Here is a 55,989-nt window from a genome sequence, read left to right as displayed (position 1 = left end):
TATGGAGAACCCATAATGATCGATGCAGCCAGCATTCGCGAACATATGGAAGTGATCGGCGCCGACGGCGTCCATGTCGGCACCGTCGACAAAGTTGAGGGACAACGAATCAAGCTGACCAAGCGCGACAGCGGCGAGGGCTCTCACAGGGGGCATCACCACTTCATTCCGCTCAGCCTCGTAGCCGAAGTCGAGGGCCAGAAAGTGCGGCTGTCGGCAAATTCGGATGTTGCGGTCACATTCGAGGAAGAGAAATCCGACCCCACCTGATCACGGCCAATAATTACGGCCCCATTTTGATTACGGCAGCGCGCATTCAGCGCGACGACCAGACCGGAAACAGGTCGCCATCGGCTGGCGTCGCGGCAAAGACGCCGCGGCTGATGGCGCGCGCCATGGTGACGCCGGCCGCTGCGTAGAGGTCGATGGCGTCATTGGGCGCGAGCTCGATACCGCTCTTGCCGGTCGCCAGCGCGAAAACCAGATCCCCGTCGGCCGGCGTGTGTGTCGGCCAAATGGCGCGCACGAAGCCGTCATGCGCTGATATCGCCAGGCGTTTGGCGGCGGCCTTGGTGAGGACGGCGTCCGTGGCGATGATGGCGATGGTCGTGTTGCCGCCGATCTTCGTCCGTTTCCCGATATGCTTGTCGCGAAACTTCAGCAGGATCGTTTTCGCGTCCTCCGGCATCGGCGAGGGATAGCCAAGCCCGCCGAACTCGTCGCCGATCTCGAAGGGCGCTGCCCAGAAGTGGCGGGTTTGGGCGATCGTCACCGAGCCGGTCGGATTGACGGCGGCGAGCGCGCCGATGGTGACGCCGCTGTCGAGCACCGTCGAGGCCGATCCGAGGCCGCCCTTCAGGCCGGAACTCAACGCACCACTGCCCGCGCCGACAGTGCCGAGCGGAAAATCGATGCCGACTGCCTGTACCGCCTCATAGCCGAGATCGCGATAGGGCGGATACCGGCCCCAGTCCTTGTCGCCGCCATTGCGCAGGTCGAACAGGATCGCCGCCGGCACGATCGGCACGCGAAAGCCGCCGACCTCGACACCGATGCCCCTTTCACGCAGTGCCGCCTGTACGCCGGAGGCGGCGTCAAGACCGAAGGCCGAACCGCCCGAAAGCACCACAGCATGGATCGCCTCGATTGAATTGTGCGGCTCGAGCAGGTCGGTCTCGCGGGTGCCTGGCGCACCGCCCAGGATCTGGACACCGGCCACCGCCGGTTCGTCGCAGACGATGGTGGTCACCCCGGACTTCAGCCTCACATCGGAAGCGTTGCCGACGCGCAGGCCGGCGACATCGGTGATGAGATTGCGCGGCCCTGTCCGAAACATTATTTGGCCTCCGCCGGCACGAAATATGCGCCGTCGAAACGGAAGACCCGATAGAGGTTCTCGGTCAAGTCGCCCTTGCCGTCAAAGCGGATGGGTCCGATCGCGGTGCTGAAGTCATGCGCGGTAAGCGCATCGGCCAATGGCTTGCCGGAGGTTTCCGCCAGCGCGGTCGCCGCTTCGGCGATCTCGACCGCCGCAAAGGCCGGCAGCGTGTAGCCGTCCGGCACGATCTTTTGCGCGGCAAAGCTGTCGAGCACCTTGGAGTCGGCGACATCATCCCATTCGGGCGGCGCGATCATCAGCGTGCCCCTGGCATAAGCCACGTCGCCGGGCGGTGTGCGCAGCGCTTCGCCGCCGGCAAAGGTGATGCCGGCATCGAGCTGGCCGGCGTCGCGACCCATGATGGCGATGTCGTCACCGTCGCCGCCGGCGAAGACATGCGTTGCGCCGGCTTTCCTCAGCCGCCCGATCAGCCCGATCTGGTTGTCGAGCTGCGGCCGGAATGTGTCGACGAACACCGGTTTCAGCGCCGCCTGCTCGGCTGCCGCCCGAAGCGTCTCGGCGATTTCGCGGCCGTAGATAGTGCCGTCGTCGACGATGGCGAACAGTTCGTTCTGCCATTGGCGAGTGAGGATGGAGGCGACTGCGTTGCGCTCGTCGTCGCCGCGCGGCCCGAGACGAAAGATCGGCCAGCCGGTTTTGGCGCGCCGGTCGGTCAGGCTTTCGATGCGCACGCCGACGGTGATGACCGGTATGTTGGCGTCCTTCAGGATCGGCAGTGCCGCCTCGATCGCCTCGGTGCAGAGGAAGCCGACGACCACGCCGACTTTCGCCGCAGCGAATTCCCTCGCTGCGGCAGCCCCACCATCGGCCGTGCAGGCGTCATCAACAACCTTGAGTTGAGCACCGTTCGCCTCTGCCGCCAGGCCAGCGCCCGCCTCGATCTGCTTGCCGAGGATCGCCGACGGCCCGGACAGTGGTGCTGCGACGCCGACCAGCAGCGTCTCAGCGTTCGCATCACCGGCGAGAGACAGCCAGGCCAGCACCGCTATTGTCGTTGTCCTGGGTCGCATGCGAGCGAAAGAATTCCTCTGCACCGGTCGCGTGTTTGCCGGAGCCACTTCCTGCCAAGACCTAAAGGCTGGTCAGCTTTCACGCAACACGCGAAATTCAAGATGCATGTCAACCACTTCGCTTGTGGCATGCAATATGCCGCCATATATAACGGTTCGGTTCACCTCGCTTCAAACCAATGGAAATCGCCGGTGCTGAAGAAGAACGACATAGGGCCGCAGGCCTATCGCGACGCGATGAGCCATTTTGCCGGCCACGTCCATGTGGTTACCACCGACGGTCCCGCCGGCAGGCGCGGTGCGACTGTCATTGCAGCCTGTTCGGTCTCGGACACGCCGCCGACCATCCTGGTCTGCCTCAATTGCGAAAATCCCAAGAATGAGCCGTTCGTGAAGAATGGCAGGTTCGCCTTGAACACGCTGGCTTCGGACCAGGAGGCGCTGTCGGTCGGCTTTTCCGGCCTCACAGGTCTGCCCGTCGAGGAACGTTTCGCGTTGGGCGATTGGGACGTGATCTCGACCGGTGCGCCGACGCTGAAGGGCGCGCTCGCCGTGTTCGACTGCGAACTGATCGACACCAAGGATCTGGCCACCCACCGTGTGCTTTTTGGCAAGGTGACAGGCCTGCGCACCGGCGATAATTTGCGGCCGCTGATCTATCACGACCGCGGCTATCACGCTCTGTAGAGGCCCTGGATGGCTGCACCAACGGAGAGAGAATGACCGAGTTGAAACCACGCCCGGCGCCGCCGACGATCGACGAGACGCTCGATCTGCTGACCGGTGCGGACTATATGGCGGATCGGTCACTGGCGACCGTGCTGTTCTTATCGCTGCGCATGAAGCGGCCGCTGTTCCTTGAGGGCGAGGCCGGCGTCGGCAAGACCGAGATCGCCAAGGTGCTGGCGCAAGCGCTCGGCCGCCGGCTGATCCGCCTGCAATGCTATGAAGGCCTCGACGTCTCGTCCGCCGTCTACGAGTGGAACTACGCCGCGCAGATGATCGAGATCCGCATGGAAGAAGCGGCCGGCAAGGTCGACCGCTCCGACATGGAGCGCAACGTCTTTTCCGAAAAATACCTGATCCGCCGCCCGGTGCTCGACGCACTGACCGGCAAGGCGGGCGCCGCCCCGGTTTTTCTGATCGACGAGCTCGACCGCACCGACGAGGCCTTCGAGGCATTCCTCCTCGAAATTCTCTCCGACTTCCAGGTGACGGTGCCCGAACTCGGCACGATCAAGGCGCAGGAACCGCCGATCGTCATCATCACCACCAACCGCACCCGCGAGATCCATGACGCGCTGAAGCGCCGCTGCCTCTATCACTGGGTCGACTACCCGAATGCCGAGCGCGAGCTGGAGATCGTGCGCAGAAAAGTACCGCAGGCCAACAGCCGGCTGTCGGCAGAGGTGGTTTCGTTCATCCAGAAGCTGCGCCAGATCGAGCTGTTCAAGGTGCCGGGGGTTGCCGAGACCATCGACTGGGCAGGCGCGCTGACCGAACTCGACAAGGTGGCGCTCGATCCGGAAACCGTTTCCGACACGATCGGCGTGCTGTTGAAATACCAGGACGACATTGCCCGTATAGAACAGGGCGAAGGCCGGCGCATCCTCAACGAGGTGAAGGCCGAGCTTTCGGCGGCGGAGTAGGCGATGGCAACGCCGCGTCCCGAACCGAAAGAGGCCACGCCCGATGGGAGGATCGCCGATAACATCGTCTATTTCGCCCGCACCCTACGCAAGGCCGGCATGCGGGTCGGCCCGGCCTCGGTAAAAGATGCGATCGAGGCGGTGCTGGCCGCCGGTATCGGCTCTCGCGACGATTTCTACTGGACGCTGCACGCCGTACTGGTGTCGCGGCACGAGGATCACCCTACCTTCGACGAGACTTTCCGGCTGTTCTGGAAATCGCACGAGCTGATCGAAAAGATGCTGGCGATGTTTTCGCCAGTTGCGCCGAACAGTCGTGAGAAGCAAAAGCCGCGGGCTGCGGAAAACCGCGTCAGCCAGGCAATGTTCGAGGGCCACCAGAAGAAACAGCCGGTGCAGGAAATCCCCGAGATCGAGGTCGACGCTCGCTTCACGTTTTCCGGGAACGAGGTGCTGAGGGGCAAGGATTTTGCCCAGATGAACGCCGCCGAGATGACTGACGCCAAGAAGGCGATCGCCGAGTTGCGGCTGCCCTTCGACATGGTCAGTACACGGCGTTTCAAATCCAACGCGCATGGCCGACGTATCGATCCGCGCGCCATGATGCGCTCGGCCGCGCGGACAGGCGGCGAACTGATCCTGCCGAAATTCCGGTCGCCGCGCGAGGTTCACCCGCCGCTGGTCGTGCTTGCCGATATTTCCGGTTCGATGAGCCAGTACACGCGCATTTTCCTGCATTTCCTGCATGCGCTGACGGAAAAGCGCCGGCGCGTGCACGCCTTCGTCTTCGGCACCAGGCTGACAAACCTGACGCGGCAGATGCGCCATCGCGATCCTGACGCGGCACTCGCCGATTGTTCGGCGGCGGTGATGGACTGGTCGGGCGGCACCCGCATCGGCGATACGCTGGCCGAATTCAACCGGTTGTGGTCGCGGCGTGTGCTGGCGCAGGGCGCGGTCGTTCTCCTGATCACCGACGGGCTGGAGCGTGACGACGTTGCCGGCCTGTCGGAGGAAATGGAGCGCCTGCACAAATCCAGCCGGCGGCTGATCTGGCTGAACCCGCTGCTGCGCTTCGGCGGCTTCGAGGCGCGCGCCCGCGGCGTCAAGGCGATGCTGCCGCATGTTGACGAATTCCGCTCGGTGCACAATCTCGACGCGCTCGCCGATCTCTGCGCGTCGCTGGACAAGAATTCGGCGTCCTCCGTCGACCCACGCCGATGGATTGAGGGTGGCGCGAGAAGCGCTGCATAGCCATATGTTTTCTCCGGGAGAAACGGTGATGGAAAACAGCATTTATCTCGATGAGGCGCGCGATCCGCTGATCATCGCTGAAGGCTGGATGAAAGACGGCAAGGATGTCGCCATTGCTACCGTGGTCGAGACCTGGGGCTCGGCGCCGCGCCCGGTCGGCAGCCATCTTGTCATCGACGCGGAAGGCAATTTCCACGGCTCCGTCTCTGGCGGCTGCGTCGAAGGCGCGGTGGTCACCGAGGCGATCGATGTCATCGACAGCGGCAAGGCAAAGATGCTGGAATTCGGCGTTGCCGATGAAACCGCATGGCAGGTCGGCCTGTCCTGCGGCGGCCGCATCAAAGTCTATGTCGAGCGGTTGGGTTAGAAGCATGATCCCGAACCAAAGGTCCGCGTCAGCGAAAAGTGGGAACCGGTTTTCGGACAAGATCATGCTCAAGCAAGAGATCTTTTGATGGATCCATATGCGCTGAAAACGCTGAACGTCGAACGCCGCGCCCGCCGCGCGGCGATCTTGGTCACCGATCTCGGCGACGGCCGCGACCGCATCGTGCGCGAGGGCGATCAGGTCGCCGGCGAATTGGGCGCTGCGATCGCCAAGGCGTTTCGGTCAGGCAATTCGGGCTCGGTCGAGGCGGAAGGGCGAACGTTCTTTCTCAACGCCCACCTGCCGCAGCCGCGCCTGATGGTGATCGGCGCCGTCCATATCAGCCAGGCACTGGCGCCGATGGCCAAGATCGCCGGCTATCCCGTCGAGATCGTCGATCCGCGCACGGCCTTCGCCACATCAGACCGCTTTCCCGATGTCGCACTGCATGCCGAATGGCCAGAGGATGTGCTTTCGCGCCAGCCGCTCGACAGCTATACGGCGTTGGCAGCCGTCACCCATGATCCGAAGATCGATGACTTCGCGCTGAAGGCGGCGCTCGACGCCAACTGCTTCTATGTCGGGGCGCTTGGCAGCCGCAAGACCCATGGTAAGCGCGTCGAGCGCCTGCTGGCATTGGGCGCGACCGCCGACCAGATCGCCCGCATCCACGCACCAATCGGCCTCGACATTGGCGCCGCGAGCCCGGCCGAGATCGCCGTCGCGGTGCTGGCGCAGGCGATCCAGGCGTTTCGCTCACGTGGCCTCGAAGCCAAGGACGCCGCGGCGTGAAGTTCGGCTCGATCCCGATCGACGCTGCCGAAGGCGCGGTGCTGGCGCACGCCACCGCCGCCGGAGAACGGCGCTTTCGCAAGGCACACAAGCTGAGCGCTGACGATGTGTCTTTGCTCAAGGCGGCGGGGATTTCGGAGGTCGTCGCAGCGGTCTTGGCTTCGGATGATCTCAGTGAGGACGCTGCCGCCGAAAAAATCGCCGAAAGCATGATCCATCGCAACATCGAGGCGAAGGCCGCCGCGACCGGCCGGGTTAATCTCCACGCTCAGGCGGCCGGCATCTTCACCGTCGACGCGGCGATGATCGACGCCATCAACGCCGTTGATCCGACGATCACCATCGCCACCTTGGCGCAGCACGCGCCGGTTGAGAAGGGCCAGATGGTTGCAACGGTGAAGATCATTCCCTTCGCGGTCAGCTCCATGCTGGTCGATTCGGTGGCGAGGATCTGCGCCGGCGGCGAGATCTTTGCCGTCAATGTCTATCAGCCGGTCCGTGTCGGCGTCATCCAGACGGTTCTGCCCGGCATCAAGCAGAGCGTGCTCGACAAGACGTTGCGTGTCACCGAAGCCCGCTTGGCGCGCTCGGGCGGCCGGCTGACGGCGGAGCGCCGCACGCCGCACGAAGTTGGCACCGTTGCGGAGGCTGCGGCCTCGCTGGCGCGCGATAACGACATGGTGGTGATCTTCGGCGCCTCGGCGATGAGCGATTTTGGCGACGTCGTCCCGGCGGCGATCGAGAAGGCCGGCGGCATCGTCATCCGCGCCGGCATGCCTGTCGATCCCGGCAATCTGTTGGTGCTCGGCACGCTTGGCGGCAAGCGCATCATCGGCGCACCGGGCTGCGCCCGCAGCCCCAAGGAGAACGGCTTCGACTGGGTTCTTGACCGGTTGATCGCCGGCCTCGACGTGACGGCCAAGGATATCGCCGGCATGGGTGTCGGCGGCCTGTTGATGGAAATCCCGACGCGGCCACAGCCGCGCGAGCCGCTGCCGGCCAGAGCCGAGTTGAAGGTCGATGTCGTGCTGCTGGCCGCCGGCCGCTCCAGCCGCATGGGCGGCCCGAACAAGCTGCTGGCGCTGTTCGACGGCAAGCCGCTGGTCCGCCGCACCGCCGAGCGCGCGCTCGGCTCGAAAGCCTCTGATACAATCGTCGTCACCGGCCATCAGCGCGAGCGCGTGCGGAAAGCGCTGTCGGGCCTGGACATCACCTTCGCCGACAATCCGGATTTCGCTGACGGCCTGTCTTCGTCGCTGAAGGCCGGCATCGCGAAAGTTGCCGGCGACGCTGCCGGTGCCATGATCGTGCTTGGCGACATGCCCGGCGTCGCGTCAGCCGATCTCGACAGGCTGATCGATGCATTCCGCAAATCCGAGGGCCGATCGGTCGTGCGCGCCTCGCATGAGGGAAAGCGAGGCAACCCGGTGCTGTTGCCGCGCTCACTGTTTGCGGCGATCGCTCATCTCGAAGGCGATACCGGCGCGCGCCATCTGGTCGAGGCCGAAGGGCTCGATGTCGTCGATGTCGAGATCGGCAAGGGTGCGTCGATCGATGTCGACACACGTGAGGCGCTGGAAGGCGCCGGCGGCGTGCTGCAGGATTGACAAACCGAGGCCGAAAAACGCATCCCTGAGGGATGGCTCTCCGTTTACCGCTTCTGACCTTGATTTTTCTTTTGTTTTCGGGTTTGGCGTACGGTCAAACGCTGTCGCTAAAGCCCTTCAAGGACGATCTGTTCGCCTATCCGGCCATCCTCTCTTCCGAGGGCGCCTATACTGTCGTCGACTATCGCGAGCTGCGCGATATCAACGCTCGCGACAAGGTGCCGGAGCGCCGCGCGCAGGCGCAGTATATCGACACCGGTGTACGCAAGGTGCAGCAGGATCTGCTGCTGAAGACCGACGCCGGCAATATCCGCCACGTCGCCGTCGGTCGCACGCAAGGTGCTGCCATCATCGTGCTCTATTTGCACGGGCGGGGCGGCAGCCGTAAGCAGGGCGTCGACGATTTCACCTTCGGTGGCAATTTCAACCGCATCAAGAACCTGATGGCCGGCAATGGCGGCCTCTATCTGTCACCGGACTTTTCCGATTTCGGCGACACAGGTGCTGCCCAAATCGCCGCGCTGATCGGCCACTATGCCGAACGGTCGCCGGACGCGAAGATCTTCGTTGCCTGCGGCTCGATGGGCGGCGCACTGTGCTGGAAGCTTGCCGCCCGCAAGAATACGGGCGGCCGCATCGACGGGCTGCTGCTGCTCGGTTCGCTGTGGGATGAAAGTTTCTTCTCGAGCCCGGCCTTCAAGCGCCGTGTTCCGGTCTTCTTTGGTCAGGGCAGCAAGGACCCGGTGTTTCCAGTCGAGAAACAGGAAGCCTTCTTTCGTTCGATCCTGACCAAATCGAAAACCTATCCGGCCCGCTTTGTCCGCTTCGAGACGGGCACGCACGGTACGCCGATCCGCATGACCGACTGGCGCGGCACGCTCAACTGGATGCTGTCGAAGGCTCCTTAAGGCGCGGTGTTGTAGTCCACCACCGTCTGCGGGTTGATCTCGCCGTCATAGGAGGCATCAACATCATACTGCACCAGCGAGAAATTGCCGTTGCGAAACAGATAGGTCCCGACTGACGAGGCATCGCCGACGCCGCGCCACTTGTTGAGCGATGAGATCGTCTTGGTGGCGTCGTCATATTCGGAATTGACCAGTTGATCATCGGTCTGGAAGCCGACGACGTTGATCGCCTCGACCTTGCCTTCGCTATCGTTGTTCTCATAGTGGATATCGAGTTCCGGCGAGGCGAACTGCAGCTGCCGGACACCCGATACGTCGTCGTAGACATAGTAGACGGCACTCTCATTGTAGGCAGCCATCGAGCAGAAGAAGCGGAACAGCCGCGTCTCGCGTTCGGGCTCATCGGCCTCGGTGTCCGCATCCTTGTAGCGGAGGGAGTAGGCGTCCGGCTCTGCCAAGGGTTCGCCACCAGGCATTTCCTTGTCGCATTGTTCGCCATAGGTGGCCGCAAACGCCTTCTTGGCCTGCTCCAGCGCCGCATCCTTCTTCGGCGGTGGTGGTCCGTCGCCGCAGCTTGCAGGCACGGCGTCCTCGAAATCGGCCTTGGACGGTTTCAGCGCGCCCTTGTCGATGAAGATCGGGCGAAATGGCGGTTCCTGGATCTGGGCGTTGACCTGGCGCAACGTATAGCAACCGGCAAAGACGTTTTCGCTGCCGCCCTTGGCTGTCGCCCGGATGGCGACCGGAACATTGTAATAGATGCTGCCGGCAGCACCGTCTTCGGACACGCCACCGGTTTTGACTTCGACGGCGTCGGTGCCGTCATAGCCTTTGACGAAGGCGCCGAAATCCTTGGCCGGCTTGGTGTCGCCGAAATAGTCCCAGGCGCGCGCGAATTCTTGCCGGTTGATGGCGCTGTAGAACGAGCGGATGACCGCTTCGGCGTCCGACCTGTCGTCGACATAAGGCGCTTCGGCGGCGAGCACTGGCTGGCCTGTCACGGCAAGGGAGAAAAAAGCGGTCGCTGCAAAAAGGGCGCTTCTCATCGGGAATCTCCACCGGATGGGAAATCCTATCATACCGATTGCGGCGACGTGGTGACGCTTGAAGAATCGCCCGCGGAGGCGCTAGGTCCCGCCGTCGGCGTTCCCGCAGGATAGGAGATTCACGTGACCATATCGATGTACGAAGCGTCCGTTCCGGTGTTTTCGGCCAGGTTGAAGGCGCTATCCAACGTGCTGAACATCGCCGAGCAGAATGCGCTCGACCGCAAGATCGATCCGCATGTGTTTTTGACGTCGAGGCTGGCGCCGGACATGTACGCGTTGACCAGGCAGGTGCAGATCGCCACCGACCACGCCAAGGGCGCGCCATCGCGGCTTGCCGGCCGCGAGGTGCCGAAATACGAGGACAGCGAGGCGAGCTTTGCCGATCTCCAGGCGCGCATCGCCAAGACCGTCGACCATCTGGCGACATTTTCGGCTGCCGATATGGACGGCTCCGATGACAGAATGATCGAGCTGAAGCTTGGCCAGCGCGAGTTTTCGATGGCCGGCATGCAGTATCTGCTGCATCTCGCCATGCCCAATTTCTATTTCCACGTGACCACCGCCTACGACATCCTGCGCCACAATGGCGTGCCGCTGAGCAAGGCGATTTTCATGGGATCGCGTTGAAGAATGGCGAGGAGATATCCCGGTCGAGCCGGGATATCCGTACGACTGACTAACGTGAGGGCATTTCGCGAGCGACGCGCGGAAAATCGGCTGGTTTGATGCCGATGTCGGCACGGTCGGCATTGCTCATCGAATGAAGCAGCGCCAGAGCCGCGCGGTAGCGCAGATGTTCCTGCGGACGCGGACGGGCGAACATTTCAGTGAGGAAACCCATGATTCAAGCCCCTGGTTGGTCCTCCCCGAGTCGCAATATAGGCAAATCATGACAATTGTGCAGTGCAGCATTTGCATGGCAGCCATGCTGCACAGGTTTTTTTGATTACAGTCGACTTGACGGTGAAACTTCCGGCGCGGGCGGACCGTATAGCTGAACGCCGGCACAGGGCCGGTTTTTCCTCGCCATTCCTGGCGAAATTCCGGACTGCATGAAAAATGCAGTCCGGCTTTTTGTTGGCTGCCACGTAGTCCCTGGCTGGACTTCACGGAAAAGTCGCCGACGATTGGCGGCGGGCTTGGAGACAGCCCTCGCATTCCTGTATGCTGCGGCTTCCTCCCCGCGCAGCCGCGCAAAACCTTCCCGCCGGAGAAAGTTCCATGCACAAACGCCGCCTCGGTCGGACCGATCTTCTTGTTTCCCAGATCTGCTTGGGATCGATGACCTGGGGCCAGCAGAACACCGAAGCGGACGGCCACGCCCAGATGGACCTGGCCTTTTCGCGGGGCGTCAATTTCATCGACACTGCCGAGCTCTACCCGATCCCGCCCAAGGCGGAGACGCAAGGCTGGACCGAGAAGATCATCGGCAGCTGGATGAAAACGAGGGGCAACCGCGATCAGGTCATCCTCGCCTCGAAAGTGGTTGGCCGCACCGCCAACACATGGTTCCGCGGCGGGCGCCCGTCGAAGCTGGTGCGCGCCGACATCTTCGATGCCGTCGAGAAATCGCTGACCAGGCTCAATACCGACTATCTCGATCTCTATCAGATCCATTGGCCGGAGCGCGCCGTGCCGTGGGGCGCCAATCCGAACCGCGTCGGTGCCGTAGCGCTGCGGGCCGATTCCGTCGGCGCGCCGGCCGGCGAGACGCCAATCACCGAGACACTCGCCGTCTTCGACGAACTGGTGAAGGCTGGAAAAATCCGCCATTTCGGCCTGTCGAACGAGAGTTCCTGGGGCGTCATGCGGTTCATCGCCGAAGCCGACAAGGGCCTCGGTCCGCGCCTGGTGTCGCTGCAGAACGCCTATAATTTCGTCAATCGCGGCTTCGAGGTGAACCTTACCGAAGTCTGCGAGCGCGAACAGGTTTCCCTGCTCGCCTATTCGCCGCTGGGACAAGGCTATCTAACCGGAAAGTACGACCATGGCGCACGGCCGCTGGGTTCGCGCTCTCAGCTTTTCAACCGCGGCCAGCGCTACGAGACGCCCAACGCCGCGGAGGCGCAGCTCGAGTATAACGAGCTGGCGCGCTCTTTCGGCATGGAGCCGGCATTGTTTGCCAACGCCTATGTCGCGAGCCGGCCCTTCGTCACTTCGAGCATCATCGGCGCGACGACCCTTTCGCAGCTCGACATGGCGCTGTCTTCTGCCGATGTCGTCTGGACCGAGGATATGCAGAAGGCGGTCGATGCAATCCACCAGCGTGTCGGCAACCCGTGTCCGTGAGCTGCTTTCCGGCGCTGTAATGTGTGATTGCCAAACGATTACAGTAGGGAGGGAGAAAAAGTGAATTTTCCGATTGAGGTCGTGCGCGAGAAATTTCCGGCACTTTCGCTGACCGACAGGGGCCGTCGCCGCATCTATCTCGACAGCCCTGCCGGCACGCAGGTGCCGCTGGCGGTTGCCGACGCGGTGTCACGCTGCCTGCTGACCACAAACGCCAATCTCGGCGGCTTCTTCGAAACCACGATCGCGGCGCAACAGATCGTCGACGACGCCCATGCGGCGATGGCCGATTTCCTGGGTGCTGCAAGCCCGCAGGAAATCATCATCGGCGCCAACATGACGACGCTGACCTATCACATGTCGCGCACGCTCGGCCGCACGATGAAACCGGGCGACGAAATCATCCTCACCCGCATGGACCACGAAGGCAACATATCGCCGTGGCTGCAGCTGGCCGAAGACCTTGGCCTTGTCGTGCGCTGGCTGCCTTTCGACGAGCAGAGCTGGCAGATCGAGGAGGCGGCGCTTGCCGCGCTGCTCACCGACAGGACCCGGCTCGTCGCTTTGAACTACGCCAGCAATCTGACCGGCTCGATCAACCGAGTGAAGGCGCTGACGCGCATTGCCAAGCAGGCCGGCGCGCTGATCTATGTCGACGCCGTGCAGTTCGCGCCGCACGGCCTGATCGACGTCAGGGATCTCGGCTGCGATTTCCTGATCTGCTCGGCCTATAAATTCTTCGGCCCGCACATGGGCATCCTATGGGGCAGGCTTGACGTCATCGACGCCCTGAAACCGTATAAATGCCGCTGTTCGTCCAATGCTCTGCCGGAGCGGTTCGAACTCGGCACGCCGCAGATCGAGTTGATGGCCGGACTGACGGCAGCGGTCGATTATTTTGCGGAGCTGGGCGCGGCGGCAGGCGATGGCAGTTCGCGCCGCGCCAGGATCGCCAAGGCGTTCGAAACATCAATAGCTTACGAAAACCCGTTGGCGCAAAGGTTGATCAACGGGCTTTCGGCTATTTCAGGCCTGACTATCCACGGCATCACCGATCCGGCGCGTGTCGGGGAGCGCGTGCCGACGGTTTCTTTCACGGTCGACGGCATCGTACCGGAGACGATTGTGCGGCATATGAATGCGGAAAACATCTTCCTGTGGTCCGGCCACAACTACGCCTGGGAGATCGTCCACCAACTCGGCATTCCAGCCGAGCATGGCGTCGTGCGCATCGGCATCGCCCACTATAACACGGCGGCCGAAATCGACGAGACGCTGGAGAGCGTGCATCGCGTGATCGCCATGCTGAGACAAGAGCGAGCCTGATCCGCAATCAGCGTTTTCCGCCGTCGAACCCGGTGAGGAACGCAGTAAGGTTGTCGCCGAGTTCGTCGCAGAGATAGCCGCCTTCCTGGACGATTACCGTCGGCAGGCCGCGACCGGCGATAGCCTCGCCGATGCGCGAGAAGCCCTGCGTCGTCAGCGATAGTCCGCCGAACGGATCGCCCTCGAAGGCGTCGAGGCCGAGCGCCACGACTAGCGCTTCCGGCGCAAAGGCGCGGATGCGCTGGAACGCCACGTCGAGTGCTTCTAGGAACGCGGCATCGCCGGATTTGCGCGCCAGCGGCAGGTTGAAATTGTAGCCGAGACCAGGCCCTTCGCCGCGTTCGTCTGCATGACCCCAGAAGAACGGATAGAAGCGCACGGGATCGGCATGCAGCGAGACGGTGAGCACGTCCGCCCTCGCATAGAAAATGCCTTGCGTGCCGTTGCCGTGATGCAGGTCGACGTCGAGGATCGCCACCCGCGCAGCTTGCTTGCGAAGCGTCTGTGCCGCGACCGCCGAATTGTTGATGAAGCAGAAGCCGCCGGCGACATCAGCAAAGGCGTGATGGCCGGGAGGACGGCAGAGCGCATAGGCAGCCGGTGCGCCCGACATCACGCCCTCAGCGGCCTCGATCGCGCTCCAGGCGCTCCACAGCGCGCTCCGCCACGTCTCGCCGGAGATTGGGCAAGCGGTGTCGGCCATGTGGTAGCCGGCCTGGCCGACCGCCGAGGCCGGATAGGAGCCGTCCCGCGCGATCGGATGGATGTTGGGGATCACTTCGGCCGAAGCGCCTTCGATGCGCTGCCAGCGCGCAAAGATGTGCTCGAGAAAATCGAGATATTCGGGCGTATGCACCGCGGCAACCGGACCAAGCCCGTGATCTCTCGGCCGTTCGATCGTGCAGCCGGCGGCTTTTGCGCCGGCGAGCAGCCGTTCGACGCGTTCCGGTTTTTCCGGATTGGGTTTCTGGGCGCCGCTGGAGAGGAACGCCTTGGGATCGTGGCGCTTCTGTTCTTCGGCATAAAAGGCTTTCATCTTGGCTCCTCATCATCGGGCGCATCGGCGAAGGCAAAGAAAGCGTCGCCGACGATCTTCTGCACCTGCTCGTAGCTCGACCAGGCAATGCCCAGCCTTTCGTAGAAGGCCTTGGCGGTTTCATTGTCGGTATCGACGGACAGTCTGAGGTAGACGCCGCCGTCCTTCCGACACTCTCGCGCGACACGCCGCAGCAGGCGTTCGCCGATCTTTCGGCCGCGAAACCGGTCTTCGACATAGAGGTCCTGCACATACACACCGGGCCGCCCCATCCAAGTCGAGAAGATCGGGAAATGCAGGCAGAGGCCGGCGAACTCGCCGCCGACTTCCGCAATCAGCGTCGAGAAGGCAGGTCTTTCACCAAAGCCATAGGTGCGAAGATCGTCGGCTGTTGAGGTGATCTCCTGATGTGCGCCGATATGCGTGCCAAGCCGCAGGATCGCGGCATGGATCGTTTCGGCGTCCTCGACGGTGCCGGGCCGGATGAGAACATCATTGCGTACTGGATTGGTCAACTTGCAAGCATCTCAGGCCAAAACCATCTCAGAATGACACCCTATCGCCGCCCTTGAGCGCCAGCATCTGCCGCGCCTCGGTGGGCGTGGCGACGTCCAGCGACAGCCCGGCGAGCACGCCGCGGATACGGCGCACCTGATCGGCATTGGACTTTGCCAGCTGGCGGCCGTCGTAAAGGCTGTCCTCCAGCCCGACGCGGACATTGCCGCCCATCGCCGCCGCAATCGAGATCATTGGCATCTGGTGGCGCCCGGCGGCCAGCACCGAAAACTGGTAGCTGTCGCCGAACAGTTTGTCGGCAATACGCTTCATATGGACCAAATTGTCGGGATCGGCGCCGATACCGCCCAGTATGCCGAACACGAACTGAATGAACAGAGGTTCCGACACCAGCCCCCGGTCGCGAAAATGCGCCAGCGAATAGAGGTGGCCGACATCGTAGCATTCGAATTCGAAGCGTGTGCCGCAGCCCTTTCCAAGTCTTTCGAGCACAGTCTCCATGTCGGCAAAGGTGTTCTTGAAGATCGTGTCGCGTGTCGCTTCCAGCAGCTTGGGCTCCCACTCATGCTGCCACTCCCTTGGTCGGTCGAGCATCGGGAACAGCGCGAAATTCATCGAACCCATGTTGAGCGAGCACATTTCGGGCTCGGCCCTTAGCGGTGCGGCCAGCCGCTGGTCGAGCGTCATCAGCGACGAGCCGCCGGTGGTGATGTTGATCACCGCGTCGGTCGCCTGCTTGATGCGCGGCAGGAACTGCATGAACACATCAGGATCGGCGGTCGGCCGCCCGTCCTTCGGATCACGGGCGTGAAGATGCAGGATCGAGGCGCCGGCTTCGGCGGCGGCAATAGCCTCTGCGGCGATCTGGTCCGGCGTCACCGGTAGGTGCGGCGACATTGACGGCGTGTGCACCGACCCGGTGACGGCGCAGGTGATGATGACTTTTCGTGGCGCCATTTTCAGCCTTCGACCGGCAGGTCGAGCTCGCCGGCCAGCATCTGCAGCGAGTCGCCGATGATGGCGACGATCTCGCCGACCTGTTCCTTGGTGACGATCATCGGCGGCGCCACCATGAAATTGTCGCCGTCGACACCACCCTTGACCTTTCGCCCATAGATGATCAGGCCGCGTTCATAGGCGAGGTCGAGCAGGCGCTGGGTGGCTTCCTTCGTCGGTGCGATCGGCCTCAGCGTATCGGGGTCGGCGACCATCTCGGCACCCAGGAGCAGGCCCTTGCCACGTACGTCGGCGATAAACGGAAACCGCTTGGCCAATCCCTTCAACTTGGTCATCAAAAGGTCGCCCATGTCAGCCGCATTGGCGATCAGGCCGAGACGGTCCATCTCGCCGAGCACGGCGAGCCCTGCGGCGCAGGCGAGCGGATTGCCGGCGTAGGTATGGCCATGCTGGAAGCCGCCGGACGCGAGCAGCGGCTGCACCAGCCGCATCGGTGCGGCCAGCGCGCCGAGCGGCGCATAGCCCGAGCCCAGCCCCTTCGACAGCGCGACGATGTCGGGCTTGCAGTTCCAATGGTCGCCACCGAGGAACTTTCCGGTGCGGCCCGCACCGCTCATCACTTCGTCATGGATGAGCAGGATGCCGTAGCGATCGCAGATTTCGCGGATGCGCGGATAGTAGCTGTCCGGCGCCACCAGCGCCGCTGTGGCAGCGCCGCCGACCGGCTCCATGATGAAGGCGAGGACGCTTTCCGGCCCCTCGGCGAGGATCTTCTCCTCCAGCATGTCGGCGTAGCGGACGCCGCGCTGTTCCATCGAGAGATTGTCGCGGTCGCGCCAGGCGGCCGGCGCCGGCACCGTCGGCATGACCTGCATCATCGGTGTGAAGGTTTCGGCCAAGGCGTCGTCGCCGGTGACGGACAGCGAACCAAGCGTGCCGCCATGATAGGAGGGAAAGCGCGTGATCACCTTCCAGCGCCTGGGCTGGCCTGTCGCCACTGCCCACTGCCTGGCGAGCTTGATGCAGGATTCCGTCGCTTCCGAGCCGCCCGAGACAAAGAAGATCCGGTCCAAGCCTTCGGGCAGTTTTCCGGCTAATTCCCGTGCCAGGTCCTCGGCCGGCTCGTTCTCGAAATGCAGCCGGTAGGCGAAGGTGGCGCGATCCATCTGCCGCTTCATCGCATCGAGCACGTTGCGGTTGGAATGACCGATATTGGCGACCATCGGTCCGCTCGATCCGTCGATGAAGCGACGGCCATCCTGCGTCCAGATGTAGATACCTTCGGCGCGATCGACCAGCGGCCTGCGCAAGCTGGACAAATAGAACAGATGCGACGGCGGGCGCGTCTCGGTGTCCGGGGCAGGGGTCTGGGACTTCAGCATGTCAGGACTTTCCGAGATAGCGGTCGAGTACATTCTTGGTGACGCGCTCGACCATCGCGTCCTGCCTTAGCAGGCCGGCGACCCATTCGCAGCTTCCGGCGTGGAACACCTCGCCCTTGCCGCGCGGGAAATTGACGATCATGCCGTTGCCGCGCTTGACCTTTTCGAGATTGGCTTCGCTCGCCTCGCCGAACAGCGTTTCGGCGGTGAAGCGTCCGTCCTCGTCGCCGAGAAACTGGTCTTCGAACGCGATGTCGGCGCTCTCCTCGGCTTGGGCAGCGATGCCGACCGCGAGAATTTCCAGGCCATCCGGCGCGCCGCTGTCGGGCGTCGGGTAGGGCAGGCCGCCACGGATTTCGTGATCGAGCCCGTCGACCTCATAGCCATAGACATGGCTGTCGGCGCCGAGCAGGTCGCCGTAGTAGATGCCTGTGCCGGCAAACGCCCAATGCTCCGGCCGATAGACGGGAAAACCGCGCACGCCGCGCGGCGCGCAACCGCCCCAGCCGGCGTAGAGGCCTCTGGTCGCATTGAGCCCGAAGGTCATGGCACCCGGCCGGCCGATTTCAGGCGCTTCCCAGGAATTCGTGGCGCGGCTCACGTCGCCGCCCCGATAGGCCGGATCCTCGGCGCGGGCGCGGTATTTGTAGCAGACCTGGCGGCGGCCCGCGTCCTCCAGCCTGGTCTGCCACATGAAATTGCCGGCGAAGCGCGCCGCATGGCCGCCGCGTTCGACATAGGCGTCGACAGCGTCGCGCATCTCCCCGGTCCAATATTCGTCATGGCCGACGAAGACGACGCAGTCATAGCCGTCGAGAATTTCGGGCGAGAAATGCAATTCGTGCTGACTGGCGAGATCGACCCCATAGCCGGCACGCTCGGCAAAACGAAAAAAGTGGCTGTCATAGCTTGCCCAGCCGGACGAGGCGTATTTCTTCGAATAGCCGGTGGCGAAAGCCCATTCCATATGCGGATAGCGCGGCGCGGTCTTCGGCGGCACGGCGACCTCGAGCGGCACGCGCGGCGCCTCCTTCGGCAGAACGACAAAGCCGCGGCACCATGGCCGCTGCGTCGACACCATTGGGGCATACTGGTCGCGGTTCGGGCCGGTGATGCCTTCGTAATGATTGGGGCCGCCCCAGGTGTTGTAGGCAAGCCAGGTGCCGGTGGCGGCAACCTGCAGCACACGACCCCGTTTCTTGCCGGGCTGCGGGGTAACGATGAAAAGATGGTGGCAGCGGATCGGCTTGCCGTCGCGGCCGTCCGCCGTCAGCGTGACGCGGTAGGCTCCGGACGGCCAGTCGTCGCCGACGCGGAATTCAAACGAAGCGTCCCAGCCGCAGCCTACGACCGAACATTGGTCGGGTGTATCCTGCCAGCGCGCCGCGATCCCGGCCTTCTCGAACAGCTGCGTCTCGGCGCCGCCGTCGCGGACGATCGCCACGCTGAAGCTGGAGGCTGTAGAGCTGACATGCAGCGCCACCGTCTCGCCCCGACGGTATGAGAAACGGTCGCTGTAGCACCAGATCTCGCCGTGTTCGCCGTCCATGCCCAGCCATTCCCAGTAGTGGCCGCGCACCGCTTGCCGGCGCTGGTGTGGTGTCAGTCCGAAATCGGGGAATTTGGTCGGCAAATCAGTCATGGCTACCGGCATGATCGAAGATCGCCATTTCGGCCATCTGCTCGGCAAGCGTCAATCGGAAACGATCGGGCCAGCGATAGCTGACAGCCGGCCTTGGCCTTGCCTGTCAAACCGACTATCTCACAAAAGGCGGCCTTTTCCGCCACGGGAGCCGACATGCTGAGAGTGCAAAAGGTCAGGGTGGACGACATCTACGTGCCGACCGCGCGCAGGAAGACGCTGCATCCCGAGACCGTTCGGCATCTGGCCGAGGACATTCTGGAAAACGGCATGAAGACGCCGATCCAGGTGCGCCACGACGGCAAGCGCCATATCCTGGTCGAAGGCCTGCACCGGCTGGAAGCGGCGAAGTGGCTCGGCGAGACCGAGATCGACGCCTATCTGGTGCAAGCCAAGCGTCACTAGGTTCACGCTGCGCCCGCCTAAATCGGCCTGCCGGATTTTTTCGTTGGAGGTGTCGGCCCGCGCTCTCGTGGCTCGTCCTTGGCACGAAGCCAATCAACAGTGAGGAGACCATCATGACCACCAAGCTCGATATCGCCCCCAGCTCGGACCGTGAACTGGTTCTTGCCCGCATCATCGATGCGCCGCGCGAGAACGTCTATCGCTGCTGGACCGAGCCGAAACTCGTAACGCAATGGTTCGCGCCAAAGCCGTGGACGACGCCGCGCGCCGAAATGGACGTGCGCACCGGCGGCTCCAGCTTGGTCGTCATGGCCGGACCCGACGGCAACGAATTCCCGAACCCCGGCGTCTTCCTCGAAGTCGTGCCTGGCAGGAAGATCGTTCTCACCGACGCCTATACAAGGGCCTGGGAGCCGTCCGAAAAACCGTTCATGACGGTTGTGCTGACCTTCGAGGATGAGGGCGAGGGCAAGACCCGCTACATCGCCCGGGTTGCGCATTGGTCCGTCACTGACCGCGAAGAGCATGAGAAGATGGGCTTTCACCAGGGCTGGGGCCAGTGCGCCGATCAGCTCGAAGAAGTCGCCAAGCGGCTTTGATATCGGCGGGACGCAAGGAGACCGACATGTCCAGATCGATGTTTTTCGCCATTTTCGCCTCGGTTGCGGCGCTCTTCGCCGCGCCTGGCTCCGCCAAAGCCGAGGCAAAGCCCGCCATGGCCTCCGAAACAAAAGCAATGCCGAAGCCGGCGAAATCCGGCCTGCTGCCGATCAACGGCCTGAATTACTATTACGCCGTCTATGGCAAGGGCGAGCCGCTGCTTCTGCTGCATGGTGGGCTCGGCACCACCGACATGTTCGCGCCGATCCTGCCGAAGTTTGCCGAGAACCGCACCGTCATCGGCGTCGACCTGCACGGTCACGGCCGCACCGCGCTCGGCGACCGGCCGTTGAGCCTTGAGGCGATGGGCGACGACATGGCGGCGATCGTCAAGGCGCTCGGCTACGACAAAGTCGACGTCATGGGTTATTCGCTGGGCGGCGGCGTCGCCTTCCGTATGGCCGTCCAGCATCCCGAGACAGTGCGCCGGCTGGTGCTGGTCTCGACCGGCTATGCCTCGGACGGCTTCTATGCCGACATGCGAACCCAGCAGGCGCAGGTCGGCGCGGCGATGGCCGACATGATGAAGGACACGCCGATGTACAAATCCTACATGGCGGTCGCGCCGCGCCCGCAGGATTTTCCAAAACTGCTCGACCAGCTCGGCGCCCATATGCGCAAGGACTACGACTACTCCGCCGACTTGCGAAGCTGAAGATGCCTGTCATGCTGGTGTTCGGCGACAGCGACATGTACCGGCCCGAGCACGAGATCAAGTTCTACCAGATGCTCGGCGGCGGGTTGAAGGACGCCGGCTGGATGCGCGAGAACCTGTCGCAGAACCGCCTGGCCATCCTGCCGAACCGCACCCACTATGACGTGTTTTTCGCGCCGGAACTGGTGGCCGCGGCGCTGCCCTTCCTCAATGGGGAGACCAAGGTCAAGACCTGGGACGAGATCGTCAGCGAAACGGAATAACCAACCTGATACCTGCCGGCGGTCTCGGGTGAGATGGCCGGCGATGCTTAGCCCCATGAAGCCAGCTTATGTTCCTTGCGGTTCCGGCATGTGTCGTTGGGCGATTGAACCTCGGTCGCATCACGCCAACAGATAACGCCATCAAGGCTTTTCAATTGACGCTGCTATGCCGGCAGCTACCTTGCCCCAATCTTCAGAAAGAGGGCGCAGGTAATGGCGAAATATCAGGGTGGCTGCCTGTGTGGGGCGGTGCGCTACCGCACCGATGCAGCGCCGATCAACGAGCGCGTCTGCCATTGCCGGCTCTGCCAGAAGGCGCTGGGCGCGGCCTTCAACGCCCGCGTGCTGTTCCGCATCGACGACGTGACGACAGAAGGACCGGTGGCGCTGGTGAATTCCTCGCCCGATCTCAAGCGCGGCTTTTGCCCGGACTGCGGCACGACGTTGTTTTCCCGGCGTGACTCCGCCGGCATCATCGGCGTCACCTCCGGCTCGCTTGACGATCCTTCCGTGTTCAAGCCACAGATGCATATGTGGACCGCCTCGAAGCAGCCCTGGGTACAGCTCGACGACGGACTGCCGCAATATGAAGGCGCGCCACCCCCGAATTGAAGCACAGGCGAACTGAAGCACAGGCGAACCGAAGTACAGGCGAACTCAAGCACAGCGCGTGCCCAGATTTTTTCGTCCAGGACACGAGATAGTCGGCAAAACGTCATTGGCGAGCCATCATTGCCGCCTATCTATTGCTTGCGGGTAGGCAGTCGAAGGAGGCGACGGATGAACGACAGAATCAACACCCTGGATGAGCTTTTGAGCGATCCGATGGTCAAGCTGGTGATGGAGCGTGACCGCGTGCAGCCGGCCGAGCTTCGCTCGCTGCTTGAAGAAAAGGTTCGTCGGGATGATGATGCGTCGGTCAATCCCGTCACCGATCGCCCCAACTCCGATCGCCTCGGCACCGACCGCTCCATCCCGCCCGCTCATATGGTAGCCGAGAGCTGCCACAAGCTATGGTTGTGCGGCTAGGCAGCGGGCCTGCAGGCGTCGGCGATCCTTCGCGCCCTCCTGCGGCGTTTCCAGGCTCTCACCGCTACGGTGATTAGCGAGCCCGCCATGTATTCTGTTTGCCCAGCCCCTCTGCCCTAACAATTTGATTCAAACTTTGTTGGTAATTTCTCGTTAGTAATCCGGACTGGTTTGTCCGGCGGCGTTGTCTTGCCCTCGGTCTGTTGTGTTCTGCGTACAGGTCCAGATGCGGTTATCAGGCGTCGTCATCTTCTCGATCGCGTCACTTTGCCTTGCCGGCTGCACATCCACGTCCGGCGTCGACGCGCTGCAAGTGCCGTCCAGCGAGACGACCAGCTCGGTTGTGCGTCCGCCCGCGCCGGTGGCGTCGGTCGGCGCTGCCGATGCCGAACCCGACTTCGCGCTGGAGGAGGCGACGGAGCAGACTGTGGCGATGGCCAGTCCGGAGCCTGCCGAAAGCATCGAACCACCCGTCGAGCCGATTGCCCTGGTGGCGCCGAAGCGGCTGGCACGGGCCGCACCGATGCTTGCCGAGCCGGTCCAGCGCTATCGTTTTCGTGACGCCAAGCCGATCAATTTCGGCAGGGCCTCGCCCAGACACCTCGCCGTTCACGGCGTCGATGTCTCGCGCTGGCAGGGCAACGTGAACTGGGGCAAGCTGCGCGCGCAGGGCGCGAACTTTGCCTACATCAAGGCGACCGACGGCGGCGATCATCTCGACCCGATGTTCAGGAAGAACTGGCGCAATGCCCACGCCGCCGGCCTCAAGCGCGGCGCCTACCATTTCTTCTACTGGTGCCGCACCGCCGGCGAGCAGGCCGACTGGTTCATCCGCAACGTGCCGAGGGTCGAGGGCGCCTTGCCGCCGGTGATCGATGTCGAGTGGAACGGCGAATCCAGCTGCAAGCGGCGGCCGTCGCGGCAAAAGGTGCTGGAGAAGATGCAGGTCTTCATGGACAAGCTCGAGCGCCACTACGGCCAGCGGCCCATCATCTACACCGCACCTGATTTCTACCGCGACAATCTGCGTGGCGCATTTCTGGACTATCCATTCTGGCTGCGCGCGGTGGCACAGCACCCGGCAAAGGTCTATCCCGGCCGCAAATGGGTGTTCTGGCAGTATTCCGGCTCCGGCCTGTCGCACGGGGTGAGGGGCCGCATCGACCTCAACGTGTTCCACGGCGACGAGAGAGCCTGGCGGAACTGGGTCGGCGGGCGGCAGATGCTGGCCGAGGCGGAATAAGAGCTAGATCCCGCGGCCAAATGCGCGTGGCCAGCGATCTTAAGGGTTGATCGTGCATTGCGCTTCGGACAAGCTCAACCGTCTACCAATTGTATAGCAGGCAAAGAGACGTTCAAATGGCACTACTGACGATAGGTTACGAAGGATCCGAGATTGGTGATTCGCGAAAACCTGGTTTCTCCAAAAACTCATTTAAGGACCATCTTGAAAGTTCTGGCATCGGCTATCGCCACACAAAGGCTCTTGGTGATCCCAAAGAAGGCCGGCTCGCTGCGCGAAGCGGCGACCGTCAACGATTTGAACGAATTTTCAGGAGTCATATCGCAAATGAGTCTGCAGAAAAATTAATTTGTGAATTAGCGCTTCAGGCCGAAACAAAGACCATCTGTTTGATGTGCTTTGAAAGAAATCACAGGGATTGTCATCGCTCTATTATTTGTGAGCAGATATTGAATATCCGAAAGAGCTCAGTTAAACATCTCGGAGTTCCGAAAGGGTTTTGTCTCAAGGCTGCGTGATTGACATCTCTGCCCCAACGCGACTCTGCAGTGGTTTTGGTAAAGGCTGCACCTCGCGTTGGAGAGACCCATGGTGAGCTGGTTTGCTGCGCAGGGCTCGATTTTGACGGTAATTGGATCGACTCTATCCCGTAGCTTTCCGGTCTCTTGAAGATGCGCAGAAATTCGGCAGATGGGACACCATTGAATATAGCTGGCGTCTTCCCAAAGGTGATCATCGAAGCGAGAGCCGAAGACTAGAACATAAGTCATTGGTGATCACCGGCAGCCTGTCAGAGAAATCACGAACCCAATTTCTCGCTCGTCACGTCGTTTCCAGCCTCAATGCCGAGCTGGAACAAGGCAGAAGTTTGGCCCTGGTTCGACCCCAAAAGGCAGAGTTTGTGGTTGCAAGAAAGGACCGCGCTACGTTCGAAGCTGAGAAAGCACGGTTTCGTATGTGGCACGACCAAGAGGCTAACAGCCTGTTTGGGTTTTTGGGCAAAGGCCTTGTCCCATACGAACCAGCTCCATTTCTGTTCAAGTATAGATACGAAACTGCAGACGGGCCGCGTGAAGGAACCTGTCAGGACTGGGAGATTGAGGCTACGTTCCTCAAGTGGCGACGGCTCTATGGCGAAGCAGAAACGCTACGAAAGATGGCCGAAAGGTTCGGCGTCGACTACCCGGAAAAGGGGTTTGTGCTCGCGATGGGAACGCACAAAGCCTATCCACAATGGCTCATTAACGGAGTGATCCGTCTCAACCATGGAGTTGAGTCTGAGATTCAAGAATTGCTTTTTTGACAGCTGTAAGAACTTTTGGCCCGATCTTCCGACCAAGCCGATGAGTTGGATTCGGCCTCACGAGCATCTGCTGATCGCCACAACGTGTCGCACTTTTGCAGATTCCGCTCCGCCGGTCGCGGTGCAGCCAGATAGGTCCGGCACGTAGGCGGAAGATGTCTTTCAATCACCACCGCATAACGCATGCCATCACTCCTTAAAACCGGACTGCTTGCGGATTCTGTATTCCCGGCACAACCTCTTCCGACGGCTTGCCGGCCGGTCGGCTTTAGTTTCGATATTCCGGCTCCGGCCTGTCGCACGGGGTGAGGGGCCGCATCGACCTCAACGTGTTCCACGGCGACGAGAGAGCCTGGCGGAACTGGGTTGGCGGACGGCAGATGGTGGCCGAGGCGGAGTAGGGGATCCGGTCCGGGGCTGGAACTTCTTGCTGCTCGCACCCGGGGGTGCTGAACGCGGCCGCAGAAAGCCGCCATTTGCAGGCCAACATGAGGTGAATATCGACGGACCCTGACCGCCTGTCGCGGAAGTGTCATCGATCCGTCATCGCTTTGAAATGTGGTTCCCGCAAATCAGGTGGCTTCCATTCGAACAGGAGACGCCACCCGTGCCCCGCCATTCCGCGCTTTTCGTCTTGACGGCAGCGCTTGCTGCTTCCGTTTCGCTGCCGGCCCATGCCGACATGATGTTCAACCGAGTCGCGAGCTTCGCGGTCGCCGGAAACCTCCCTGCGGACGTCGAGAAGACCACGCCGACTTCGTCCGAGATCATCGCGGCAAGCGAAGACGGCATGACGCTGGTCTATTCCGACAGCCCGCTCGGTGCAGTCGGCTTCATCGACATCGCCGATCCCAAGGCGCCCAAGGCCGGCGGCATCGTCAAGATCGACGGCGAGCCGACCTCGGTTGTCGTCATCGGCGGCAAGGTGCTGGCCGGCGTCAACACGTCGGAGAGCAAAGCCAAGCCTTCGGGCAACCTCACCGTCATCGATCTTGCCTCAAAGGCGATCGAAGGCACCTGCGACCTCGGCGGCCAGCCGGACTCGCTGGCGTTCAGCAAGGACGGCAAGTTCCTGGCCATCGCCATCGAGAACGAGCGCGACGAGGATCTGAACGACGGAGAAATTCCGCAGATGCCGGCGGGCGACCTCAAGATCTTCACGCTTGCCGAAGGCCAGCCTGATTGCGCGACGAAGAAGACCGTCAACCTGGCGGGCATTGCCGAGGTCGCAGCGGAAGATCCGGAGCCGGAATTCGTCGCTTTCAACGAGGCCATCGAGATCGCGGTCACGCTGCAGGAAAACAACCACATCGCCATCGTCAACGCCGAAACCGGTGCGATCGTCACGCACTTCACCGCAGGCTCAGTCGCGCTGGACAAGATCGACACCAAGAAGAACGGCGCCTTGTCCTTCGATGGCAAAATGGAAAACGTCGCGCGCGAACCCGACGCCGTGAAATGGCTCGACAATGATCGTCTCGTCGTCGCCAACGAAGGCGACTACAAGGGCGGCTCGCGCGGCTTCACGATCTTCAGCAAGAAGGGCGAGGTTCTCTACGAATCCGGTCCGTCCTTCGAGTACCAGGTCGCCAATGCCGGCCATTATCCCGACGACCGCAACAAGAAGGGCGTCGAGCCGGAAGGTCTCGAGACCGGCACGTTCGGCGAGGACAGGCTGATGTTCGTCGCTTCGGAGCGTGGCTCCGCTGTCGGCGTCTACAAGGACACGGGTGCGGAGCCTCAGTTTGTCCAGATCCTGCCGTCCGGCATCGGCCCGGAAGGCCTGGTCGCGATTCCGTCGCGCAATCTCCTGGTCACCGCCAACGAGGCCGACCTGGTTGAGGACGGGCTCGCCCGCTCGCACGTCATGGTCTACGAGCGCTCCGACGGTCCCGCCACTTACCCGATGATCGCGGCAAAGCTCACGGCAGACGGCACGCCGCTCGGCTGGGGTGCGGTTTCGGCGCTCGCGGCAGGCGACACTGCCGGCAGGCTCTTCGCAGCCTCGGACTCATTCTACGCCAACGCGCCCTCGATCTTCGAGATCGATGCCACGCAGACGCCGGCGCTGATCACCGGCAAGACCATCGTCACGCGTGGCGGCCATCCTGCACAGAAGCTCGACATCGAAGGCATCGTCGCCGACGGTGAAGGCGGCTTCTGGCTGGCCAATGAAGGCGATCCGGCAAAGCTCGTCCCGCACGCCATCCTGCGCGTCAGCGACAAGGGCGAGATCGAGCAGGAAATCGGCTTCCCGACGGAATTGCTCGCTCACCAGACCCGCTTCGGTCTCGAAGGCATCACCACCATCGGCGAAGGCGACGACCTGACGCTGGTGATGGCCGTACAACGCGAATGGGCCGACGATCCCAAGGGCCAGGTCAAGCTTTTGGCCTACAAGCCGAAGGCCAAGGAATGGTCGGCGGTGCGTTACCCGCTCGAAGCGACCGAAGCTGGCTGGATGGGGCTGTCGGAGATCACCGCGCATGACGGCAAGCTCTACATCCTCGAACGCGACAACCAGATCGGCGACCTGGCCAAGGTGAAGCGCATCTATTCGGTGGCGCTCAATGCCTTCAAACCGGCCAAGCTCGGTGGCGAATTGCCATTGGTCGAAAAGACGCTGGTGCGCGACATCGTCGGCGACCTGAAATCAGCCAGCAACGGCTATGTCATCGACAAGGTCGAAGGTTTCACCATCGACAAGAACGGCGATATCTTCGTCGCCACCGACAATGACGGCGTCGATGACTCTTCCGGCGAAACGCTGTTCCTCCGCTTGGGCAACATCAGCGCCGTGAACTGAGGGTGTTTCCCTCCCCCTTGAGGGGAGGGTCGATCCGCGAAGCGGATCGGGGTGGGGTCGTTTCGGCCGCTCGACTCTTCCCTGACGGACAGTCCGACAACAGCCGCAGAATCTTCGCTGCGGCTGTTTTCGTTGACGACATGCGCGGCGGGTTTCCGCGAAACCTGAGCCGCCAGCACGTCGGTCGCGGATGGTGTTAGGGCACCTCTACATATTTATTCCGCCAGGCTGACCCCTTTGGGCACATCCAGCCCGTCGGCACGCAAGCCTTCGATATGAAAGCGTATTGCGTCGCGAATTTCGTTTTCCACTTCAGGCACCGTCGCACCGGTCGCGATGCAGCCGGGTAGGTCTGGCACGTACGCGGAAAAATTGTTTCCGGCTTTTTCGATCACCACCGCGTAACGCATGTCATCACTCCTTTAAACCGGACTGCTTGAGGATGCTATTCAGTGTTCCCGGTGCAATCTCTTCAGACGGCTTGCCGGCCACCGTGACGCGGCCGGCTTTGATTTCATGCTTATATTGATTGGCGATGACTGCCTTTAGTTGCAACCAGATACCAGCCGTCGGTTTCCAGCAGGCGAATGACTTCGCGGACCGTAAGCCGAGGTGGCATCGGTCCTCAGCTGCACCCGCTCGTCGAGCCGCAGGTGTCGCACTTCTCACATGTCCCGTTCCTCACCATGGTGAAGTTGTGGCATTCCGAGCATTCGTTGCCTGTGTAGCCCTGCATCAAGGACTGCTGACGCCTTGTCGCGGCAAGCGCTTTCGCCTCGGCCGCCTCCTGCGCGGCGGCATCGGTGAACAGGCCCGAAGCCTCTTCGGCCTCCTCGTAGATGATATCCTCGACCAGTTCCTTCGCCCGCTCCTCATAATCACGCTTGTAGGCGATGGCTTCGTCGCTGGCTGGCTTCAGCGCCAGCACGTTGGAGCCTGAGAAGGCCGTAGGGACAGAACGGGCAGGAATCCCACTCGAACCGGAACCCCCAAACCCCTTAGGGTCGGCGCTCATTCCCGACACCAGTTTGACCGGCGAGACGCCGCGCGTCAGCCCCTTCGAGAACGGCGTCGCCTTGCCTTCGTTGATGCCGCGGCCAAGTGCGGTCTTGTCGAAATCCGACTGGTCGACATGGGCGAGGTCGTGGCGTTCCAGATAGGAAACCGCAAGTTCGCGGAACACATAGTCGAGGATCGACGTGGCGTTCTTGATGGCGTCGTTGCCCTGCACCATGCCGGCAGGTTCGAACTTGGTGAAGGTGAAGGCTTCGACATATTCCTCGAGCGGAACGCCATACTGCAGGCCGAGCGAGATGGCGATGGCGAAGTTGTTCATCATCGCCCGGAAGGCGGCACCTTCCTTGTGCATGTCGATGAAGATTTCGCCAAGACGACCGTCATCGAATTCGCCGGTGCGCAGATAGACCTTGTGGCCGCCGACAACCGCTTTCTGGGTATAGCCCTTGCGGCGGTTCGGCAGCTTTTCGCGGTCGCGATAGAGGCGTTCGACGACGCGTTCGACGATCTTTTCAGTCACCTGCACGGCGCGCTGTGAAGCCGGCGCCGCGATCAGCTGTTCGACGGCATCGTCCTCGTCGTCTTCGACATCGGCAAGCAGCGAGGCGTTGAGCGGCTGCGAAAGCTTCGATCCGTCGCGATAGAGCGCGTTGGCCTTCAGCGCCAGCTTCCACGACAGCATGTAGGCGCTCTTGGCGTCTTCCACCGTCGCGTCGTTTGGCATGTTGATGGTCTTGGAAATGGCGCCGGAGATGAAGGGCTGGGCCGCCGCCATCATCTGGATGTGGCTGTTGATCGACAGCGAACGCTTACCGATCTTGCCGCACGGGCTGGCGCAGTCGAACACGGGCAGATGTTGGTCTTTCAAAAATGGTGCTCCCTCGAGCGTCATCGCACCGCAGACATGGATGTTGGCGGCCTCGATGTCCTTCTTCGAGAAGCCCAGCGCCGGCAGCATCTCGAACGAGAAATCGTTGAGCTGCTCGTCGGTGAAGCCAAAGGTCTCCTTCACCCAGTCCGCACCCAGTGTCCACTGGTTGAAGACGAACTTGATGTCGAAGGCCGACTTCAACGCTGCGTTAAGTGCCGCGATCTTGTCGTCGGTAAAACCTTTTGCTTTGAGCGAGCCGGGGTTGACGGCAGGCGCCTGGTTCAGATTGCCGTGGCCGACCGCGTAGGCCTCAATCTCGGCGATCTGGCTTTCCGAATAGCCAAGCGTGCGCAGCGCTTCCGGAACGGCGCGGTTGATGATCTTGAAATAGCCGCCGCCGGCCAGCTTCTTGAACTTGACCAGCGCGAAGTCGGGCTCGATGCCGGTGGTGTCGCAATCCATGACCAGGCCGATCGTGCCGGTCGGCGCGATCACGGTCGCCTGCGCATTGCGGTAGCCATGCTCTTCGCCGAGCTCGATGGCGCGGTCCCAGGCAGCCTTGGCATGGGCGGCAAGCTCCGGCTGCTTCAGGTCGGAGGCGACCAGCGGCACCGGGTTGACGGCGAGTTTTTCGTAGCCGTCCCTCTCGCCATAGGCGGCACGGCGATGGTTGCGCATGACACGCAGCATGTTCTGGGCATTGCGGTCGTAATCGGGGAAGGCGCCGAGCTCGGCGGCCATTTCGGCCGAGGTGGCATAGGCCGTGCCGGTCATGATCGCGGTGAGTGCTGCGCAGATGGCGCGGCCCTCGTCGGAATCATAGGGAATGCCTGATGTCATCAGCAGGCCGCCAATATTGGCGTAGCCGAGGCCGAGTGTACGGTATTCGTAGGAGAGCTTGGCGATCTCCTTCGACGGGAACTGCGCCATCATGACGGAAATTTCCAGCACCATGGTCCACAGCCGAACCGTGTGCTCGTAGGCTGATATATCGATGGTGCCGTCCGCGTTGCGATAGGGCAGCAGATTGATCGACGCCAGGTTGCAGGCGGTGTCGTCGAGGAACATGTATTCCGAGCACGGGTTGGACGCCCGGATCGCACCGGCCGCGGCGCAGGTGTGCCAGTCGTTCATCGTCGTGTTGAAGTGCAGGCCCGGATCGGCCGACGCCCAGGCGGCATAGCCGATCTTTTCCCACAGATCCCTGGCTTTCAGCGTCTTCAGCACCTTGCCGTCCTTGCGGGCGGTGAGGTGCCAATCGGCATCCTCTTCGACGGCGCGCAGGAAATCGTCTTTCAGCGAGACTGAATTGTTGGAGTTCTGGCCCGAAACGGTGAGGTAGGCGTCCGAATCCCAGTCGGTGTCGTAGGTCTTGAACGACATCGAGGTGTAGCCCTGCTTGGCGAACTGGATGACGCGGTAGATGTAGTTCTCCGGCACCCCGTCCTTCTTGGCTGCCTTGATCTCGCGCTTCAGCGCGGTGTTGATCGCCGGGTCGAAGCAATCGTCGTCCTGGCCTTCGCAGTTGATGCAGGCCTTCATGATCGCTTCGAGGTGCTTCTTGACGATCTTGGAGCCGGTGACCAGCGAGGCGACCTTCTGCTCCTCATTGACCTTCCAGTCGATGAATTCCTCGATATCTGGATGGTCGGCGTCGACGATGACCATCTTTGCGGCACGACGCGTCGTGCCGCCCGATTTGATGGCGCCCGCCGCGCGGTCACCGATCTTGAGGAAGCTCATCAGGCCGGACGAGCGGCCGCCGCCGGACAGTTTTTCGCCTTCGCCGCGCAGGAACGAGAAGTTGGAGCCGGTGCCGGAGCCGTATTTGAACAGGCGCGCTTCACGCACCCATAAATCCATGATGCCGCCTTCGTTGACGAGATCGTCCTGCACGCCCTGGATGAAGCAGGCATGCGGCTGCGGATGCTCGTAGGAAGATTTCGACTTGGTCAGCTTGCCGGTGAACGGGTCGACATAGAAATGGCCCTGGCTCGGGCCGTCGATGCCATAGGCCCAGTGCAGGCCGGTGTTGAACCATTGCGGCGAGTTCGGCGCAACGCGCTGGGTGGCCAGCATATAGGCGAGCTCGTCGCGGAAGGCGCGCGCGTCTTCCTCCGAGTTGAAGTAGCCGCCCTTCCAGCCCCAGTAGGCCCAGGTGCCGGCGAGGCGGTCGAAGACCTGGCGGGCGTCGATCTCGGAGCCGTAGCGCTCGGCCTCGGGCAGCTTTGCTAGTTCGGCCTCGTCGGCAACGGAGCGCCACAAGAAGGAGGGGACGTCATTCTCCTCGACCTTCTTCAGCCGTGCCGGCACACCGGCCTTGCGGAAATATTTCTGCGCCAGGATGTCGGCGGCAACCTGGCTGAACTGCGCCGGCACATCGATATTGTCCAAGCGGAACACCACCGAGCCATCCGGATTTTTGATCTCCGAAAGCGCCTTGCGGAATTCGATCTCCGCATAAGCCGATTGCCCTTGCTTGGTGAAACGACGCTCGATGCGCATTGGTCTATCCCTTGCTTGTCTATATATAGCGCCTTTCCCAGGGGATTTCTGCCCCCTTATGAAACGCGCATGCCCGCCGTCTGCCGGCGTTGGAAAACGGCCGGCTCCTTTTCACAGGCTCCGCCCGCCCTGCTGGTCAAAACTCCTTGCGAAGTACCTGTCCAACGCGCTGGCGAACCCTGCGGGTCCCTCAAAACTGAAGTTTTTTCGATTCCCTCAATCGAGGGACTTTCACACTATCTAGCGTCGAACCTACCTGCAAACACTAAATATAGTATTAACAGACAATTTATTCCAGTCCGACATTTTTCCCTTTCGTCCCCCCAAGACCCCACAATCCCAACGCTTCCGCCGGCCTCGTGACCAGGCGGAAATGCGGCCAAAACGCACATAATCCGGGAAAAAGACCGGGCTCAGAACTTTCCGGTCGCACTCTCAACAGGAGCGCATGGCCTATAAAAGGCGACTCGTTTTGCGCCGTCAAGGATTCGTTTGTGCCGCTTTTGTGACCCCAACATCTTGTGTGTCACATATGTGGATAACGGGGATAGAAAGTGGCCCAGGGATTTCGATTTGCCCACGCGCGGGCAATCGGCCGCGACCACGCATGCCAAAGCGGGAGTGGCCAAATCGATTCTCTTCGCCAAACAACATCGCCGGTGATGCGCGGCAGGTGCGCGGCTTTGGCCGTTGAGCCTAGGTCTTGCTCAGGAGAACTGGTGCGGGTCGGCACAGAAATAGGCGATGATCTGGCCAAGGTCCGGCTCGTTGACCATGCGTACGGCCTCGGCGGGGCTGACCCATTTGCGGGTGCGCGACCGCTTTTCCTTCCACCGGTCGGCGATCTTGTCGACCCGCAGCGGAAATACCAGGACTTCGCAAGGCACTTCCTCGCCGGAAGCCAATGCCTTGGCATAGAAGTAGCGGCCGGCTTCGTGGTGGGAGACCGTGCCGCGCAGTCCGGCTTCCTCGCCGGCCTCGCGCGCCGCCGCTTCGCAAAGCAGTTCCTTGGCCTCGGGCCAGCCCTTGGGAAGCACCCAGCGGCCGGTATCGCGGCTGGTGATCAGCATGATCTCGACGCCATGCCCGGTATCGCGCCAGGGCAATGCTGCAACCTGCAGGCGGCACGGCGCTGTGCCGAAGAGCCGCTGGACCCTTTCGGCCAAATGGTTGTGCGTTACTGGCCTCGTCAACATCGGAGAAGCTTGCCCCAGCCTCCAGAATCACTTGCCGTCTCGTGAATCTTACGGCTAATCATAAGCAATAAAAGTAAAAAACCTCATACGCACGGGTTAACCACACATGAGACGTCGGTTCAGGAGATATCGTGCGCCGCGGCACTCTTTCAAGAAGTGATCCCCGGCAGGAAGGGCGCGCCGGCATGTTGCGGGAGGAAAAGCAGCTGCCGCGAATCAGCCGGCGTGGTCGTCGGCGATCGGCTTCTGGTAGGTGAAGCCCATATCCCACGGAAAATAGATCCAGGTGTCCTGGCTGACTTCGGTGACGAAGGTGTCGACCAGCGGCCTGCCTTTCGGCTTGGCGTAGACGGTGGCGAAATGCGCCTTGGGCATCATGGCGCGCACGATGCCCGCGGTCTTGCCGGTGTCGGTGAGGTCATCGATGATCAGCACGCCGGCGCCGTCATCGGCGAGCAGTGCCGGCGTGACCTCCTTCAGCACCTGCAGCTGTCCCTGGCTGGCGTAGTCGTGATAGGAGGCGACGCAGACCGTCTCGATGACCCGGATGCCGAGTTCACGCGAGATGATGGCGGCCGGAACCAGGCCGCCGCGCGTGATGCAGACGATCGCTTTCCATTGGCCTTTGTTGGCGCCGGCAAGCCGCCAGGCGAGCGCACGCGCGTCGCGGTGGAACTGATCCCAGGAGACGGGAAAGGCCTTTTCGGGAAGGGACATTTTTCGCGCACTCCGCAGCGCGCGAAAAACCGCGCGCAGACACTTGAAGGAATGCGCGCGGAATTAACTGGAAAGCCTTGGCCTTGGCAAGGGCGGCGGCAGGCGATCCCTGTGGACTTAGCCCCTGTGGCTTACCCGTTTGTGGACTTACCGTGACAGGAAAGCTGCCACCGGCAAGGTGCGCAGCACTGTGCGCGTGACCCCGCCGAACAGCAGCTGGCGCAGCCAGGAATGGCTGTAGGCACCAAGTACGAGCAGGTCGGCGCCGGTTTCGGCGACCCTGGTCTGGATCACCTCGTCGACCGAGTGGCCGCCCGATTGCAGCACCGAGACGCTGACGGTGGCGCCGTGCCTGGACAGGGCGGCGGCGATTTCGGCGCCGGCCGCCTCCGGGGCCTCGTCGAGCGTATCCGGCGGGTCGATGACGAGAATATCAGTCTTCTCGGCCTCGGTGATGAATGGCAGGGCGTCGAAGGCGGCGCGCGCGGCTTCCTTGCTGCCGTTCCAGGCGAGCAGCACGTGCTTGAAGCTGGTGATGAGCGGGCCTGAGTGCGGCACGACCAGCACCGGCCGGCCGGCGTCGTAGACCAGCGTGTCGACATCGGCGCTCGGATCGCCGCCCGACTCGCGTTGCGCGGCGATGATCAGGTCCGCAGTGCGGACGGTTGGGATGCCGGTCAGCGCGCTGTCTCCGGAAAAGCTCTCAAGACTGCGCCACTCGAAGGACAGGCCGGAATCCTCGATATGCCTGAGGAAAACCGCCCGCAATTTTTCGGCACGCTCCTTGTTCATGTCGGCCGAAACCTGCAGGAATTCGGTGTCGGGAAAGCCGGTCGCCGAGGTGTAGGGGACGGGAAGCGCTTCGGCGTGAATGCCGATGAGATGGCTCTCGAACCTGTCGGCAAGCGGAATGGCGCATTCGAGCACGCGCTCCGCGTCCTGTTCGTTCTGCAGTATGGCGACGATGGTCTTGAATCGCATGGTAATCCCTCATTTTACGGCGATCGAAACTCGCCCGCGAGAAACGTTACAGCACCATGCTTAGTTCCGGCCAATGCATGTCGCCCAAAAGCATGCCCTCGGGCTTGAACCGAGGGTGCGCAGCGGTGGGATAACGACATGCATAAAAACAAGAACCTAAAGCGCGTCGAATGAATCCTCAGACGCGACGCGCTTTAGATCAGCTGGCCACGCTGGTGAGGCCTTCGACCATCGCCTCGACATCGGCGCGCGCGGCGTCCAGCGCGTCCTGGCTGCGGGCACGGACGACCAGCTCGGTCCAGAACTTGCCGTCGCCATATTTCGGGTAGGAGCCGATAATCGTATCCGGATGCGCCCTCTGGATGTCACCCAGCGGTCCGCCGACCAGGCCTTCGCCGAACGGACAGTGCACCGTGGCCGACAGCATTCTGGTGCCGGCCTTCAGCATCGGCACTACATTGTCGAGCATCGCCTGGAAAATTGCCGGCACGCCGGCCATGACATGGACGTTGCCGATGCGGAAGCCGGGCGCGATGGACACAGGATTGTCGATATGGTCGGCACCGCGCGGCATCCGCGCCATGCGCTTGCGCGCCTCGGTATATTCGATGCCGCGCGCGGCGTAGCTCGCTTTCAGCATGGCATAGGCCTTGGCGTCGTATTCGCAGGGCACGCCGAAGGCTTTGGCAATGGCATCCGCGGTGATGTCGTCATGCGTCGGACCGATGCCGCCGGTCGTGAAGACGTAGGTGTAGCGGGCACGCAGGGCATTTACTGCGGCGACGATCTCGTCTTCCTCGTCGGGAACGATGCGCACCTCCTTCAGGTCGATGCCGATCGCCGTCATGATATCGGCGAGGTGGCCGATATTCTTGTCCTTGGTGCGGCCGGACAGAATCTCGTCGCCGATAACGAGCATGGCAGCGGTGACGATTTCAGGCATGGGAGGCTCCGGCAAAAGGTCAGTTGAGGCAGACAAGGTCGCCCGAGATAACGCGGCGGATGGTTGGCGGCAATGCCCGTATTCATAACGCTGCTGCAGCAGAGCAATCGCATCAGGTCGGCGCCGCCCCTCATTGCCCTGCCGGGCATTTCTCCCCGTATAGTGACGGGGAGAAAGACGCCTTCGCAAAGGATTTCGCCAATCTCCAGCGTTGCAGAATGGGTGCCGAGGCAGCCCTTCTCCCCGTCACTATACGGGGAGAAGGTGCCGGCAGGCGGATGAGGGGCGGCGCCGACTTCGACAATTGGCCGGTCGAGCGCCGACTGCGGCAGCGCCCTATTCCTTCACCGCACCGGTCATCGAGGAAACGTAGTGCTCGACGAAGAACGAATAAAGCACGACCACCGGTAGCGAGCCGATCAGGGCTCCGGCCATCAGCGCTCCCCATTCATAGACGTCGGAGCGGACAAGCTCCGTGAGCACCCCGACCGGCACAGTCTTGTTTTCGGACGACTGGATGAACGTCAGCGCATAGATGAATTCGTTCCATGACAGGGTGAATGCGAATATGCCGGCGGAAATCAGGCCGGGCACCGACAGCGGCAGCACGATCTTGGTGAGGATCTGCCACCGGCTCGCCCCGTCAATGAGCGCGCATTCTTCCAGTTCGAACGGGATGGAGCGGAAATAGCCCATCAGCAGCCAGGTGCAGAAGGGCACCAGGAAGGTCGGGTAGGTGAGAATGAGTGCGAAGGGTGTGTCGTAAAGCCCAAGGTTGAACACCATCACCGACAGCGGGATGAACAGGATCGAGGGCGGCACGAGATAGGCGAGGAAGATCGCGAGCCCGACCTGCCGCGCCCCCGAAAACCGCAGCCGCTCGATCGCATAGGCCGCGAACACCGCAGCCAGCAGCGACAGGAAAGTGGCGGCAGTTGAGATGATGATCGTGTTGAGCAGCCAGCCCGGATAGGACGTGTCGAACAAGAGATAGCGGATGTGCTCGAATGTCGGATGCACGACCCATAACGGATTGAAATTGGCGTAGTCGGTCATCTCGAGATTGGGCTTAATCGCCGTGATCGTCATCCAGTAGAACGGGAACAACAGCACGATGACGAACACCAGCAACGGCAGATAGACCGTCACCACGCGCCGCGGCAGGCTCTGAAGGTAGCCCATGCCGCCTTCGTCGAGTTCCGGACGTTTCGTTTTTTTTATCGTGGCCATGTCAGTCTCCGCCGCCTTGCTGCCATTTGCGGCGTTGCAGGCCGAAATAGCTGAACAGGATCGCCGCAAGCAGGAACGGGATCATGGCGACCGCGATGGCGGCGCCCTCGCCAAGCTGGCCTCCCGAAATGCCGCGCTGAAACGACAATGTCGCCATCAAATGGGTGGCATTGACCGGTCCGCCGCGGGTCAGCACATAGATCAGCTGGAAATCGGTGAAGGTGAACAGCACCGAGAACGTCATGGTAATGGCGATGATCGGCGTCAGCAGCGGCAGCGTCACAAAACGGAACAGTTGCCAGCGGCTGGCGCCGTCAAGCGTGGCGGCCTCATAAAGCGACTGCGGAATCGTCTGCAAGCCGGCCAGCAGCGTGATCGCGACGAACGGGATGCCGCGCCAGATATTGGCGGCGATGACCGAAGCGCGCGCGTTCACCGGATCGCCGAGGAAATTGATCCGATGGGCGATCAGGCCCATTTCCATAAGCGCCCAGGACAGGATGGAGAACTGCGAATCGTATATCCACCAGAAGGCGATGGCCGACAGCACCGTCGGCACCACCCACGGCAGCAGGACGATCGCGCGGAAGAACGATTTGAAGGGAAGGTTCTGATTGAGGATAAGCGCCAGCCAGAGGCCGAGCGCGAACTTCAGGATCGAGGCGCTTATCGTGTAGAGCAAGGTGTTGAAGACGGAGAGCCAGAAGACGGCGTCATCCGACAGATATTGGTAGTTTTCGATGCCTATGAAGACACCGGGGCGGCCGATGCGGGCATCCGTGAAGCCGAGCCAGATGCCGAGCCCCAGCGGATAGGTCAGGAAGACCAGCAGCAGCGCCGCCGCCGGCAGCATGAAGCCGAAGCCAAGCGCGTTCCGGCTGTCGGCCAGGAGCGACAGGATCCGCGACGGGATCGACGGACGCGGCTGAACGGCAGCGGACGACACGGCCATGGGACGGCTCCTCATGAGGTCTGGTGGCATGGTGGCCTGAGTGGTCGCCACGCGATTTCAGGAACCAGACCGGGCAGCGCGGTCGCGGCTGCCCGGCTCGGCTGTGATCAAACGCGATAGTACCGGTTGGCGCGTTTCTCCGCCTCTTCCATCGCCTCCTGCGCCGTCGCCTGGCCGGTCACCGCCTTGGCGAACATGTCGACCAGGACATAGTCGGCCATGGTCGCCGCCGAAGCGTAGCCGAGCGGCCCGGCATAACCGTTGGGACGCAGCGTCGCCGAGGCCTTGGCGTAAGCGGCGTTGTTCGGGTCGGCCGTCCACACAGGATTGTTTTCGAAGGCTTTGAGTGTCTGGCAGCAATAGCCGGCCGAGGAGGTGATCCACTCCGCCATTTGCTGTTCCTCGAACATAAACTGCAGATAGGCTTTGGCCGCGTTGGGGTAGGGCGTGTAGTCGAAGATCACGGCCGTGGTCACCTGGAACAACTCGACGGATTTTCCGACAGGACCGATCGGCAGGCTGGTCGTGCGCATGTCCTTGGCGATTTCAGCCAGTTTCGGATCATTGTCCTTGTTGGTCTTGGCCGTGTTATACACGGAAATGCCGTTGGCGATGACGCTGAGTTCGCCGGCCAGGAAGGCGCGGTTGTTGTTCACGTCGAGCCAGCTTTCGGTGCCGGGGATGAAGGTCTTGTAGAGTTCCTGCGCGTATTCGATCGCCTTTAGCGTCTCGGGGCTGTTGATCGTCACCTTTCCGCTCTCGTCGACCATCTGGCCGCCATGGCTCCACAGCAGCCAGTGAGCATAGTTGTTGCCGTCGCCGACGCCATGGCCGTGCGTGAAGCCGGCCGGATGTCCCTTCGCCTGCAAGGCCTTGCAAAGCTCGAGGAAGCTCGCCGTGTCCTTCGGAAATTCCGAGAAACCAGCCTCCTTCACCCAGCTTTCCCGATAGACGATGGCATTGCCGATGGTGGCCAGAGGCAGGCCGAGGAATTTTCCCTCGCGCGTCGCATATTGCTTTGGTCCGTCGTGCCAGCCGCCGTATTTCGTGCCGAGATACTCACCCAGTTCCGTCACGTCGTGCAGCTTGTCGGGGTACTGATGCGGGTCGTCGAACCAGACCAACATGAGATCTGGACCGGAGCCGACATTGGCGGCGACCGCCGCCTTGGGGCGAATGTCTTCCCAGCTTTCCTTGTCGACGCGGACCTCGACGCCTGTCGCCTCGGTGAACCGCTTGGTGTTGGCCAGCCATTGATCCTCATCGCCCTGCACGAAGGGCGACCAGCGCAGCATCCGCAGCTTTGCGCCGTCCTCGGGCTTGTATGTCAACCCCTCCTGGGCAAAGGCGGAAGAGCCGACGAACCGGCTTCCAAAGGCTCCCGCCGCCACGCCGGCGGTGGTGCGGATCACGTCACGTCTGGTGAATTTCATGCTCGTCTCCTCCTGTTTATGTCCTTGCCGTGGTTCTTACTGCCGGGTGCGCATGTCGAAGCGCTGCCCGGTTTCGCCATGAAAGAGATGAATGAGGCCCGGCTCGGCCGTAAGCCGTACGGTTTCGCCCGGCGTGAAGGAATGGCGCTCGCGGAAATTGGCGACGATCTCTTCGCCGCCGGCCGTCCGGCCGATGAGCTGCACTTCCGATCCGGTCGGCTCGACCACCGCGACGGTGACCGGAATACCCTGGCCGTCGGACAGCTGCAGATGCTCGGGCCGTATCCCCAGCACCACCTGTTCGCCGCTGCCGATCGAAGGTACTGCGGCCAGCGGCAGGGAAATTCCGCCGGAGCCGCGAAAAGACGGTGAGCCGCCATCAGTTGCGATTTCGCCCCTCAGCATGTTCATGGCGGGCGAGCCGATAAAGCTGGCGACGAAGAGATTGTTCGGCCGGTCGTAGAGTTCCAATGGCGGCCCGATCTGCTCGACGAGGCCGTCATGCATGACCACGATCTTGTCGGCCATGGTCATCGCCTCGATCTGGTCGTGGGTGACATAGACCGTCGTGGTCTTCAGCCTCTGGTGCAGTTCCTTGATCTCGGCGCGCATCTGCACCCTGAGCTTGGCGTCGAGATTGGACAGCGGCTCGTCGAACAGGAAGACCGCCGGATCGCGCACGATCGCCCGGCCCATGGCGACGCGCTGGCGCTGGCCGCCGGAAAGCTGCCGGGGATAGCGCTCCAGCAATGGCACCAGCCCCAGGATTTCGGCGGCGCGCTTAACGCTGGCAGCGCTTTCGGCTTTTGAAACGCCCTTGAGCATGAGCGAGAACGCCATGTTCTCGGCGACGGTCATGTGCGGGTAGAGCGCGTAGTTCTGGAAGACCATGGCGACGTCGCGTTCTTTTGGCGCAACGTTGTTGACGACACGGTCGCCAATCGCGATCTGGCCGCGCGAAATCTTTTCCAGGCCGGCGATCATCCTGAGAAGGGTCGATTTTCCGCAGCCCGACGGCCCGACCAGCGTGACGAACTCGCCGTCGTCTATGTCGACGCTGACACCGTGGAGAATCTCGACGGTTCCGAATGATTTGTAGACATCGCCAATCGCGACAGACGCCATCGATTTCCTCCCGAATGCTTCCTGCGACGTCTTCGAAGGAAACCGCTTTCCTAACTGGCCGCGGCAGCTCCCAAGCTCCTCCCTGGTCACGCGCGATGATGAAACGGTAGCGCTACCAAGCCTGCCTGTAAAGCGGCTGCGCCGCAAGCACTCTTCTTTGTTGCTCTTGATCGTGAGCGTTCCCAGCGGGACTGAAATTCGCCATGTCCGGGATCATAGCAAGAGCATGACTTGTCAAGCCCCAGCTCTTAAAACCAGAGATGCGGGAGGCCATCAGCAACGACACCAGCCTAGTCGGAAACTTCGGTTTGCGGGCGGTCCCGGCCGTCGGCGAGCTCGTCGTGCCATTTGCCGTCGGCATCCTCGTACTGGATACCGTCCGTGGTGCCGGCGACCTGCTGTTCGGCCGAAGCGATCTCGGCCGCGCGCAACGCGTCCTCGTGAGTGGGGAACGTTTCCGAAAATGTCTCGCCGACCTTGTAGGCCCAGCCCCCGTCATGCTCGACGATCTTGTAGGTCAGCTTCGCCATGAAATCCTCCAGTGGAAAAAGCTCCGTCTGCTCAATGCAGTTTGCCTTGGGGCAGTTTGCCTTGAGGCAATCTCTCGTCGGGAACCAGCACGTCCGATTCCTTCGCGGCTTCGACCAATGCCCGGCGCGCATCTGCTGTTGAACGATAACCTTCCAGCACTTTTAGGCAAGTGTCGAGAGCATCGCGATGCCGGGGACCACGATTGAGTGGCCAGACCGTCATCAGGCACTCCGCTGCTTCCTGGGTGCTGCGGATCTCACGGTATTTGCCGACATGGCCAAGTTCGACCACGACCGGCTTTTCAAAGGGCTTGTTGTCCATCATCGCCGCCAACGCGGAGCGGCCGATTTGGTTGCACGGCCCTCCGCGTAAAGGTCTCAAAGGTCGCAGTCGTGGGGCCGCAGCCATGAACGGGGCGCTCACCCCGCCGCCTTCATCCAGTGCTGCATCGTCGTCACCGAGCGGGCAAGCTGCGGCGCCGGGTGGATCGTCTCGCCGAAGGTGGCCGCGGCGCGCCACGCCCAGCGCGGATCGGCGAGGAAGGCGCGGGCCAGAGCCACCATGTCGGCACGGCCCTCGGCGACGATCGCCTCGGCCTGCTTCGGGTCGTCGATCAGGCCGACGGCCCGCGTCGGGATGCCGGCGCCGTTGCGCACAGCTTCCGCCAGATGCACCTGGTAGCCCCGGCCTGTCGGCAGCTTCTGCAGGGGCGAATTGCCGCCGCTCGAGCAGCAGAGATAGGCGACGCCCGCTGTCTTCAGCGCCTTGGCCACTTTGATCGCGTCCTCGACATCGAAGCCGCCATCGACCCATTCCTTGACCGACAGGCGCGCCCCGAGCATCAGCTGGGGCACTGCCTTCCTCACCGCCTTGGCGATCTCGACGACAAAACGCATGCGGTTTTCTAGCGAGCCGCCCCAACGGTCGGTGCGCTGGTTGGAAAGCGGCGACAGGAACTGGAAGATCAGATAGCCGTGTGCCGCGTGCAATTCGATGAAATCGAAACCGGCACGCTCGGCCCGCCTTGCCGCCTCGGCGAAGCGTTCGATGATCTGCAGGATCTCCTCATCCTCCAGCGCCCGCGGCACCTGCCAGCCCGTGTCGTAGGCGATGGCCGAGGCAGACACGATCGGCCACGGGTCCTGATCGGCCTTCAACGGCCCGCCGCCTTCCCAAGGTTTCTGGTTGGAGGCCTTGCGGCCGGCATGGGCAAGCTGCGTGCCGAACCTGGTGCCCGGCGCGGCGACGCGCCTGGCGGTATCCAGCGCGCGCCGGGCGGCTGCCTCGTTGTCGTCGGAATAAAGGCCAAGGCAGCCATGCGAGATGCGGCCGCGCCGCTCGACGTCGGTCATCTCAACGGTGACCATGCCGGCGCCGGACATCGCCAGGTTCATCCAGTGGTACAGGTGCCAGTCGCTGGCCGAACCGTCTTCGGCGGAATACTGGCACATCGGCGCCACCGCGATGCGGTTGAGGAAGGTGAGGCCGTCAAGCGTGATCGGATGGAAGAGGGATGTGGTCATCAAAAAAACTCCGGGGAGGGGCTGTCGCTATTTAGGCAATGGATTGCGCCCGCGCCATACACGAGGCGGTGAAGTGCTGCCCATCTGCCTGCCGGGCACCTCAAACGTTCCGCAGCAGGCGCCGTCGGCGAAGCTGCCGATCTCCCCCCTTGCGGGGGAGATGCCCGGCAGGGCAGAGGGGGTGCTGTCCCTCCGACCTGTCAAGACCTCGGTTAAGCGGCCGGAGAGGGGCTTTCGTAGAGCGCGGCCCCCTCTCCATCGGCTCCGCCGAGCTACCTCTCCCCACTCTCGTACCACGATCGTGGGGGCAAGGAACCCAAGCTGGATGAAGCCGCGATCTTTCCCCTGGAGCGATTTCCGTGAATTGCTGTCAGGATTGCGCAAAGGCTGGATCACCGCTACGCCTCGCCACCGGCAGCACGGAGTTCATCATGGAAGACCGCATTCGCATCCGTTCGGAGGAAGTCCTTTCCGATGACTGGGCAGTCCTGAAAAAGACCGTCCTCGATTACCGTCGGCGCGACGGGCAATGGGAGACGCAGATTCGCCAGACCTACGATCGCGGCGACGGCGCGGTGATCCTGCCTTACGACCCCGAGCGTTCGACGGTTCTGCTCGTGCGGCAGTTCCGCTACCCGGCCTATGTCACCGGCCACCGCGAGCCGTTGATCGAGGCCTGCGCCGGCCTGCTCGACGAACATGATCCGGAAACCTGCATCCGCAAGGAGGCGGAAGAGGAACTCGGCTACCACCTGAAGGACGTCGAACGGCTGTTTTCGCCCTATATGAGCCCCGGCAGCGTGACCGAGCGGCTTTGGTTTTTCGTCGCGCGCTATTCGCCGACCGACCGCATCTCCGACGGCGGCGGCGCGCCGGACGAAGGCGAAGACATCGAGGTTCTGGAAATGCCGCTCGACGAAGCGCTGGCCGGCATTTACGACGGCCGCATCATCGACGCCAAGACGATCATCCTGATCCAGCATCTGAAGCTGAACCCGATCCGGGTGTGAGGGCTTTAATTCCTTTCAGTAACGGGCTGAGATGCAACTGGAGGGGAGCAGATCCATGATTGTCAAAAACTTGTCGAAGTTGTTCGGCGCGACCTCGATGGCTGTCTTTCTCCTGGCATCGACTACCCCATCACACGCTGAATCCTAGACGGATCCGAGCTCGTCGGGATCGAGCACTGGGGTTACAGAACGGCTCAATGGTGTATGAGGAAGGCGCCGGCGGATTGGGAACCTATGCCAGCGGGCCACAGGCAAGCCGCAGAGCGCGCCTGGCAGGAATGGGGAGCAAAGCAGCAGCCGGCAGAGTCGCGCGCTGGCGAACGCTCCTACCTAAGCTGCTAGGCCAAGGTCTTAGATGCTGAGGCAAAGGTCTGATCGGCCCTGTTTGGTCCATCCGAAGCCGCGTGAGAGGACGATTAGAACTCCAGATCGCTACTGGCAATGACGAGCGTGGGAGCAAGCGCGCCGGCACCACAACCACGCCCTCGAATACCCCTCCGACGCGGGACGAGGCACGGAATTTGCGACTGCATCATCATATCAGGAAGAGGAGTCAAAATGATGCGTCAAGATGGAACAACAGCGCGAAAAGCAGCAACACGGTACGTGCCAGAATGGCGCCGCAACAAGAGAACGTTTGAGGTTCCGTACCTCATGAAGCTCGGCAACATTGGCCGCCAGGAAGCGCTGGCTTTGATCGCCAAGCATAATGGGGACAGGGACGAAATCACTGCCGAGCTGTTTTCGCAGAGAGGTCGATCACAATAGCTTACACAATAGGGTTGGACCCATGACCCACCGGGCGTTCGCCGAGAGACTCGAGGATGCTGCCGCGCATATTTCGGAGGTCCGCGCGCGCGGACCTGCAAGTCATGTTGATGAACGCAGCCTTGCGGCTGAGGAACACCTCGGGCCTTGCCTTGGAAGCCGAGATTGACGAGGCGATCGACTTGTTGGCAGCGCAGTTGGAGCTGTCGCGGCCTGAAGTGTTGCAAACGATCGTGCGAGATTGGTTGGTCATTGCCGGCCGGCTGGGTGCCGATACCTTTGATGAGGAGAGCGAGACTGAGGGAATGGCCTAGGCTCGGAACGCGTCGCTGACTCTATCGCCACTCTTCGAGCCCCGGCAACTTCGCGCGCTTCGATCAGCCGGCGGGACCGGCAAAACGCGCCGCGGTCACAGGCGGGCGCCAGGACGCCAAGCGCTTCGCCAGTGTAGGGAGAAATCTGCCAGCCGAAACACACGCTCAGCGCGCGCTCACGCGCCGCGCGGAGGCCGGCCCCGGGCCGCGCATATAGTAGAGCTCTGGCCGGTAACGCGGTGCAACGAATTCGCGAAAGGCTGATGCCAACCGCGTGATCAAAGCCCAATGTTCCATGACCCAAACTTTCCCTCTCAGGAATGCTATGCGCGACCACATCCAGAGGCTCGCGTCCATCGAGGCGCTCCCTATGACCTTGTGTCGGCCGGCGGACATGATGGCAAAGTCCGCGACGCCGACGCCGATACGGTCTCGGGTGATGGACCGCTTGAACAAAACACCGAGTCGGATTGGGCCGCAGTCAGAAATCCCCATGAGGTCTCGGACGACAAGAGAGCCAGCCCTAGGGCCGCGGCCAAGAACACTGCGGGAAGGCCGAACAGAAGCTTGCGCGACATCATTGTCCCAACCTCACACGCCGGTGTTGATATGGAACAGGTCTTTGCGCCCGGCATGCCTGACGCTACGACAGCAAGAACCGTGCCACGCTTGCCCCGCGCACGATTTCCCGCCGGACTAATCTTAGCCGATGCCGCCTAAGCCGGGGCACGTAGGCGTCCTGTAATGGGTCAATACGCCTTGGCACCGCGATTGCATGGGCAGCTACGCCGGGTGTTGGGACCGGCATTGGGGCGATGGGGGCCTCGCCGCTTCGCGAATGGAGCGGCGAGGTTTTTCATTAAGCCATCAGCCTCTAAGGCGGCTCGACAGCCGATCCGGAGTGACGAGAGGCCGCCAAGATAATCCTGCACATCGATCCTAAGAAAAGACCCCGAGCGGGGGCGGCTGTCTTCCCCGAGTTCTCCCGCTACCGGTTGACCAGCCACAGAATAATCGAGAGCACGATGCTGATCAGGATGCCGGTGGCGATCGGAACATAGAACGTGAAGTTCTCACGCTCGATCACGATATCACCAGGCAGCCGGCCGAGGCCGATCCGTAACAACCACGGCCACAATAGGCCCACCGCAACTATGATGAGACCAACGACAATCAGGGTTCGCGACATGGGGCTGCGTCATGCCAGAAACAATTAGCGCGGGGACAGAGCACTAGCAGAATCCCGTTATGTTCACTGAAACAAAAGCCAAGGATCGGGCCGTTTGCAATCTGACGTCCCACACTCTGGCGACTCCAGTAGACCCTCCCGCTGGCTTCGGCCGGCGGGCTTTTTGTTCCGCCTGAGGGACATTTCTGCCGCCGCGCTGTGGCCAGCGCGGCGGCAGAGTGAAGGTCTTCGAAAAGAGCACGAGCGAGCCGCTCTTCAGTGGTGATGGGCGGAAACCTTCTTGACGTATTCGGACACCAGTTCCGCCGGTGCCGACTGACTGACGTCGCCGACGCTAAGGATGCCGACCATCCGCATATTCTTGTTGATCACCGGCAACCTGCGGATTTTCAGTTCTTCCATGTGCCGTACGGCCTTGGCCAGATCGTCGTCTTCGCGGCAGCAGTGAATGCCGGCCGTCATGACATCGCGTGCCGTTGCGGTGCGGCTGTCGAAACCATCCTCCGCCAGTCCTTTGCAGACAATATCGCGGTCGGTCACCATTCCGATCAGTCGGTCGTTCTCTCCGATGGGAATCGACCCGATATCCTGGGCTCGCATCATTTTCGCCAGTTCGGTTACAGCGATTTCGGGGCTGACCCAGTCGACACCCTTATGCATTGCGTCTTTGACTTTCATGGCGGACCTCCCTTGCTGGGGTTGGAGAATGTCCCTCTGTCCCATGTTACCGCGGACGGGGCTTGGCTGCCAGAGTTCGTTCCTCCTGCAGACAGAACAGCGAGTACGAACGAATGTTCCGCTTGGCATTTCAGCAAGAGCTAACGGAACGGAAACGGCTCTCCGCTATTGAATCAAATTCGAGTTTTGCGTGGGGCGTTCCGATGAGTAAGCGCGCCGGGGACCGGCTGGAGTTTATCGAGCCGTTACTGCCGACCCTGGTCGAGAAGCCGCCCGAGGGAGGCGACTGGATCCACGAGGTCAAGTTCGACGGCTACCGCTCGCAGATCGTCATCGACGAAGACGGGGTGCGCATCTTCACCCGGCGCGGCCTCGACTGGACCTCAAAGTATCGCGACCTTGCCAAGGCAGCCGGCAAGCTTGACGTCGAGAGCGCCATCATCGACGGGGAGGTGATCGTCACCAATGAGACGGGGCTGTCCGACTTCAAGGCGCTGCGCAAAGCCATCACCCGCCGCCAGCACGACCTCTATTTCGTCGCCTTCGATCTGCTGCACCTCAACGGGCATGATCTGCGCGACATGCCGCTGGAGGACCGGCGAGAGATCCTGGCCGAGATGATCCCGGAAGGTGGTCGCATCCAGTTCAGTCAAGCGTTGCCGGGCGACGCAAAGGCGATCTTCCATCTCGTTGACCAGGCAGGGCTCGAAGGCATGGTTTCGAAGCGCAAGGGCAGCAAATATCGCAGTGGCAACTCCACGGCTTGGCTGAAGACCAAGGCCTATTCGATCGACGAATACGAACTGCATGGCGTCGAGCGCGAGGCAGGCAAGCCGGCATTCGCTCTCATGGCCGAGCGCGGCACCGGACGCTATGTCGGCTCGGCTTTCATCACATTGAACCGGGAGTTGCGCGAACGGCTCTGGAAACGCGTGCAGGAGCATGCAGGAGCCCTCCAAAGGGCATGAAGCGGCCGGCAACGCAGTGGGTCAGGCCCGGCCTGATCGGCCGTGTGAAGCACCTACGGGGCGAGGAAGACCTGCGCCATGCCTCGTTGCAGGATTTCCGCGAAGAGGGTTGAAGTCCGCGCCACATTGAGCGGCCCGATAGCCGCTCCGCCATCGACAGCGAATCAGGAAATTGAGGTTACAACCGCGATGCGAGGCGGGCGTTGCCGTGCTTTGGGAATCTGGAATAGTGGATGGTCGTTTGGGGGCGGATATACTACTTGTTGCTGAAATATATCTCGCCATGGTGTCTTGTCTGGAGCGACTTTTTCCAATAACGCGGCGTTATGCTGGCGTTCCCCGGCTAGGCGGGATCTCTCTGTAACAGGCATAGATGGCGAGGCGAGGTGGCAGCCGTTTTGGTTGCTTGAGCGCCATTTCACCCCTTCTTCCTCAGCCTCACCCCAGCACCGCAGCCGTTCTCGGGGATGAACTCGACGCCGGCGGATCAGGTTTCACTCAGCCTTCAGTACCTGGTGTCTGATCAACCAGTCACGAATGATCAATCGGACGGCCTCAGGTCGCGAAACATCATGCTCGGCAACAAATTGATCGACGCCCGCGAGCATGTCCGGTTGAAGGCGGACCATGATCGGCACACCCTTTCCAGTTGGGGCCGGTCCCCGCCGTTTCTTTGATACCACAGTTTCTTGCTTTGGCATAAAACTCTGATATCAGAGTTCCCGTTCTGGCGGAAGCCGCTAGAACCTCACATGAAACCGAATTGGAGAAAATCCGATGCCGAACACCCATGTTCCGGCGGCCGGCGAAGCTATGCCCGCTGCCAATGTCTCCCGCCGCCTAGCCCTATTGGGAGGGCTGTCTGCCGCTGCCGCGCTTGCCGCCCTGCCGAGGGCGCACGCCACGCCTGCCGAGCACCTCGACGCCGAGCTGTTCCGGCCCGATCGAGAAATGGAGGAAGCCGAAGCCAGGATGGAAACGGCTTCAGATGCCAATTGCAGGGCCGGCAGCATGTGCGAGAAGCTTTACCCGCCACGGCCTCCCGAATGGAAACGACCCAGCACGCCGGACCACGTTCTGGATATCCTCGCCGACATGTCCTTCAACGACAGAAAAGCAGAGCAACAGCCGGAGCCAGTTCGCGCATGGTACAAGGCGTGCGCTGAGCAGAAATCTGAGAGCGAAGCCCTGTGGAAAGCCTACAAGACCAAAGTGGAGGAGATAGACTGCGAGGCCGGCATGGACGGTTTGGAAGATGCATACAACGACAGCGTTGACGCAATGTGGCAGGTCGGGCACCGAATCTTCGCAACGCCAGCCCACACGCTGGACGGGATAATCATCAAGATCCGGGGCCGGGGACAGGATGGGCGCGCCCGATGCAAATGAGGCCTTCCTCTCGATCGCTGCCGATGTAAGGCGCCTTGCCGCGGCGGAGGCGACGTCATGAGCGAGCAACGCCGATGTCGGACGCGCCTGTGATGTATGCGCGATAATCCGCATCTTCGAACTGGCGGTCGAACAAGCCCGCTGCCTCACGGCGGCGGGCTTTTTCATTGCCTTCCGGCTACCCCTACGGCTACCCAGAGTCGACTTTTCCAGGGTATCCGCGAGATCCTAAAAAACCAGATTATCATTTGATTTCAATATGGTGCGGACGACGGGAGTCGAACCCGTACGATCAGAGATCGAGGGATTTTAAGTCCCTTGCGTCTACCAATTCCGCCACGTCCGCAGGCCAGTCCTTTTCAGACGCCAGCCAAAGGCCGTCAAGCCATCTTCTGCCATCGAAAAATCTGATCTTGGAAGCACGCCTTTGTCGCTGCGCTGCAAACACCCCTCCACTTCGTCCCAGGGCGGAGCAAGGAGCGAAGCGACGCGGCGCAGACCCTGGGATCCACGCCGTTACCCGCCGGCAGTGCTCCGGCGGACCAGAACCGAACGCTACCACCCGGTTCCGCGAAAAAGCTCGAATCACTCCCGATTGGTCGTCTCGATCAGGTCGATGTTCCATTGGCGCGGCCAGCGCTTCAGCGACTTCTCGCGCTGGATGGCGTCGCGAATGCCGAAATGTTCTTCGTACCAGACCAGACCGCTGCACGCCGTAGCGGCTGGTGAAGCGGGAGCCTTCGCCGGATTTGTGCTCGGGCATGCGGCCGAGATCATGGCGAGCCGATGTAGATCGTGCCGCGCTTCCGGCTCGCGGTCATGGTGGCATAGCCGGTCATGGTGGAAAGGTAGCTGGCGCCGTTGCGGATACAAGCGCCGTTCTGAGCCGTTGCATTCTTCAGCTGAGGTAACGGAATGGATCCCAGGGTCTGCGCCGCGTCGCTTCGCTCCTTGCTCCGCCCTGGGATGACGAAGTCGCAGGGGCCGGCTAATCGCAGACCTTGGAGATTGGGTGGTTGCAGGCCGGTCGTCAGCGACGGTCAGTCGAAGAACCAAATCCTCTGTGGAGAGGAACTGGTACAAAACCGCCTCGGCGGCAGGTCCGTGGCGCAAATCAGCGCCGTGCCGAAATCCACAGCATAGCTGCCGCGACCCGGCCAGCGGCAATCCCCTCGCCAGCGAGGGGCCGGTCACCCGCTGAGATTCAAACAAGATCGCCGGAACCATTTCGTAGTGGCTGAGTTTCGGACTAAAGCTACTGGAACTCCGAACATGGCAGAGTTTGATACAGGACGAGGGAAGTCTGTTGCCAAAACCGTACGGCAATTGATCCATTCCGAAGATAATCGCCGGCATTTACACGGCGTGCTAAATCTTGCCGTCGACCCACGACTGCCCGGCGCCCTTGCCTCATTGCTTGAGGTGCTCGATCAGGCCGGGCGGGAACCGTTTCCGCATTCGCGGAGCCCAAACCAGCGATGACCGGATAAAACGCGCTAAATCTTCTCCTCCACCCCATGGCTCAACGCTACGACATCGAGAAGACACCTGAAGGCACGTGGGACATCATCGATGTGTTCACGGGGCTGCCTGTTGTCGAGGTGGGCGTCCCTTTGATTGACATGCCTATCGAAGAGGCCGACCATCTGGTCGACCTTCTCAACAGCCGCGACAGGGAACAGCGGGACGATACTTAAGCGGCCGCTTCCCAGGCCACCGCGGAAGCGCGTCCCCCGTTCGGAGGATGCGTTCGGGCGTTCCGACTTTGTAAGCTCCAATTGGTAAGGGGTTCAGCGTTGATGTTCGACGCTGTCCTCTGGGAACCAAATGGAGATTGTCATGCTCAAGCTCGCCTCAGCCCTGGCGCTGCTTCTTGCCGGGACAGCGCCTCTGTTTGCAGATGACATGCCTGTGAACGCGGACAGTATCAAATGGGGTCCGGCTCCTGCGGTCATTCCCGCTGGCGCGAACTTGGCCGTTATGGCTGGAGATCCCTCAAAGGACGGCAGTTTTGTGCTGCGGTTGAAGATGCCAGCCGGCTACAAAATTGCCGCACATAACCATCCCACCTCGGAATACATCACGGTGCTTTCCGGTAATTTTCATATCGGAATGGGCGATAAGCTCGACGAGGCGAAAGGCACCGAACTGACTGCTGGCGGCTTCGGCGTTGCGCCGGCCGGAATGAATCACTTCGCCTGGGCGACAAGCGATACGATTATCCAGGTGCATGGCGAGGGGCCGTTCGCGATCACCTACGTCAATCCGGCGGACGATCCGAGCAAAAAGTGACAGTTCGGGAAATGCAATGACCCTCTGAGCGGCCGGATCAGGCAATTCGAGTTTCTGATCGAAGTTTTCCCCGAACGTCGATTCAGAAAGATCCGCCAACGAGGGGCGAGCTGATTTGCCGCAAACGGAATCGTATTCCGGTTGGACACTTTGCCGTGGACGGCGCCGAAACAAAAAACCCGCCTCGGCGGCGGGTCGTTGGCGCAAATCAGCACCATGCCGAAATCAACAGCATAAAAGCCGTCACAAAGCAACGAATCGCGAGCTCGCGACGAGACTCGAAAATCGCGGTCGATGTTAAGGCCGAGGAGCGCACAAGCATCCGCTGATCTTGCTGGTCAAAACGCCATCGGCTTGGCACAGTCGGGAAAACAGGAGTCTCTTCATGGCGAAGACCGCGCGTGCGACAAAACCGAAACCTTGGGCCGAGGCGGCGACGCATCTGGTCGACGTCGCGATGGGCAGGAGGCCCGCCGATCTCGTTATCCGCAACGGGCGCTGGGTCAACGTTCATTCCGGCGAGATCATCGCCGGCGCCGACATTGCCGTTGCCGGTGGCCGCTTCGCCTATTGCGGGCCGAATGCCGGCCACGCCATCGGCCAGGGCACCAAAGTGGTCGATGCCGGTGGGCGCTATCTGGTGCCGGGCCTCTGCGACGCGCACATGCATGTCGAGAGCGGCATGTTGACGGTGACGGAGTTCTGCCGCGCCGTCATTCCGCATGGCACCACCTCGATGTTCATCGATCCGCACGAGATCGCCAACGTGCTCGGCCTGCCGGGTGTGCGGCTGATGCATGACGAGGCCGTCGCCATGCCGATCAACGTGCTTGTGCAGATGCCGTCCTGCGTGCCTTCCGCACCTGGGCTGGAGCATGCCGGCGCCGAGCTGACGGTCGCCGATGTCACCGAGGCGATGGCGTGGCAAAACATCATCGGGCTTGGCGAGGTTATGAACTTTCCCGGTGTCGCGGCCAATGATCCGGTGATGGCGGGCGAGATCGCCGCGACGGTGAGAGCGGGCAAGACCGTCGGCGGCCATTATGCCTCGCGCGATCTCGGCCTGCCGTTCCACGGCTACGTCGCCGGCGGACCCGAGGACGACCACGAAGGCACGCGCGCCGAGGACGCCATCGCCCGCGTCCGCCAGGGGATGAAGGCGATGCTCAGGCTGGGCTCGGCCTGGTACGACGTCGCCTCGCAGATCAAGGCGGTGACGGAGAGCGGGCTCGACCCGCGCAACTTCATCCTGTGCACCGACGACAGCCATTCCGGCACGCTCGTCCATGAGGGCCATATGGACCGGGTGGTCCGCCACGCCATCAGCCAGGGGCTGAAGCCGGTGACGGCGATCCAGATGGCGACGCTCAACACCGCCCAGCATTTCAGGCTGGAGCGCGAGTTGGGTTCGATCGCGCCGGGGCGGCTCGCCGATCTGCTGATCGTCTCCGATCTGACCGCAATGACCATCGACGAGGTCTATGCCCGCGGCGTCAGGCTGGCCAAGGGCGGCAAGCTCGACATCGACATTCCGGCCTATGACTATCCGAAGACGGCAAAGAACACCGTCAAGCTCGGCAAGAAGCTCAAACCGGGGGATTTCGACATCGTGGCGCCCATCGGCGCCAACGAGGTTCGGGTGCGGGTCATCGGCGTGATCGAGAACCAGGCGCCGACGCGGGCGCTCGAGGCCGATCTCCCGGTCGAGGACGGGCTGGTCGCCATGGACCGCCGCAACGACGTCTGCCAGATCGCGCTGGTCGAGCGCCACCGAGGCACAGGCGGCGTCACCAATGCCTTCGTCTCCGGCTTCGGCTATATGAGCGACTGCGCCATGGCCTCCAGCGTGGCGCATGATGCCCACCACATCATCGTCGTCGGCACCTCCAAGCAGGACATGGCATTGGCGGTCAACCGGCTGGGCGAGGTCGGCGGTGGCGTCGTGCTGTTCTCTAACGGCAAGGAACTGGCGCTGGTCGAGATGCCGATCGCCGGGCTGATGTCGGACGAGCGCGCCGAAATCGTCGCGGCCAAGGCCGACAAGCTGACCGAGGCGATGCGCCAGATGGGCTGTTCGCTGAACAACGCCTACATGCAGCACTCGCTGCTGGCGCTGGTCGTCATCCCGGAACTGAGGATTTCCGATGTCGGCCTGATCGACGTGACGACGTTCCAGAAGGTCGACTTGTTCGTCTGACGACGACCAAAGGGCGAGCCCCGCGTCGATCATCCGCCGGTGGCGATGGTCAGCACCTTGAACGGCGTGGTGATGACGATCTCGGCGACGGAGCCGACGGCCTTGCCGATGCCTTGGCCGAGATTGTCGATCGGCTGCGCCGGATTGACCTCGTCTGACGCCAGGCCGGCCGGCGCGCGCAGCCGGTCGCCGAGCAACTGCACTAGGAACGGGTTGTCGGCGAATTGGCGTGGTTCAGGCGGTCGCCGCCTTTGGTCTTGCTCAGGTCGACCACCGAAACGCCATAGCTGGCGAGGTCGGCCGCGTCGCCATAGTCGCCGACGCGCGGCTTGTCGCCGGAGATCAGGGAGGAGAGTCTGAGGGCGCGATCGTCGCCCGAAAGCAGGATGGCGAAAGGCTTGTCGGGCTTGCCGTAGCGGATCATCTGCTTCTTGAACACATCGACGTCGATGTCTGGCGAGGCCAGGATGACATAGCCGAGCTTGTCGCTGAGATCGCGGTCGCCGGTGATGGCAAGCTGGCGCAGCGCTTCCATCGTCACCCAGGTGCCCACCGAATGGGCGATGATATCGATGCTCTTTGCCTTCGTCTTGGCCAGCATGCGCAGCGTTTCTTCGAGATCGTCGCGCGCGGCGTTGGCGCTTTCCTTGTCGTAGATATAACCCGTGGTCTTGCCGCTCGACGCCCATGAGAACAGCACCGGCGTGCCGGGGTATTTCGTGTCGTGCGCGATCTGCGTCAGCCGGTAGATGCCGTCGTCGAAACCGTTGTTGAAGCCGTGCACGAAAACCAGCGCGCGGTCGCCGCGCATGGCGATGTCGGCGCCGACCGCCTTGGCGAATTGCGGAGCGCCTTCGTAGAATTCGACCTCCGTTGCCGTGAAATCCTTCGCCGGATTGCTGTTGGCGGAGCCCTTGACCCGCTCGATAGCGCCGACCCGATGGATTTTCGGAACGGTGACCTCGACACTGGCAAAACTGGTGGTCGGTGAACGGTCACCGTCAAACACCTGCCGCGGGTCCTTCGTCGCTTTTTTTCGGGTGGTGGCGACGAAGATCTCATGCGTGGCGGCGATGTCGGAGGCAGGTACCGTGACGGTCGTCGTGTTGAGAAGGTCGTGTGTCTTGCGACCGGCGCAGCCGGTAACGGCGAGCGCAAACGCTACGGCGAGAAAAGTCTTCGAACGCACGGTCACGCAGGCTCCCGCAGGAGGGATGTCAAGCTGGTGACGTCGCTCGCCATTTCGATAAAGCCAGGGGTCGGCCCGGTCCCGTTGAAAGTGATACGATGCTGCCGCAACCGTGACCATGCAGGACGAAAGAAACGGGGCGTCGAACGCACCTCACTGCCCGAGCAGGCTGATGCGGTCGGTCACCTCGCGGTCGCTGGCAAATCCGTCATCCTCGCGCAGCCGCTGGCCGATCATCTTCACCAACTCGGGGTTGTCGGCGAATTTGGTGTGGTTGAAGCGATCCGATCCCTTGACGCTGGAGAGATCGACGACGTTCACCCCGTAGTCGGCGAGGTCGGCCGCGTCCTTGTAGTCGCCGACGCGCGGCCGCGAGCCGGCGATCAGGCCGGAGAGCCGCAGCGCCCGGTCGTCGTCGGACAAAAGCAGGATGAATGGCTTGTTCGGCTTGCCGTAGCGGCGCATCTGGCTCTTGAACACGTCGACATCGATGTCGGGCGAGGCCAGCACGACGTCGCCGAGTTTGCCGCCGAGATCGCGGTCGCCATTGATGGCGAGCTGGCGCAGCGCTTCCATGGTCACCCAGGTCCCCAGCGAATGCGCGACGATGTCGATGCGCCGCGCGCCGGTCTGCGCGAGCATTCTCAGCGTCACTTCCAGCTGGTCGCGGGCAGCACTGGCGCTTTCCCTGTCGTAGACATAGTCCCGGGTCTTGGCGCCCGACGCCCAGGAAAACAGCACCGGCGTGCCCGGGTAGCCGGAATCATGGGCGATCTGGGTGACGCGGTAGACGGCGGCGTCGAAGCCGGTGTTGTAGCCGTGGACGAAGACCATGACGCGGCCGCCGCGCGCGGCGATGTCGGCACTGAGCGCGCTGGAGAATTTCGGCGCGGTGTCGTAGCCGACGACGTCGGAGGCCATGAAGTATTTGGCCGGGTCGTTCGACTTGCCGCGCGAACGCCGCTCGATCTGACCGGTTTCGTGGGTCCCCGGCACGGTGACGTTGGCGCGGGCATAGTTCAACGTGGCCGAGCGCTCACGGTCGAAAACCTTGCTGGGATCGTCGGAGCGCTTGCGCGTCGTGGCGATGAAGATGCTGTGGTTGCCGGCGATGTCCGTCACCGGCGCGGACACCATGGCGCTGCCGAGGAGTTCCTCGGTCTGCCGGCCGCCACAGCCGGCAACGAGCAAGGCAAGGACAAGGATGCAAATCTTCTTCAACTCTAGAATTCCACTCCGGCCGAAAGGCTTGATCCAACCTCCGCGAACCCTCCCGGACAGCCGAAGTGCGGCAGAAGTAAGTCATATCCACCCGAAATGCGCTCAGCGGCTTGCGACAGTCATCGCACTGTTGCGCGAAAGCCAAAATGGCGGCAGGCGCCACTATTCAGGTTTGCGCCGCCCCTCATTGCCCTGCCGGGCAT

The 55,989-nt window shown here is 62.1% G+C and carries 54 protein-coding genes, 1 tRNA gene and 5 pseudogenes; 29 read left to right on the top strand and 31 right to left on the bottom strand.

Annotation, left to right across the window (positions count from 1 at the left end):
- The first annotated feature begins 15 nt into the window (after positions 1 to 15).
- Positions 16 to 270, top strand: coding sequence for a DUF2171 domain-containing protein (locus AC0L3N_RS06740; RefSeq protein ID WP_473546537.1), 255 nt, complete (start codon positions 16 to 18; stop codon positions 268 to 270).
- Between the two features lie 46 nt (positions 271 to 316).
- Here AC0L3N_RS06740 and AC0L3N_RS06735 read toward each other — a convergent pair whose 3' ends face one another.
- Both AC0L3N_RS06735 and AC0L3N_RS06730 read right to left on the bottom strand, forming a co-directional pair.
- Entirely contained in the window at positions 317 to 1,336 is a 1,020-nt protein-coding gene (locus tag AC0L3N_RS06735; RefSeq protein ID WP_473546535.1) for a P1 family peptidase, read from the bottom strand.
- Complete coding sequence (locus AC0L3N_RS06730) at positions 1,336 to 2,409, bottom strand: branched-chain amino acid ABC transporter substrate-binding protein (RefSeq protein WP_473546533.1); 1,074 nt, start codon at positions 2,407 to 2,409, stop codon at positions 1,336 to 1,338. The genes AC0L3N_RS06735 and AC0L3N_RS06730 overlap by 1 nt, the downstream gene beginning before the upstream one ends.
- Positions 2,410 to 2,601: 192 nt before the next feature.
- Between AC0L3N_RS06730 and AC0L3N_RS06725 the strand changes: the two genes are divergently transcribed.
- The 7 genes from AC0L3N_RS06725 to AC0L3N_RS06695 all read left to right on the top strand — a co-directional run bounded on the left by AC0L3N_RS06725 (position 2,602) and on the right by AC0L3N_RS06695 (position 8,986).
- Positions 2,602 to 3,096, top strand: a complete 495-nt coding sequence (locus AC0L3N_RS06725; RefSeq protein ID WP_123150093.1) for a flavin reductase — start codon at positions 2,602 to 2,604, stop codon at positions 3,094 to 3,096.
- 32 nt (positions 3,097 to 3,128) lie between these two features.
- Complete coding sequence (locus tag AC0L3N_RS06720) at positions 3,129 to 4,058, top strand: AAA family ATPase (protein WP_123149974.1); 930 nt, start codon at positions 3,129 to 3,131, stop codon at positions 4,056 to 4,058.
- 3 nt (positions 4,059 to 4,061) lie between these two features.
- The gene (locus tag AC0L3N_RS06715) at positions 4,062 to 5,312 is read left to right on the top strand and encodes a vWA domain-containing protein (RefSeq protein WP_473546531.1); all 1,251 of its coding nucleotides are present in this window, start codon (positions 4,062 to 4,064) and stop codon (positions 5,310 to 5,312) included.
- A 28-nt stretch (positions 5,313 to 5,340) separates the two neighbouring features.
- Positions 5,341 to 5,679: an XdhC family protein gene (locus AC0L3N_RS06710; protein WP_065008152.1), complete on the top strand. Its 339-nt coding sequence runs from the start codon at positions 5,341 to 5,343 to the stop codon at positions 5,677 to 5,679.
- Between the two features lie 87 nt (positions 5,680 to 5,766).
- Complete coding sequence (locus AC0L3N_RS06705; protein ID WP_473546529.1) at positions 5,767 to 6,471, top strand: XdhC family protein; 705 nt, start codon at positions 5,767 to 5,769, stop codon at positions 6,469 to 6,471.
- On the top strand, positions 6,468 to 8,078 hold the full coding sequence (locus AC0L3N_RS06700; RefSeq protein ID WP_473546527.1) for an NTP transferase domain-containing protein: 1,611 nt from the start codon (positions 6,468 to 6,470) through the stop codon (positions 8,076 to 8,078). The genes AC0L3N_RS06705 and AC0L3N_RS06700 overlap by 4 nt, the downstream gene beginning before the upstream one ends.
- A 32-nt stretch (positions 8,079 to 8,110) precedes the next feature.
- Positions 8,111 to 8,986, top strand: coding sequence for an alpha/beta hydrolase (locus AC0L3N_RS06695; RefSeq protein ID WP_473546525.1), 876 nt, complete (start codon positions 8,111 to 8,113; stop codon positions 8,984 to 8,986).
- On the opposite strand, the gene AC0L3N_RS06690 is transcribed toward AC0L3N_RS06695, so the two are convergent.
- A complete protein-coding gene (locus AC0L3N_RS06690; protein WP_473546523.1) occupies positions 8,983 to 10,032 on the bottom strand; it encodes a DUF1176 domain-containing protein in 1,050 nt (349 codons plus the stop codon). The genes AC0L3N_RS06695 and AC0L3N_RS06690 overlap by 4 nt on opposite strands.
- Before the next feature lie 123 nt (positions 10,033 to 10,155).
- On the opposite strand from AC0L3N_RS06690, the gene AC0L3N_RS06685 reads away from it, so the two are divergent.
- Complete coding sequence (locus tag AC0L3N_RS06685; RefSeq protein WP_473546521.1) at positions 10,156 to 10,662, top strand: DUF1993 domain-containing protein; 507 nt, start codon at positions 10,156 to 10,158, stop codon at positions 10,660 to 10,662.
- A gap of 49 nt (positions 10,663 to 10,711) precedes the next feature.
- Here AC0L3N_RS06685 and AC0L3N_RS06680 read toward each other — a convergent pair whose 3' ends face one another.
- A complete protein-coding gene (locus tag AC0L3N_RS06680) occupies positions 10,712 to 10,876 on the bottom strand; it encodes a hypothetical protein (protein WP_473546519.1) in 165 nt (54 codons plus the stop codon).
- A gap of 380 nt (positions 10,877 to 11,256) precedes the next feature.
- Here AC0L3N_RS06680 and AC0L3N_RS06675 point away from each other — a divergent pair, with 380 nt between their 5' ends.
- Positions 11,257 to 12,324 carry an aldo/keto reductase gene (locus AC0L3N_RS06675; protein ID WP_473546517.1) on the top strand — a complete coding sequence of 356 codons (1,068 nt, stop codon included), beginning with the start codon at positions 11,257 to 11,259 and terminating at the stop codon, positions 12,322 to 12,324.
- 60 nt (positions 12,325 to 12,384) lie between these two features.
- Complete coding sequence (locus AC0L3N_RS06670) at positions 12,385 to 13,650, top strand: cysteine desulfurase-like protein (RefSeq protein ID WP_473546515.1); 1,266 nt, start codon at positions 12,385 to 12,387, stop codon at positions 13,648 to 13,650.
- A 7-nt stretch (positions 13,651 to 13,657) separates the two neighbouring features.
- Here the strand turns inward: AC0L3N_RS06670 and AC0L3N_RS06665 are convergent, their stop codons facing one another.
- From AC0L3N_RS06665 to AC0L3N_RS06645, 5 genes are read right to left on the bottom strand one after another with little or no spacing between them, the layout of a single operon-like run.
- Complete coding sequence (locus AC0L3N_RS06665; protein WP_473546513.1) at positions 13,658 to 14,686, bottom strand: histone deacetylase family protein; 1,029 nt, start codon at positions 14,684 to 14,686, stop codon at positions 13,658 to 13,660.
- Positions 14,683 to 15,201, bottom strand: coding sequence for a GNAT family N-acetyltransferase (locus tag AC0L3N_RS06660; RefSeq protein WP_473546511.1), 519 nt, complete (start codon positions 15,199 to 15,201; stop codon positions 14,683 to 14,685). The genes AC0L3N_RS06665 and AC0L3N_RS06660 overlap by 4 nt, the downstream gene beginning before the upstream one ends.
- Positions 15,202 to 15,229: 28 nt before the next feature.
- The gene (gene kce, locus AC0L3N_RS06655; protein ID WP_473546509.1) at positions 15,230 to 16,159 is read right to left on the bottom strand and encodes a 3,5-dioxohexanoate:acetyl-CoA acetone transferase; all 930 of its coding nucleotides are present in this window, start codon (positions 16,157 to 16,159) and stop codon (positions 15,230 to 15,232) included.
- 2 nt (positions 16,160 to 16,161) lie between these two features.
- A complete protein-coding gene (locus AC0L3N_RS06650) occupies positions 16,162 to 17,541 on the bottom strand; it encodes an aminotransferase family protein (protein ID WP_473546507.1) in 1,380 nt (459 codons plus the stop codon).
- A 1-nt stretch (position 17,542) separates the two neighbouring features.
- A complete protein-coding gene (locus AC0L3N_RS06645) occupies positions 17,543 to 19,183 on the bottom strand; it encodes a N,N-dimethylformamidase beta subunit family domain-containing protein (protein WP_473546505.1) in 1,641 nt (546 codons plus the stop codon).
- Between the two features lie 156 nt (positions 19,184 to 19,339).
- On the opposite strand from AC0L3N_RS06645, the gene AC0L3N_RS06640 reads away from it, so the two are divergent.
- From AC0L3N_RS06640 to AC0L3N_RS06595, 10 genes and pseudogenes are all read left to right on the top strand, one after another.
- The gene (locus AC0L3N_RS06640; RefSeq protein ID WP_077371468.1) at positions 19,340 to 19,588 is read left to right on the top strand and encodes a ParB N-terminal domain-containing protein; all 249 of its coding nucleotides are present in this window, start codon (positions 19,340 to 19,342) and stop codon (positions 19,586 to 19,588) included.
- Positions 19,589 to 19,701: 113 nt separating this feature from the next.
- Positions 19,702 to 20,187 (top strand): SRPBCC family protein, encoded by a 486-nt coding sequence (locus AC0L3N_RS06635; protein ID WP_473546503.1) that lies wholly within the window; start codon positions 19,702 to 19,704, stop codon positions 20,185 to 20,187.
- 26 nt (positions 20,188 to 20,213) lie between these two features.
- A pseudogene (locus tag AC0L3N_RS06630) lies at positions 20,214 to 21,166 on the top strand (alpha/beta fold hydrolase).
- Positions 21,167 to 21,379: 213 nt separating this feature from the next.
- The gene (locus AC0L3N_RS06625) at positions 21,380 to 21,778 is read left to right on the top strand and encodes a GFA family protein (protein WP_473546501.1); all 399 of its coding nucleotides are present in this window, start codon (positions 21,380 to 21,382) and stop codon (positions 21,776 to 21,778) included.
- 168 nt (positions 21,779 to 21,946) lie between these two features.
- A complete protein-coding gene (locus AC0L3N_RS06620) occupies positions 21,947 to 22,195 on the top strand; it encodes a hypothetical protein (protein ID WP_473546499.1) in 249 nt (82 codons plus the stop codon).
- Between the two features lie 226 nt (positions 22,196 to 22,421).
- On the top strand, positions 22,422 to 23,438 hold the full coding sequence (locus AC0L3N_RS06615; protein WP_473546497.1) for a glycoside hydrolase family 25 protein: 1,017 nt from the start codon (positions 22,422 to 22,424) through the stop codon (positions 23,436 to 23,438).
- Between the two features lie 116 nt (positions 23,439 to 23,554).
- Complete coding sequence (locus tag AC0L3N_RS06610) at positions 23,555 to 23,956, top strand: DUF488 domain-containing protein (RefSeq protein WP_473546495.1); 402 nt, start codon at positions 23,555 to 23,557, stop codon at positions 23,954 to 23,956.
- Positions 23,957 to 24,069: 113 nt separating this feature from the next.
- Positions 24,070 to 24,741 carry a hypothetical protein gene (locus tag AC0L3N_RS06605; protein ID WP_473546493.1) on the top strand — a complete coding sequence of 224 codons (672 nt, stop codon included), beginning with the start codon at positions 24,070 to 24,072 and terminating at the stop codon, positions 24,739 to 24,741.
- Positions 24,742 to 25,013: 272 nt separating this feature from the next.
- Positions 25,014 to 25,142: pseudogene (locus AC0L3N_RS06600) on the top strand (glycoside hydrolase family 25 protein); the annotation flags it as partial.
- Between the two features lie 206 nt (positions 25,143 to 25,348).
- Positions 25,349 to 27,547 carry an esterase-like activity of phytase family protein gene (locus tag AC0L3N_RS06595; protein ID WP_473546491.1) on the top strand — a complete coding sequence of 733 codons (2,199 nt, stop codon included), beginning with the start codon at positions 25,349 to 25,351 and terminating at the stop codon, positions 27,545 to 27,547.
- Positions 27,548 to 27,762: 215 nt separating this feature from the next.
- On the opposite strand, the gene AC0L3N_RS06590 is transcribed toward AC0L3N_RS06595, so the two are convergent.
- The 15 genes from AC0L3N_RS06590 to AC0L3N_RS06520 all read right to left on the bottom strand — a co-directional run bounded on the left by AC0L3N_RS06590 (position 27,763) and on the right by AC0L3N_RS06520 (position 42,571).
- The gene (locus tag AC0L3N_RS06590; RefSeq protein WP_123149955.1) at positions 27,763 to 27,957 is read right to left on the bottom strand and encodes a type II toxin-antitoxin system HicB family antitoxin; all 195 of its coding nucleotides are present in this window, start codon (positions 27,955 to 27,957) and stop codon (positions 27,763 to 27,765) included.
- Between the two features lie 4 nt (positions 27,958 to 27,961).
- Positions 27,962 to 28,039 (bottom strand): type II toxin-antitoxin system HicA family toxin, encoded by a 78-nt coding sequence (locus AC0L3N_RS06585; protein WP_425294133.1) that lies wholly within the window; start codon positions 28,037 to 28,039, stop codon positions 27,962 to 27,964.
- A gap of 28 nt (positions 28,040 to 28,067) precedes the next feature.
- Positions 28,068 to 28,166 carry a type II toxin-antitoxin system HicA family toxin gene (locus AC0L3N_RS06580; RefSeq protein ID WP_425294130.1) on the bottom strand — a complete coding sequence of 33 codons (99 nt, stop codon included), beginning with the start codon at positions 28,164 to 28,166 and terminating at the stop codon, positions 28,068 to 28,070.
- Positions 28,167 to 28,172: 6 nt separating this feature from the next.
- Positions 28,173 to 31,940 carry a vitamin B12-dependent ribonucleotide reductase gene (locus tag AC0L3N_RS06575; protein WP_473546488.1) on the bottom strand — a complete coding sequence of 1,256 codons (3,768 nt, stop codon included), beginning with the start codon at positions 31,938 to 31,940 and terminating at the stop codon, positions 28,173 to 28,175.
- Positions 31,941 to 32,647: 707 nt separating this feature from the next.
- On the bottom strand, positions 32,648 to 33,136 hold the full coding sequence (locus tag AC0L3N_RS06570) for an NUDIX hydrolase (protein WP_473546486.1): 489 nt from the start codon (positions 33,134 to 33,136) through the stop codon (positions 32,648 to 32,650).
- A gap of 216 nt (positions 33,137 to 33,352) precedes the next feature.
- Positions 33,353 to 33,853, bottom strand: coding sequence for a xanthine phosphoribosyltransferase (gene gpt, locus AC0L3N_RS06565; RefSeq protein ID WP_023798205.1), 501 nt, complete (start codon positions 33,851 to 33,853; stop codon positions 33,353 to 33,355).
- A 147-nt stretch (positions 33,854 to 34,000) separates the two neighbouring features.
- On the bottom strand, positions 34,001 to 34,834 hold the full coding sequence (locus AC0L3N_RS06560; protein WP_473546484.1) for a universal stress protein: 834 nt from the start codon (positions 34,832 to 34,834) through the stop codon (positions 34,001 to 34,003).
- Positions 34,835 to 35,033: 199 nt separating this feature from the next.
- Positions 35,034 to 35,777: a competence/damage-inducible protein A gene (locus tag AC0L3N_RS06555; protein WP_473546483.1), complete on the bottom strand. Its 744-nt coding sequence runs from the start codon at positions 35,775 to 35,777 to the stop codon at positions 35,034 to 35,036.
- A gap of 336 nt (positions 35,778 to 36,113) precedes the next feature.
- Positions 36,114 to 37,007, bottom strand: a complete 894-nt coding sequence (locus tag AC0L3N_RS06550; RefSeq protein WP_095491989.1) for a carbohydrate ABC transporter permease — start codon at positions 37,005 to 37,007, stop codon at positions 36,114 to 36,116.
- 1 nt (position 37,008) lies between these two features.
- Positions 37,009 to 37,959, bottom strand: a complete 951-nt coding sequence (locus AC0L3N_RS06545; protein WP_473546481.1) for a carbohydrate ABC transporter permease — start codon at positions 37,957 to 37,959, stop codon at positions 37,009 to 37,011.
- Between the two features lie 107 nt (positions 37,960 to 38,066).
- Positions 38,067 to 39,392 carry an ABC transporter substrate-binding protein gene (locus AC0L3N_RS06540; RefSeq protein ID WP_473546479.1) on the bottom strand — a complete coding sequence of 442 codons (1,326 nt, stop codon included), beginning with the start codon at positions 39,390 to 39,392 and terminating at the stop codon, positions 38,067 to 38,069.
- Between the two features lie 36 nt (positions 39,393 to 39,428).
- A complete protein-coding gene (locus tag AC0L3N_RS06535) occupies positions 39,429 to 40,517 on the bottom strand; it encodes an ABC transporter ATP-binding protein (RefSeq protein ID WP_095491992.1) in 1,089 nt (362 codons plus the stop codon).
- A gap of 290 nt (positions 40,518 to 40,807) precedes the next feature.
- On the bottom strand, positions 40,808 to 41,047 hold the full coding sequence (locus tag AC0L3N_RS06530; protein WP_077371423.1) for a DUF2188 domain-containing protein: 240 nt from the start codon (positions 41,045 to 41,047) through the stop codon (positions 40,808 to 40,810).
- Between the two features lie 31 nt (positions 41,048 to 41,078).
- Positions 41,079 to 41,372: a DUF982 domain-containing protein gene (locus AC0L3N_RS06525; RefSeq protein WP_123149945.1), complete on the bottom strand. Its 294-nt coding sequence runs from the start codon at positions 41,370 to 41,372 to the stop codon at positions 41,079 to 41,081.
- Between the two features lie 95 nt (positions 41,373 to 41,467).
- Complete coding sequence (locus AC0L3N_RS06520) at positions 41,468 to 42,571, bottom strand: NADH:flavin oxidoreductase/NADH oxidase (protein ID WP_473546477.1); 1,104 nt, start codon at positions 42,569 to 42,571, stop codon at positions 41,468 to 41,470.
- Positions 42,572 to 43,002: 431 nt separating this feature from the next.
- Between AC0L3N_RS06520 and AC0L3N_RS06515 the strand changes: the two genes are divergently transcribed.
- The 3 genes from AC0L3N_RS06515 to AC0L3N_RS06505 all read left to right on the top strand — a co-directional run bounded on the left by AC0L3N_RS06515 (position 43,003) and on the right by AC0L3N_RS06505 (position 44,663).
- A complete protein-coding gene (locus AC0L3N_RS06515; protein WP_123149943.1) occupies positions 43,003 to 43,581 on the top strand; it encodes an NUDIX domain-containing protein in 579 nt (192 codons plus the stop codon).
- A 558-nt stretch (positions 43,582 to 44,139) separates the two neighbouring features.
- Positions 44,140 to 44,349, top strand: coding sequence for a hypothetical protein (locus AC0L3N_RS06510; protein ID WP_473546475.1), 210 nt, complete (start codon positions 44,140 to 44,142; stop codon positions 44,347 to 44,349).
- Positions 44,350 to 44,453: 104 nt separating this feature from the next.
- A complete protein-coding gene (locus AC0L3N_RS06505) occupies positions 44,454 to 44,663 on the top strand; it encodes a hypothetical protein (protein WP_473546473.1) in 210 nt (69 codons plus the stop codon).
- A gap of 988 nt (positions 44,664 to 45,651) precedes the next feature.
- Here the strand turns inward: AC0L3N_RS06505 and AC0L3N_RS06500 are convergent.
- Positions 45,652 to 45,852, bottom strand: coding sequence for a DUF2905 domain-containing protein (locus AC0L3N_RS06500; protein ID WP_123149939.1), 201 nt, complete (start codon positions 45,850 to 45,852; stop codon positions 45,652 to 45,654).
- A gap of 255 nt (positions 45,853 to 46,107) precedes the next feature.
- On the bottom strand, positions 46,108 to 46,530 hold the full coding sequence (locus tag AC0L3N_RS06495; protein ID WP_123149938.1) for a CBS domain-containing protein: 423 nt from the start codon (positions 46,528 to 46,530) through the stop codon (positions 46,108 to 46,110).
- A 203-nt stretch (positions 46,531 to 46,733) separates the two neighbouring features.
- Here AC0L3N_RS06495 and AC0L3N_RS06490 point away from each other — a divergent pair.
- A pseudogene (locus tag AC0L3N_RS06490) lies at positions 46,734 to 47,611 on the top strand (ATP-dependent DNA ligase).
- Positions 47,612 to 47,992: 381 nt separating this feature from the next.
- Here the strand turns inward: AC0L3N_RS06490 and AC0L3N_RS06485 are convergent.
- Positions 47,993 to 48,127: a ribbon-helix-helix protein, CopG family gene (locus AC0L3N_RS06485; protein WP_268931605.1), complete on the bottom strand. Its 135-nt coding sequence runs from the start codon at positions 48,125 to 48,127 to the stop codon at positions 47,993 to 47,995.
- 148 nt (positions 48,128 to 48,275) lie between these two features.
- On the opposite strand from AC0L3N_RS06485, the gene AC0L3N_RS06480 reads away from it, so the two are divergent.
- Entirely contained in the window at positions 48,276 to 48,887 is a 612-nt protein-coding gene (locus AC0L3N_RS06480) for a hypothetical protein (RefSeq protein WP_123149937.1), read from the top strand.
- A 260-nt stretch (positions 48,888 to 49,147) separates the two neighbouring features.
- Here the strand turns inward: AC0L3N_RS06480 and AC0L3N_RS06475 are convergent.
- Positions 49,148 to 49,233: transfer RNA gene (locus tag AC0L3N_RS06475), tRNA-Leu, on the bottom strand.
- A gap of 239 nt (positions 49,234 to 49,472) precedes the next feature.
- Positions 49,473 to 49,726, bottom strand: a pseudogene (locus AC0L3N_RS06470) (GIY-YIG nuclease family protein).
- A 678-nt stretch (positions 49,727 to 50,404) separates the two neighbouring features.
- Between AC0L3N_RS06470 and AC0L3N_RS06465 the strand changes: the two are divergent.
- The 3 genes from AC0L3N_RS06465 (at position 50,405) to ade (ending at position 53,376) form a co-directional block, all read left to right on the top strand.
- On the top strand, positions 50,405 to 50,584 hold the full coding sequence (locus tag AC0L3N_RS06465) for a hypothetical protein (RefSeq protein WP_123151070.1): 180 nt from the start codon (positions 50,405 to 50,407) through the stop codon (positions 50,582 to 50,584).
- Between the two features lie 142 nt (positions 50,585 to 50,726).
- Positions 50,727 to 51,179, top strand: a complete 453-nt coding sequence (locus AC0L3N_RS06460; RefSeq protein WP_473546470.1) for a cupin domain-containing protein — start codon at positions 50,727 to 50,729, stop codon at positions 51,177 to 51,179.
- Positions 51,180 to 51,564: 385 nt separating this feature from the next.
- A complete protein-coding gene (gene ade / locus AC0L3N_RS06455) occupies positions 51,565 to 53,376 on the top strand; it encodes an adenine deaminase (protein ID WP_473546468.1) in 1,812 nt (603 codons plus the stop codon).
- A 29-nt stretch (positions 53,377 to 53,405) separates the two neighbouring features.
- Here the strand turns inward: ade and AC0L3N_RS06450 are convergent.
- Both AC0L3N_RS06450 and AC0L3N_RS06445 read right to left on the bottom strand, forming a co-directional pair.
- Positions 53,406 to 54,571 (bottom strand): annotated as a pseudogene (locus AC0L3N_RS06450) (alpha/beta hydrolase).
- Between the two features lie 147 nt (positions 54,572 to 54,718).
- Positions 54,719 to 55,786, bottom strand: a complete 1,068-nt coding sequence (locus tag AC0L3N_RS06445) for an alpha/beta hydrolase (RefSeq protein ID WP_473546466.1) — start codon at positions 55,784 to 55,786, stop codon at positions 54,719 to 54,721.
- Positions 55,787 to 55,989: the final 203 nt, after the last annotated feature.

This window comes from Mesorhizobium sp. WSM4807, assembly GCF_055811615.1.
Note: the sequence above shows the minus strand (reverse complement) of the source record. Positions and strands in the feature narration are given on the sequence as shown.

Coding starts and splice junctions, on each gene's coding strand:
- AC0L3N_RS06615 (WP_473546497.1), top strand. CDS start 22,422: ATGCGGTTATCAGGCGTCGTCATCTTCTCGATCGCGTCACTTTGCCTT.
- AC0L3N_RS06560 (WP_473546484.1), bottom strand. CDS start 34,834: ATGCGATTCAAGACCATCGTCGCCATACTGCAGAACGAACAGGACGCG.
- AC0L3N_RS06715 (WP_473546531.1), top strand. CDS start 4,062: ATGGCAACGCCGCGTCCCGAACCGAAAGAGGCCACGCCCGATGGGAGG.
- AC0L3N_RS06500 (WP_123149939.1), bottom strand. CDS start 45,852: ATGTCGCGAACCCTGATTGTCGTTGGTCTCATCATAGTTGCGGTGGGC.
- AC0L3N_RS06705 (WP_473546529.1), top strand. CDS start 5,767: ATGGATCCATATGCGCTGAAAACGCTGAACGTCGAACGCCGCGCCCGC.
- AC0L3N_RS06625 (WP_473546501.1), top strand. CDS start 21,380: ATGGCGAAATATCAGGGTGGCTGCCTGTGTGGGGCGGTGCGCTACCGC.
- AC0L3N_RS06485 (WP_268931605.1), bottom strand. CDS start 48,127: ATGGTCCGCCTTCAACCGGACATGCTCGCGGGCGTCGATCAATTTGTT.
- AC0L3N_RS06465 (WP_123151070.1), top strand. CDS start 50,405: ATGGCTCAACGCTACGACATCGAGAAGACACCTGAAGGCACGTGGGAC.
- kce (WP_473546509.1), bottom strand. CDS start 16,159: ATGGCGCCACGAAAAGTCATCATCACCTGCGCCGTCACCGGGTCGGTG.
- AC0L3N_RS06550 (WP_095491989.1), bottom strand. CDS start 37,007: ATGGCCACGATAAAAAAAACGAAACGTCCGGAACTCGACGAAGGCGGC.
- AC0L3N_RS06530 (WP_077371423.1), bottom strand. CDS start 41,047: ATGGCGAAGCTGACCTACAAGATCGTCGAGCATGACGGGGGCTGGGCC.
- AC0L3N_RS06525 (WP_123149945.1), bottom strand. CDS start 41,372: ATGATGGACAACAAGCCCTTTGAAAAGCCGGTCGTGGTCGAACTTGGC.
- AC0L3N_RS06590 (WP_123149955.1), bottom strand. CDS start 27,957: ATGCGTTACGCGGTGGTGATCGAAAAAGCCGGAAACAATTTTTCCGCG.
- AC0L3N_RS06570 (WP_473546486.1), bottom strand. CDS start 33,136: ATGTTGACGAGGCCAGTAACGCACAACCATTTGGCCGAAAGGGTCCAG.
- AC0L3N_RS06650 (WP_473546507.1), bottom strand. CDS start 17,541: ATGCTGAAGTCCCAGACCCCTGCCCCGGACACCGAGACGCGCCCGCCG.
- AC0L3N_RS06735 (WP_473546535.1), bottom strand. CDS start 1,336: ATGTTTCGGACAGGGCCGCGCAATCTCATCACCGATGTCGCCGGCCTG.
- AC0L3N_RS06665 (WP_473546513.1), bottom strand. CDS start 14,686: ATGAAAGCCTTTTATGCCGAAGAACAGAAGCGCCACGATCCCAAGGCG.
- AC0L3N_RS06635 (WP_473546503.1), top strand. CDS start 19,702: ATGACCACCAAGCTCGATATCGCCCCCAGCTCGGACCGTGAACTGGTT.
- AC0L3N_RS06675 (WP_473546517.1), top strand. CDS start 11,257: ATGCACAAACGCCGCCTCGGTCGGACCGATCTTCTTGTTTCCCAGATC.
- AC0L3N_RS06620 (WP_473546499.1), top strand. CDS start 21,947: ATGAACGACAGAATCAACACCCTGGATGAGCTTTTGAGCGATCCGATG.
- AC0L3N_RS06645 (WP_473546505.1), bottom strand. CDS start 19,183: ATGACTGATTTGCCGACCAAATTCCCCGATTTCGGACTGACACCACAC.
- AC0L3N_RS06690 (WP_473546523.1), bottom strand. CDS start 10,032: ATGAGAAGCGCCCTTTTTGCAGCGACCGCTTTTTTCTCCCTTGCCGTG.
- gpt (WP_023798205.1), bottom strand. CDS start 33,853: ATGTCCCTTCCCGAAAAGGCCTTTCCCGTCTCCTGGGATCAGTTCCAC.
- AC0L3N_RS06510 (WP_473546475.1), top strand. CDS start 44,140: ATGATGCGTCAAGATGGAACAACAGCGCGAAAAGCAGCAACACGGTAC.
- AC0L3N_RS06555 (WP_473546483.1), bottom strand. CDS start 35,777: ATGCCTGAAATCGTCACCGCTGCCATGCTCGTTATCGGCGACGAGATT.
- AC0L3N_RS06535 (WP_095491992.1), bottom strand. CDS start 40,517: ATGGCGTCTGTCGCGATTGGCGATGTCTACAAATCATTCGGAACCGTC.
- AC0L3N_RS06480 (WP_123149937.1), top strand. CDS start 48,276: ATGCCGAACACCCATGTTCCGGCGGCCGGCGAAGCTATGCCCGCTGCC.
- AC0L3N_RS06580 (WP_425294130.1), bottom strand. CDS start 28,166: ATGCCACCTCGGCTTACGGTCCGCGAAGTCATTCGCCTGCTGGAAACC.
- AC0L3N_RS06730 (WP_473546533.1), bottom strand. CDS start 2,409: ATGCGACCCAGGACAACGACAATAGCGGTGCTGGCCTGGCTGTCTCTC.
- AC0L3N_RS06545 (WP_473546481.1), bottom strand. CDS start 37,959: ATGGCCGTGTCGTCCGCTGCCGTTCAGCCGCGTCCGTCGATCCCGTCG.
- AC0L3N_RS06640 (WP_077371468.1), top strand. CDS start 19,340: ATGCTGAGAGTGCAAAAGGTCAGGGTGGACGACATCTACGTGCCGACC.
- AC0L3N_RS06520 (WP_473546477.1), bottom strand. CDS start 42,571: ATGACCACATCCCTCTTCCATCCGATCACGCTTGACGGCCTCACCTTC.
- AC0L3N_RS06695 (WP_473546525.1), top strand. CDS start 8,111: ATGGCTCTCCGTTTACCGCTTCTGACCTTGATTTTTCTTTTGTTTTCG.
- AC0L3N_RS06610 (WP_473546495.1), top strand. CDS start 23,555: ATGGCACTACTGACGATAGGTTACGAAGGATCCGAGATTGGTGATTCG.
- AC0L3N_RS06495 (WP_123149938.1), bottom strand. CDS start 46,530: ATGAAAGTCAAAGACGCAATGCATAAGGGTGTCGACTGGGTCAGCCCC.
- AC0L3N_RS06680 (WP_473546519.1), bottom strand. CDS start 10,876: ATGGGTTTCCTCACTGAAATGTTCGCCCGTCCGCGTCCGCAGGAACAT.
- AC0L3N_RS06720 (WP_123149974.1), top strand. CDS start 3,129: ATGACCGAGTTGAAACCACGCCCGGCGCCGCCGACGATCGACGAGACG.
- AC0L3N_RS06575 (WP_473546488.1), bottom strand. CDS start 31,940: ATGCGCATCGAGCGTCGTTTCACCAAGCAAGGGCAATCGGCTTATGCG.
- AC0L3N_RS06740 (WP_473546537.1), top strand. CDS start 16: ATGATCGATGCAGCCAGCATTCGCGAACATATGGAAGTGATCGGCGCC.
- AC0L3N_RS06540 (WP_473546479.1), bottom strand. CDS start 39,392: ATGAAATTCACCAGACGTGACGTGATCCGCACCACCGCCGGCGTGGCG.
- AC0L3N_RS06460 (WP_473546470.1), top strand. CDS start 50,727: ATGCTCAAGCTCGCCTCAGCCCTGGCGCTGCTTCTTGCCGGGACAGCG.
- AC0L3N_RS06515 (WP_123149943.1), top strand. CDS start 43,003: ATGGAAGACCGCATTCGCATCCGTTCGGAGGAAGTCCTTTCCGATGAC.
- AC0L3N_RS06505 (WP_473546473.1), top strand. CDS start 44,454: ATGTTGATGAACGCAGCCTTGCGGCTGAGGAACACCTCGGGCCTTGCC.
- AC0L3N_RS06710 (WP_065008152.1), top strand. CDS start 5,341: ATGGAAAACAGCATTTATCTCGATGAGGCGCGCGATCCGCTGATCATC.
- ade (WP_473546468.1), top strand. CDS start 51,565: ATGGCGAAGACCGCGCGTGCGACAAAACCGAAACCTTGGGCCGAGGCG.